General features: G+C 59.2%; 55 protein-coding genes, 3 tRNA genes and 1 other RNA gene (2 of these 59 cut by a window edge). 32 read left to right on the plus strand and 27 right to left on the minus strand.

The features are described 5' to 3' along the window. Window positions 1-262, plus strand: partial view of a phenylalanine--tRNA ligase subunit beta gene (gene pheT, locus WFM45_RS06760; RefSeq protein WP_336954966.1) — the end only. It extends 2126 nt beyond the left edge of the window; only the last 262 of its 2388 coding nucleotides appear in the window; its start codon lies off the left edge, out of view; its stop codon occupies window positions 260-262. Between the two features lie 4 nt (window positions 263-266). Continuing rightward, on the plus strand, window positions 267-563 hold the full coding sequence (ihfA, locus tag WFM45_RS06765; RefSeq protein WP_004931414.1) for an integration host factor subunit alpha: 297 nt from the start codon (window positions 267-269) through the stop codon (window positions 561-563). A 189-nt stretch (window positions 564-752) separates the two neighbouring features. Here the strand turns inward: ihfA and WFM45_RS06770 are convergent, their stop codons facing one another. Next, window positions 753-884, minus strand: a complete 132-nt coding sequence (locus WFM45_RS06770; RefSeq protein ID WP_015377698.1) for a hypothetical protein — start codon at window positions 882-884, stop codon at window positions 753-755. Between the two features lie 231 nt (window positions 885-1115). Between WFM45_RS06770 and WFM45_RS06775 the strand changes: the two genes are divergently transcribed. The 15 genes from WFM45_RS06775 to WFM45_RS06845 all read left to right on the plus strand — a co-directional run bounded on the left by WFM45_RS06775 (window position 1116) and on the right by WFM45_RS06845 (window position 16515). Then, a complete protein-coding gene (locus WFM45_RS06775) occupies window positions 1116-1532 on the plus strand; it encodes a DUF2502 domain-containing protein (protein WP_336954967.1) in 417 nt (138 codons plus the stop codon). 181 nt (window positions 1533-1713) lie between these two features. Next, window positions 1714-2721 carry a vitamin B12 ABC transporter permease BtuC gene (btuC, locus tag WFM45_RS06780; RefSeq protein WP_004931412.1) on the plus strand — a complete coding sequence of 336 codons (1008 nt, stop codon included), beginning with the start codon at window positions 1714-1716 and terminating at the stop codon, window positions 2719-2721. A gap of 45 nt (window positions 2722-2766) precedes the next feature. After that, window positions 2767-3318 carry a glutathione peroxidase gene (locus WFM45_RS06785; RefSeq protein ID WP_048323164.1) on the plus strand — a complete coding sequence of 184 codons (552 nt, stop codon included), beginning with the start codon at window positions 2767-2769 and terminating at the stop codon, window positions 3316-3318. A 5-nt stretch (window positions 3319-3323) separates the two neighbouring features. Further along, window positions 3324-4079, plus strand: coding sequence for a vitamin B12 ABC transporter ATP-binding protein BtuD (gene btuD / locus WFM45_RS06790; protein ID WP_021505482.1), 756 nt, complete (start codon window positions 3324-3326; stop codon window positions 4077-4079). A gap of 396 nt (window positions 4080-4475) precedes the next feature. After that, complete coding sequence (gene arnB, locus WFM45_RS06795) at window positions 4476-5630, plus strand: UDP-4-amino-4-deoxy-L-arabinose aminotransferase (RefSeq protein WP_048323168.1); 1155 nt, start codon at window positions 4476-4478, stop codon at window positions 5628-5630. Continuing rightward, entirely contained in the window at window positions 5617-6597 is a 981-nt protein-coding gene (gene arnC, locus WFM45_RS06800; protein ID WP_004931408.1) for an undecaprenyl-phosphate 4-deoxy-4-formamido-L-arabinose transferase, read from the plus strand. The genes arnB and arnC overlap by 14 nt, the downstream gene beginning before the upstream one ends. Further along, window positions 6597-8579 carry a bifunctional UDP-4-amino-4-deoxy-L-arabinose formyltransferase/UDP-glucuronic acid oxidase ArnA gene (gene arnA / locus WFM45_RS06805; RefSeq protein ID WP_033633662.1) on the plus strand — a complete coding sequence of 661 codons (1983 nt, stop codon included), beginning with the start codon at window positions 6597-6599 and terminating at the stop codon, window positions 8577-8579. Before arnC ends, arnA begins: the two co-directional genes overlap by 1 nt. Next, entirely contained in the window at window positions 8576-9481 is a 906-nt protein-coding gene (gene arnD, locus WFM45_RS06810) for a 4-deoxy-4-formamido-L-arabinose-phosphoundecaprenol deformylase (protein WP_082997593.1), read from the plus strand. The genes arnA and arnD overlap by 4 nt, the downstream gene beginning before the upstream one ends. After that, window positions 9478-11142, plus strand: coding sequence for a lipid IV(A) 4-amino-4-deoxy-L-arabinosyltransferase (gene arnT / locus WFM45_RS06815; protein ID WP_336954968.1), 1665 nt, complete (start codon window positions 9478-9480; stop codon window positions 11140-11142). Before arnD ends, arnT begins: the two co-directional genes overlap by 4 nt. Next, entirely contained in the window at window positions 11139-11483 is a 345-nt protein-coding gene (gene arnE / locus WFM45_RS06820) for a 4-amino-4-deoxy-L-arabinose-phosphoundecaprenol flippase subunit ArnE (RefSeq protein WP_004931404.1), read from the plus strand. Before arnT ends, arnE begins: the two co-directional genes overlap by 4 nt. Continuing rightward, complete coding sequence (gene arnF, locus WFM45_RS06825) at window positions 11480-11872, plus strand: 4-amino-4-deoxy-L-arabinose-phosphoundecaprenol flippase subunit ArnF (protein ID WP_336954969.1); 393 nt, start codon at window positions 11480-11482, stop codon at window positions 11870-11872. The genes arnE and arnF overlap by 4 nt, the downstream gene beginning before the upstream one ends. Before the next feature lie 176 nt (window positions 11873-12048). Beyond that, window positions 12049-12513 carry an NlpC/P60 family protein gene (locus WFM45_RS06830; RefSeq protein ID WP_016927954.1) on the plus strand — a complete coding sequence of 155 codons (465 nt, stop codon included), beginning with the start codon at window positions 12049-12051 and terminating at the stop codon, window positions 12511-12513. 59 nt (window positions 12514-12572) lie between these two features. After that, window positions 12573-13586 (plus strand): lipoate--protein ligase A, encoded by a 1014-nt coding sequence (locus WFM45_RS06835; RefSeq protein WP_004931401.1) that lies wholly within the window; start codon window positions 12573-12575, stop codon window positions 13584-13586. A 510-nt stretch (window positions 13587-14096) separates the two neighbouring features. Further along, entirely contained in the window at window positions 14097-14828 is a 732-nt protein-coding gene (locus tag WFM45_RS06840; RefSeq protein ID WP_004931399.1) for an EAL domain-containing protein, read from the plus strand. Window positions 14829-15072: 244 nt separating this feature from the next. Next, on the plus strand, window positions 15073-16515 hold the full coding sequence (locus WFM45_RS06845; protein WP_336954970.1) for a protein adenylyltransferase SelO: 1443 nt from the start codon (window positions 15073-15075) through the stop codon (window positions 16513-16515). 33 nt (window positions 16516-16548) lie between these two features. On the opposite strand, the gene WFM45_RS06850 is transcribed toward WFM45_RS06845, so the two are convergent. The 9 genes from WFM45_RS06850 to ppsR all read right to left on the minus strand — a co-directional run bounded on the left by WFM45_RS06850 (window position 16549) and on the right by ppsR (window position 25448). Continuing rightward, on the minus strand, window positions 16549-17334 hold the full coding sequence (locus WFM45_RS06850; RefSeq protein ID WP_336954971.1) for a heme ABC transporter ATP-binding protein: 786 nt from the start codon (window positions 17332-17334) through the stop codon (window positions 16549-16551). Beyond that, window positions 17327-18331, minus strand: coding sequence for a FecCD family ABC transporter permease (locus WFM45_RS06855; protein WP_060559587.1), 1005 nt, complete (start codon window positions 18329-18331; stop codon window positions 17327-17329). The genes WFM45_RS06850 and WFM45_RS06855 overlap by 8 nt, the downstream gene beginning before the upstream one ends. After that, entirely contained in the window at window positions 18331-19161 is an 831-nt protein-coding gene (locus tag WFM45_RS06860) for a heme/hemin ABC transporter substrate-binding protein (protein ID WP_060559588.1), read from the minus strand. Before WFM45_RS06860 ends, WFM45_RS06855 begins: the two co-directional genes overlap by 1 nt. After that, entirely contained in the window at window positions 19158-20195 is a 1038-nt protein-coding gene (locus WFM45_RS06865; RefSeq protein WP_103085613.1) for a hemin-degrading factor, read from the minus strand. Before WFM45_RS06865 ends, WFM45_RS06860 begins: the two co-directional genes overlap by 4 nt. A gap of 66 nt (window positions 20196-20261) precedes the next feature. Next, window positions 20262-22304, minus strand: a complete 2043-nt coding sequence (locus WFM45_RS06870; RefSeq protein WP_103085612.1) for a TonB-dependent hemoglobin/transferrin/lactoferrin family receptor — start codon at window positions 22302-22304, stop codon at window positions 20262-20264. Window positions 22305-22398: 94 nt separating this feature from the next. Beyond that, a complete protein-coding gene (hemP, locus tag WFM45_RS06875) occupies window positions 22399-22581 on the minus strand; it encodes a hemin uptake protein HemP (RefSeq protein WP_004931384.1) in 183 nt (60 codons plus the stop codon). Between the two features lie 171 nt (window positions 22582-22752). Continuing rightward, entirely contained in the window at window positions 22753-23238 is a 486-nt protein-coding gene (locus tag WFM45_RS06880) for a glutathione peroxidase (RefSeq protein WP_048323189.1), read from the minus strand. Between the two features lie 105 nt (window positions 23239-23343). Further along, complete coding sequence (locus WFM45_RS06885; RefSeq protein ID WP_004931381.1) at window positions 23344-24390, minus strand: 3-deoxy-7-phosphoheptulonate synthase; 1047 nt, start codon at window positions 24388-24390, stop codon at window positions 23344-23346. 197 nt (window positions 24391-24587) lie between these two features. After that, window positions 24588-25448, minus strand: a complete 861-nt coding sequence (gene ppsR, locus WFM45_RS06890; protein ID WP_336954972.1) for a posphoenolpyruvate synthetase regulatory kinase/phosphorylase PpsR — start codon at window positions 25446-25448, stop codon at window positions 24588-24590. A 459-nt stretch (window positions 25449-25907) separates the two neighbouring features. Here ppsR and ppsA point away from each other — a divergent pair, with 459 nt between their 5' ends. After that, entirely contained in the window at window positions 25908-28286 is a 2379-nt protein-coding gene (gene ppsA, locus WFM45_RS06895) for a phosphoenolpyruvate synthase (protein ID WP_004931376.1), read from the plus strand. 109 nt (window positions 28287-28395) lie between these two features. Here ppsA and rprA read toward each other — a convergent pair. Together rprA and ydiK are read right to left on the minus strand one after the other, a co-directional pair. After that, window positions 28396-28505, minus strand: an RNA gene (gene rprA / locus WFM45_RS06900) — antisense sRNA RprA. Between the two features lie 257 nt (window positions 28506-28762). Continuing rightward, window positions 28763-29863 (minus strand): AI-2E family transporter YdiK, encoded by a 1101-nt coding sequence (ydiK, locus tag WFM45_RS06905; protein ID WP_033633195.1) that lies wholly within the window; start codon window positions 29861-29863, stop codon window positions 28763-28765. 245 nt (window positions 29864-30108) lie between these two features. Here ydiK and ydiJ point away from each other — a divergent pair, with 245 nt between their 5' ends. Together ydiJ and menI are read left to right on the plus strand one after the other, a co-directional pair. After that, window positions 30109-33165: a D-2-hydroxyglutarate dehydrogenase YdiJ gene (gene ydiJ, locus WFM45_RS06910; RefSeq protein WP_060559591.1), complete on the plus strand. Its 3057-nt coding sequence runs from the start codon at window positions 30109-30111 to the stop codon at window positions 33163-33165. After that, the gene (menI, locus tag WFM45_RS06915; protein WP_016927938.1) at window positions 33162-33578 is read left to right on the plus strand and encodes a 1,4-dihydroxy-2-naphthoyl-CoA hydrolase; all 417 of its coding nucleotides are present in this window, start codon (window positions 33162-33164) and stop codon (window positions 33576-33578) included. The genes ydiJ and menI overlap by 4 nt, the downstream gene beginning before the upstream one ends. A 45-nt stretch (window positions 33579-33623) precedes the next feature. Here the strand turns inward: menI and WFM45_RS06920 are convergent, their stop codons facing one another. Continuing rightward, window positions 33624-34028, minus strand: a complete 405-nt coding sequence (locus WFM45_RS06920; protein WP_004931369.1) for a hypothetical protein — start codon at window positions 34026-34028, stop codon at window positions 33624-33626. 526 nt (window positions 34029-34554) lie between these two features. Between WFM45_RS06920 and sufA the strand changes: the two genes are divergently transcribed. The 7 genes from sufA (at window position 34555) to WFM45_RS06955 (ending at window position 41473) form a co-directional block, all read left to right on the plus strand. After that, window positions 34555-34926 carry a Fe-S cluster assembly scaffold SufA gene (gene sufA, locus WFM45_RS06925; protein ID WP_004931368.1) on the plus strand — a complete coding sequence of 124 codons (372 nt, stop codon included), beginning with the start codon at window positions 34555-34557 and terminating at the stop codon, window positions 34924-34926. A gap of 14 nt (window positions 34927-34940) precedes the next feature. Further along, on the plus strand, window positions 34941-36437 hold the full coding sequence (gene sufB, locus WFM45_RS06930; protein WP_004931367.1) for a Fe-S cluster assembly protein SufB: 1497 nt from the start codon (window positions 34941-34943) through the stop codon (window positions 36435-36437). 43 nt (window positions 36438-36480) lie between these two features. Then, the gene (sufC, locus tag WFM45_RS06935; protein WP_103085609.1) at window positions 36481-37227 is read left to right on the plus strand and encodes a Fe-S cluster assembly ATPase SufC; all 747 of its coding nucleotides are present in this window, start codon (window positions 36481-36483) and stop codon (window positions 37225-37227) included. After that, the gene (gene sufD / locus WFM45_RS06940) at window positions 37202-38488 is read left to right on the plus strand and encodes a Fe-S cluster assembly protein SufD (protein ID WP_103085608.1); all 1287 of its coding nucleotides are present in this window, start codon (window positions 37202-37204) and stop codon (window positions 38486-38488) included. Before sufC ends, sufD begins: the two co-directional genes overlap by 26 nt. Continuing rightward, window positions 38485-39711, plus strand: a complete 1227-nt coding sequence (sufS, locus tag WFM45_RS06945) for a cysteine desulfurase SufS (RefSeq protein WP_280598214.1) — start codon at window positions 38485-38487, stop codon at window positions 39709-39711. The genes sufD and sufS overlap by 4 nt, the downstream gene beginning before the upstream one ends. Window positions 39712-39747: 36 nt before the next feature. Further along, window positions 39748-40164 (plus strand): cysteine desulfuration protein SufE, encoded by a 417-nt coding sequence (gene sufE / locus WFM45_RS06950; protein WP_004931358.1) that lies wholly within the window; start codon window positions 39748-39750, stop codon window positions 40162-40164. A gap of 295 nt (window positions 40165-40459) precedes the next feature. Then, window positions 40460-41473, plus strand: coding sequence for a L,D-transpeptidase family protein (locus WFM45_RS06955; RefSeq protein ID WP_033633191.1), 1014 nt, complete (start codon window positions 40460-40462; stop codon window positions 41471-41473). A gap of 141 nt (window positions 41474-41614) precedes the next feature. Here the strand turns inward: WFM45_RS06955 and WFM45_RS06960 are convergent, their stop codons facing one another. The 7 genes from WFM45_RS06960 to WFM45_RS06990 all read right to left on the minus strand — a co-directional run bounded on the left by WFM45_RS06960 (window position 41615) and on the right by WFM45_RS06990 (window position 46219). Beyond that, on the minus strand, window positions 41615-41851 hold the full coding sequence (locus tag WFM45_RS06960) for a major outer membrane lipoprotein (RefSeq protein ID WP_004931354.1): 237 nt from the start codon (window positions 41849-41851) through the stop codon (window positions 41615-41617). Window positions 41852-42159: 308 nt separating this feature from the next. Continuing rightward, the gene (gene pykF / locus WFM45_RS06965; RefSeq protein ID WP_004931353.1) at window positions 42160-43572 is read right to left on the minus strand and encodes a pyruvate kinase PykF; all 1413 of its coding nucleotides are present in this window, start codon (window positions 43570-43572) and stop codon (window positions 42160-42162) included. 393 nt (window positions 43573-43965) lie between these two features. Beyond that, complete coding sequence (locus WFM45_RS06970) at window positions 43966-44271, minus strand: cupin (protein ID WP_033633190.1); 306 nt, start codon at window positions 44269-44271, stop codon at window positions 43966-43968. A gap of 119 nt (window positions 44272-44390) precedes the next feature. Beyond that, window positions 44391-44467 (minus strand) — tRNA-Val (locus tag WFM45_RS06975). Between the two features lie 20 nt (window positions 44468-44487). Beyond that, window positions 44488-44564: transfer RNA gene (locus WFM45_RS06980), tRNA-Val, on the minus strand. A 20-nt stretch (window positions 44565-44584) separates the two neighbouring features. Beyond that, a tRNA-Val gene (locus WFM45_RS06985) sits at window positions 44585-44661 on the minus strand. A gap of 181 nt (window positions 44662-44842) precedes the next feature. After that, window positions 44843-46219 carry an MATE family efflux transporter gene (locus tag WFM45_RS06990; protein ID WP_033633189.1) on the minus strand — a complete coding sequence of 459 codons (1377 nt, stop codon included), beginning with the start codon at window positions 46217-46219 and terminating at the stop codon, window positions 44843-44845. A gap of 239 nt (window positions 46220-46458) precedes the next feature. On the opposite strand from WFM45_RS06990, the gene WFM45_RS06995 reads away from it, so the two are divergent. After that, window positions 46459-47109, plus strand: a complete 651-nt coding sequence (locus tag WFM45_RS06995; RefSeq protein ID WP_033633188.1) for a riboflavin synthase — start codon at window positions 46459-46461, stop codon at window positions 47107-47109. 54 nt (window positions 47110-47163) lie between these two features. Further along, window positions 47164-47457: an I78 family peptidase inhibitor gene (locus WFM45_RS07000; RefSeq protein WP_004931344.1), complete on the plus strand. Its 294-nt coding sequence runs from the start codon at window positions 47164-47166 to the stop codon at window positions 47455-47457. Window positions 47458-47529: 72 nt separating this feature from the next. On the opposite strand, the gene cfa is transcribed toward WFM45_RS07000, so the two are convergent. Next, window positions 47530-48681 carry a cyclopropane fatty acyl phospholipid synthase gene (gene cfa / locus WFM45_RS07005; RefSeq protein WP_004931341.1) on the minus strand — a complete coding sequence of 384 codons (1152 nt, stop codon included), beginning with the start codon at window positions 48679-48681 and terminating at the stop codon, window positions 47530-47532. A gap of 344 nt (window positions 48682-49025) precedes the next feature. Next, window positions 49026-50237, minus strand: a complete 1212-nt coding sequence (gene punC, locus WFM45_RS07010) for a purine nucleoside transporter PunC (protein WP_060559596.1) — start codon at window positions 50235-50237, stop codon at window positions 49026-49028. 123 nt (window positions 50238-50360) lie between these two features. Between punC and punR the strand changes: the two genes are divergently transcribed. After that, window positions 50361-51305, plus strand: coding sequence for a DNA-binding transcriptional activator PunR (gene punR, locus WFM45_RS07015; RefSeq protein ID WP_004931338.1), 945 nt, complete (start codon window positions 50361-50363; stop codon window positions 51303-51305). Here the strand turns inward: punR and purR are convergent. Then, window positions 51302-52327, minus strand: a complete 1026-nt coding sequence (gene purR / locus WFM45_RS07020) for an HTH-type transcriptional repressor PurR (RefSeq protein ID WP_004931336.1) — start codon at window positions 52325-52327, stop codon at window positions 51302-51304. The two genes, punR and purR, sit on opposite strands and share 4 nt — an antisense overlap. Window positions 52328-52651: 324 nt before the next feature. Between purR and cydH the strand changes: the two genes are divergently transcribed. Further along, complete coding sequence (gene cydH, locus WFM45_RS07025) at window positions 52652-52741, plus strand: cytochrome bd-I oxidase subunit CydH (protein ID WP_099032796.1); 90 nt, start codon at window positions 52652-52654, stop codon at window positions 52739-52741. 64 nt (window positions 52742-52805) lie between these two features. Here cydH and sodB read toward each other — a convergent pair whose 3' ends face one another. After that, window positions 52806-53384: a superoxide dismutase [Fe] gene (gene sodB, locus WFM45_RS07030; protein WP_021505464.1), complete on the minus strand. Its 579-nt coding sequence runs from the start codon at window positions 53382-53384 to the stop codon at window positions 52806-52808. Window positions 53385-53583: 199 nt separating this feature from the next. Further along, on the minus strand, window positions 53584-54402 hold the full coding sequence (locus tag WFM45_RS07035) for a C40 family peptidase (RefSeq protein ID WP_004931330.1): 819 nt from the start codon (window positions 54400-54402) through the stop codon (window positions 53584-53586). A gap of 416 nt (window positions 54403-54818) precedes the next feature. Between WFM45_RS07035 and WFM45_RS07040 the strand changes: the two genes are divergently transcribed. Then, a complete protein-coding gene (locus tag WFM45_RS07040; protein WP_004931329.1) occupies window positions 54819-55166 on the plus strand; it encodes a Grx4 family monothiol glutaredoxin in 348 nt (115 codons plus the stop codon). Between the two features lie 68 nt (window positions 55167-55234). On the opposite strand, the gene rnt is transcribed toward WFM45_RS07040, so the two are convergent. Both rnt and gloA read right to left on the minus strand, forming a co-directional pair. Then, window positions 55235-55918, minus strand: a complete 684-nt coding sequence (gene rnt / locus WFM45_RS07045; protein ID WP_336954973.1) for a ribonuclease T — start codon at window positions 55916-55918, stop codon at window positions 55235-55237. Window positions 55919-55997: 79 nt separating this feature from the next. Continuing rightward, window positions 55998-56283: the 3' portion of a lactoylglutathione lyase gene (gene gloA / locus WFM45_RS07050; RefSeq protein WP_004931325.1), read on the minus strand. It continues 122 nt past the right edge of the window; 286 of the gene's 408 nt are visible here — the last part of the coding sequence; the start codon falls outside the window, past its right edge — the gene reads right to left on this strand; it ends in the stop codon at window positions 55998-56000.

Below are 56283 nucleotides of genomic sequence, written 5' to 3' on the forward strand. Positions count from 1 at the left end.
TATCGCCATTGTGGTGGCTGAAAACGTCCCCGCAGAAGATATTTTGGCCGAGTGTAAGAAAGTTGGCGCAAATCAGGTAGTTGGCGTAAACTTGTTTGACGTGTACCGTGGCAAGGGCGTGGCAGAAGGTGACAAGAGCCTGGCTATCAGTCTGGTATTGCAGGATACCGCTCGTACACTGGAAGAAGAGGAGATAGCCGCTACCGTTGCAAAATGCGTAGAGGCTCTAAAACAGCGATTCCAAGCATCCTTGAGGGATTGAACCTATGGCGCTTACTAAAGCTGAAATGTCAGAACACCTGTTTGAGAAGCTTGGGCTTAGCAAACGGGACGCCAAAGACCTGGTGGAACTGTTCTTTGAAGAGGTCCGTCGGGCTCTTGAGAATGGCGAACAGGTAAAACTGTCGGGTTTTGGCAACTTTGATCTGCGTGACAAGAACCAACGTCCGGGGCGTAACCCGAAGACCGGCGAAGACATTCCGATTACGGCGCGCCGTGTGGTGACCTTCCGTCCGGGGCAGAAGCTGAAAAGCCGGGTAGAAAACGCCAGCCCGAAAGGGTGAGTGACGTGACATCAAAAAAGGCCGCTTGCGCGGCCTTTTTCTTTTCTGAAAAAAAATTCAGTTTATTCCTAATCGGCAATGCATGAATTAAAATTATTCATTAAACCACCTCAACGAAAATTCATTTAATCTCAATTGCGGAGTATTCTTATATCTTATTTTGTGTGGTGAGCAGCCATATTTATTGTTTCAATAACGGCCGTAATAATGGCCTGGGCCGTCGCCGCGGTGGCCACCGCCCCCGTGCGGGCCCCAGCAGCAGGCGCTCAGGGTTGAGGCCAGGGCTACAACGGTCAGCAGCATACCGATACGTTTAATCATCTTATAATCCTCCGGTGGAAATCTATTTAACTATAATTGCCGCGCCGCTTGAGAGACGTCAGTTATTCGTTAAATCTTGTCAGTGGTTATGATAATTAAAGGTGGCTGCAAACAGTGTAAGGATTGTGTAAGGCCGTCGAAAACAATCTGAAAATAGGCATCGGTGAGATAGTCGTTAAATAAGCACACTGATATAACCACTGCAGCAAGAAAATAGAGTGAGAAGGTGAAATGAAAAAGATCCTGTTGCTGGTGTGTTTCCCGCTGTTGCTGCCGCTGGCGGCGAAGGCCGATGTCTCCGTCGATATCAACGTGCCGGGCGTTTCTCTGCATCTGGGAGATCAGGACCGTCGCGGCTACTACTGGGATGGCTACGACTGGCGTCCACCGCAGTGGTGGCATGCGCACCAGGGCCGCGGCCTGGGTGAGCGCAATGCGCGCGGTATGTACTGGGACGGCGGACGCTGGCAACCTTCGCCGCCGCGTGGCTATGAGTATCGTGGGCCGAAACGCAGCGGCAATCCATTCCACGGCGATCGCGATAGTGGCGACCACGACCGCCGTCATGACGATCGCGGTGACCATGACCGCCGCGATGGCGGCCGCGGCCAACCTTATCCACCGGGCAACTCCGGCCCGCATCGTTAATCCCTGAGTTTATCGGCGGCTGGTTTTGCCATCATTGTTGTTGCGTTGACGGGCAAGGCCAGCCGCTGCTTTCCTGAGCCACTATCCACGCAAGACTTCCCCTTGCGGCGTTAACCCCCTAATATTCGACTCAAACGTCAATTATCCGGCCACGACAGCGGCCGGCAGGGAACCGCCGCGCATGCCAACCAGCCGTACCTTCACCTTACTGTTGCAACATCAACGCTACCGCGATAAACGCCAGCTCAGTCTGTTGGCGCTGGGCGTGGCGGTGGCGTTGCTGGTCAGCCTTTGCGCCGGCGACCAATGGATATGGCCGTCAGCGTGGTTCAGCGATCGAGCGCAACTGTTTGTTTGGCAACTGCGTTTGCCGCGCGCGCTGGCGGTGATGCTGGTCGGCGCCGCCTTGGCGGTGGCGGGCGCGGTGATGCAGGCGCTGTTTGAAAATCCTCTGGCGGAGCCCGGTCTGCTGGGCGTCGCTAACGGCGCCGGCGTAGCGCTGGTGCTGACGGTGTTGTTGGGGCACGGTTTGTTGCCGGTGGCGCTGATGAGCGCCGCCGCGATAGCCGGTGCGCTGGCGATGACCTTCTTGCTGCTGGGCTTCGCTCGCCGGCGACGTCTGACCAATGCACGGCTGTTGCTGGTCGGCGTGGCGCTGGGCATCGTGTGCAGCGCGCTGATGACCTGGGCGGTCTATTTCAGCACCAGCCTCGATCTGCGGCAGCTGATGTACTGGATGATGGGCGGTTTCGGCGGCGTTGACTGGCGCCAAAAGTGGCTGGTGCTGGCGCTGCTGCCGGTGTTGCTGTGGCTGTGTGGCCAGGGCCGAGCGCTCAACCTGATGGCGCTGGGCGAGGTGCAGGCGCGCCAGCTCGGGCTGTCGCTGCATGTGTGGCGTAACCTGCTGGTGCTGGCGATCGGCTGGCTGGTTGGCGTCAGCGTGGCGCTAGCCGGGGTGATCGGTTTCGTTGGGCTGGTGATCCCGCATATTTTGCGGCTCACCGGCCTGACAGACCAGCGCTATCTGCTGCCGGCCTGCGCGCTGGCGGGGGCCGGGGTGTTGCTGGTGGCCGATGTTATCGCCCGCGTTGCGCTGCTGGCGGCTGAGCTGCCGATCGGCGTGGTGACAGCCACGCTGGGGGCGCCGCTATTTATCTGGTTACTGACCCGGACAAAAGGCGTAAGGTAGTTTTCTTCATTCACCTGCCATTAAAAAACCAAAGGATGACAACCGATGAGCAAGCCAATCGACAACCTGCCGTTACAAACCATCGAAAATCAGACGACCACGCTGGGTGCCTATCAGGGCAAGGTGCTGCTGGTGGTCAACGTGGCCTCGGAGTGCGGCCTGACCAAGCAGTACGAAGGGCTGGAAGCGCTGTACGAAACCTATCGCGATCGGGGGCTGGAAGTCCTGGGGTTCCCGTCCAATGAATTCCTGGGCCAGGAGCCGGGCAGCAACGAAGAGATCCTGGCGTTTTGCCGCGGCACCTTCGGCGTGCAATTCCCAATGTTTGCCAAGATTGAGGTGAACGGCGAACACCGTCATCCGCTGTACCAAGCGTTGATTGCCGCACAGCCGGAGGCCGTCGCGCCGGAAGGCAGCGAGTTCCTGGCGCGGATGACCAGCAAAGGGCGTGCGCCGAAGCATCCCGGCGATATTCTGTGGAACTTCGAGAAATTCCTTATCGCGCGCGACGGCACGGTGATCCAGCGCTTCTCGCCTGACACCACACCTGAGGATCCGGCGCTGGTGGCGGCGGTGAAACAAGCGCTGGCAGGATAATACGGATGCTGCAACTCGTTGAGGTTGGGGTGGCGGGGCGCCTGGCGCCTTTTTCGGCACAGATTGACGGCGGGTTGCAGGTTCACCTGATCGGCCCAAATGGCGCAGGGAAGAGTACCCTGCTGGCGCGGGTGGCGGGCATGCTGCCGGGGCGGGGCGAAGTTTGCCTGGACGGACGCGCGCTCTCCGATTATCCGGGGAGCGAGCTGGCGCGCCGACGCGGTTATCTCAGCCAGCAACAGCCGCCGGTGTCGCTGATGCCGGTGTTTCAGTATTTGGCGTTGCACCGGCCTGCCGGCGCGGCGCAAACCGAGGTGGAACACACCATCCTCTATCTGTGTCAGCGGTTGAAGCTGGTGGATAAACTGTCACGCATGCTGACACAGCTTTCCGGTGGAGAATGGCAACGGGTGCGGCTGGCGGCGGTATTGCTGCAGGTGTGGCCCAGCGTTAACCCGCACAGCCGATTGTTGTTGCTGGATGAACCAACCAATAGCCTGGATGTGGCGCAAAAGGTCGCGCTGGATCGCCTGCTGCGCGAATTTTGCCAAAGTGGGCGCAGCGCGTTGGTGTGCGCGCACGATCTGAATCATACCCTGCAGCAGGCCGATCGGGTTTGGTTGCTGCACGCTGGGCAGTTGGTCGCGCAGGGCATCACCCGTGAGGTGATGGCGCCCGCACTGTTGTCGCAGATCTATGAAGTGGATTTCCACCTGCAATGGGTGGGGAACCAGCGTTGGATCATGACCCGCACGGCTTAATTCGCCCTGGGGTATAAATATAAACGAAAACTAAACGTAGTGAATATAAATAGCCGGGTAATCATCGGCTATTATTGTGCTGCCTCTCATTTTCTCGTGAGTTTTCTTGAAAAACGCCAATGACGTGCTACGCTTGATTCGGCAAAAATAAAATAAGTAAATAATTATTAATAAATATAATTACCTGATTTACATAATAAATTTAAATTAATGATGACAGCGCCTATCCATCAGTTCTCTTACTGATGACAAGCCTCGTCTTAAGGTTTAGTTAAGCTTGCACCCTTACATTGGCAGTTAATCCACGGAAACGATTCTTCTCTGGCGTTTAATATTCGTTAAACGAAAGGGATTTACAGTGTCATCAAAAGCAGTTCGATACGTTTGGGGTTAACTATGGATCAATTTTTGCCTTTCTCTCGTCCGGCCATCGGCGACGAAGAAATCGCCGCGGTAGAGAAAGTGTTGCGTTCCGGCTGGATCACTACCGGGCCGCAAAACCAGCAACTGGAAAATGACTTCTGTTCCACTTTCGGCTGTAAGCACGCCATCGCCGTCAGTTCCGCCACCGCGGGCATGCACATCACGCTGATGGCGCTGGGCATCGGGCCCGGCGACGAAGTCATCACCCCTTCGCAAACCTGGGTTTCCACCCTCAACATGATCGAACTGCTGGGCGCTACGCCGGTGATGATCGACGTTGACCGTGAGACCTTGATGGTCAGCGCCGCCGATGTCGAGGCTGCCATCACCCCCAAAACCAAAGCGATTGTTCCGGTGCATTATGCCGGTGCTCCCCTGCAGATGGATGCGCTGCGCGCCGTGGCCGAACGCCACCGCTTACCGCTGATCGAAGACGCTGCCCACGCGGTCGGCACGCGCTACAACGGCGAATGGGTCGGCGCTCGCGGCACGGCGATTTTCTCTTTCCATGCGATTAAAAACGTGACCTGCGCCGAAGGCGGTCTGATCGCCACCGATGACGATGCGCTGGCGGATCGCCTGCGTTGCCTGAAGTTCCACGGTCTGGCCGTCGATGCCTTCGATCGCCAGCAGCTAGGCCGCAAACCGCAGGCCGAAGTGGTGGAGCCGGGTTACAAGTACAACCTGTCCGACATTCACGCGGCGATCGCCGTGGTGCAGCTGTCGCGCTTCGCTGAGCTGAACGCACGGCGTAAGGCGCTGGCACAGCGCTACCTGAGCGCGTTGGAAGGCTCGCCGTTCCAACCGTTGGGCGTGCCGGATTATCCGCATGACCACGCCTGGCACCTGTTCATGGTCCGCGTCGATCCGGCGCGTTGCGGCATCGATCGCGACCAGCTGATGGAGCGCCTGAAAGAGGTTGGCGTCGGCACCGGGCTGCATTTCCGCGCCGCGCACACCCAGAAATTCTACCGTGAGCGTTATCCACAGCTTTCTTTGCCGAATACCGAATGGAACTCGGCGCGGCTGTGCACCTTACCGCTATTCCCTGACATGACCGACGCCGACGTGGATCGCGTGGTCAATGCCTTGTCTTCTGTTGTGGAGTCTTTACGTGTCTCGCGTTGAACCGATTAAAAAAGTGTCGGTAGTCATTCCGGTATACAACGAGCAGGAAAGCCTGCCGGCGTTGCTGGAGCGTACTACTGCCGCCTGTAAGCAGTTATCTCAACCTTATGAAATCATCCTCGTCGACGATGGCAGCAGCGACAACTCCGCTGACATGCTGACCGCGGCGGCGGAAAAGCCGGACAGCCACGTGATCGCCGTTTTGCTGAACCGCAACTACGGCCAGCACTCGGCGATCATGGCCGGTTTCAACCAGGTGACCGGCGATCTGGTGATTACGCTGGACGCCGATCTGCAGAACCCGCCGGAGGAGATCCCTCGTTTGGTCAGCGTGGCGGAAGAGGGCTATGACGTGGTGGGCACCGTGCGCGCCAACCGTCAGGACTCCTGGTTCCGCAAAAGCGCCTCGCGCGTGATCAACATGATGATTCAACGCGCCACCGGCAAGTCGATGGGGGACTACGGCTGCATGCTGCGCGCCTACCGTCGTCATATCGTTGAGGCGATGCTGCACTGTCATGAGCGCAGCACCTTTATCCCGATTCTGGCGAACACCTTCGCCCGCCGTACCACCGAGATCGACGTGCGCCACGCTGAGCGCGAGTTTGGCGACTCCAAGTACAGCCTGATGAAGCTGATCAACCTGATGTATGACCTGATCACCTGCCTGACCACTACGCCGCTGCGTTTGCTCAGCGTGGTCGGCAGCGTCGTGGCGCTGTCCGGGTTTGTGCTGGCGCTGGTGCTGATTGCGCTGCGTCTGCTGCTCGGCCCTGAATGGGCCGCCGGCGGCGTGTTCACCCTTTTCGCCGTCCTGTTCACCTTTATCGGCGCCCAGTTTGTCGGCATGGGGCTGTTGGGTGAATACATCGGCCGTATCTATACCGACGTGCGTGCGCGTCCTCGCTATTTTGTTCAGAAAGTGGTCGGTGCACAGCATGACCACAATACTCAGGAAGAAGAATGATGAAAGCTATTGTATTTGCTTACCATGATATTGGCTGCGCAGGTCTGAAAGCGCTGACTGAGGCGGGTTATGACGTGCAGGCCGTGTTCACGCACACCGACGACCCTGGTGAGAACAACTTCTTCTCCTCTGTGGCCCGTTTGGGCGCCGAATTGGATCTGCCGGTCTATGCGCCGGAAGACGTAAATCACCCGCTGTGGGTTGACCGCATTCGCGCACTGCAGCCGGACGTGATCTTTTCGTTCTATTACCGCCACATGCTGAGCGACGAGATCTTGTCGCTGGCGCCGCAGGGCGGTTTCAACCTGCACGGCTCGTTGCTGCCGCGTTACCGCGGCCGCGCGCCGGTGAACTGGGCGCTGGTGAATGGCGAAACCGAAACCGGCGCCACGCTGCACAAAATGGTGAAACGCCCGGACGCCGGTGACATCGTCGGTCAGCAGAAAGTGACCATCGCAGACAACGACACTGCGCTGACGCTGCACAAAAAAGTGCTGGAAGCCGCGCAGATCGTGTTGAAAGAGCAGCTGCCGAAGCTGAAGAACGGCACCGCCACCTTCACCAAGCAGGATGAGTCTCAGGCCAGCTACTTCGGTCGCCGCACCCCGGCGGACGGTGAGATCCTGTGGCACAAATCCGCCAAAGAGATCAACAACCTGGTGCGCGCCGTCACCGAGCCGTACCCGGGTGCCTTCAGCTACCTCGGTCAGCGCAAGCTGATCGTCTGGCGCTCTCGCGTGCTGGACACCCAACACGATAAACAGCCGGGCACCGTGCTGAGCACCTCGCCGCTGGTCATCGCCTGTGGCGAAGGTGCGCTGGAGATCGTCGCCGGTCAGAACGACAGCGGTCTGTATGTGCAGGGCAGCCGCCTGGCGCAGGAAATGGGTATCGTCACCGACGTGCGTTTGGCCGCCAAGCCGAATGCCGTAATGAAACGCCGCACCCGCGTGCTGATCCTCGGGGTTAACGGCTTCATCGGCAACCACCTGACTGAGCGCCTGCTGCGCGATGACCGCTACGACATCTACGGTCTGGATATCGGTTCCGACGCCATCAGCCGCTTCCTCGACAACCCGCGTTTCCACTTTGTGGAAGGCGACATCAGCATCCACTCCGAGTGGATCGAGTATCACATCAAGAAATGCGACGTGGTGCTGCCGCTGGTAGCGATCGCGACGCCGATCGAATACACCCGTAACCCGCTGCGCGTGTTCGAGCTGGACTTCGAAGAGAACCTGAAGATCGTTCGCGACTGCGTGAAATACAACAAGCGCATCATCTTCCCGTCCACATCTGAAGTGTACGGTATGTGTGACGATAAAGAGTTCGACGAAGACCATTCGCGTCTGATCGTCGGGCCAATCAACAAGCAGCGCTGGATCTATTCGGTCTCCAAACAGCTGCTGGATCGGGTGATCTGGGCTTACGGCGCCAAAGAAGGCCTGAAGTTCACGCTGTTCCGTCCGTTCAACTGGATGGGGCCGCGCCTGGATAACCTGGACGCTGCGCGCATCGGCTCTTCCCGCGCCATCACCCAGCTGATCCTCAACCTGGTGGAAGGTTCGCCGATCAAACTGATGGACGGCGGCGCGCAGAAACGTTGCTTCACCGACATCAACGACGGCATCGAAGCGCTGTTCCGCATCATCGAGAACCGCGACGGCCTGTGCGACGGCCAGATCGTCAACATCGGCAACCCGACCAACGAAGCGAGCATTCGCGAGCTGGCGGAAATGCTGCTGGAAAGCTTCAACAACCACCCGTTGCGCGATCGCTTCCCGCCGTTTGCCGGCTTCAAGGACGTAGAGAGCAGCAGCTACTACGGCAAAGGTTACCAGGACGTCGAGCACCGCACGCCGAGCATCAAAAACGCTCACCGCCTGCTGGGCTGGCAGCCGACCATCGAGATGAAGCAAACCGTCGCCGATACGCTGGACTACTTCCTGCGCACAACCGTTCAGGAAGGGAACGGTGCATGAAGAAAGTCGGTCTGCGGGTTGATGTAGATACCTTCAGCGGCACCCGTGAAGGGGTGCCGCAGTTGCTGGACCTGTTCGAAAAGTACGACATTCAGGCCAGCTTCTTCTTCAGCGTGGGACCGGACAACATGGGGCGCCATCTTTGGCGCCTTTTGCGTCCGAAATTTCTGTGGAAAATGCTGCGTTCGAACGCCGCCTCGCTGTACGGCCTGGATATTCTGCTGGCCGGCACCGCCTGGCCGGGGCGCAATATTTCGCGCGCGTTGGGGCCGCTGATGAAGCGCACCGCCGAAGCCGGCCATGAAGTCGGGCTGCACGCCTGGGATCACCAGGGCTGGCAGGCCAAGGTCGGCAAGTGGAGCGAGGCGCAATTGACCGAGCAGGTGCAATTGGGCGTCGACGCCCTGAGCGCCTGCATCGGCCAGCCGGTGAAATGCTCCGCCGTGGCGGGCTGGCGCGCCGATACGCGCGTGCTGGAGGTCAAGCAGCGCTTCGGCTTCCATTACAACAGCGATTGCCGCGGCACTCATCCGTTCCGTCCGGTGCTGAGCGACGGGCGTCACGGTACGGTGCAGATCCCGGTGACGTTGCCGACCTTCGATGAAGTGATTGGCAGCGAAGTCAGTATGGCCGACTTCAACGACTATATTCTGCGCGCCATCGAGAACGATCGCGGCGTGCCGGTGTACACCATTCACACCGAAGTGGAAGGCATGTCGCAGACGGCGATGTTCGAACAGTTATTGCAACGCGCACAGCGGCAGGGCATCGAATTCTGTCCGCTGAGCGCGCTGTTACCGCAAGATTTGGCGTCACTGCCGTTGGGCCGCATCAAGCGCGCTCCTTTCCCCGGCCGCGAAGGTTGGCTGGGTTGTCAAACCGATGTGAAGGACGTTACATGAAGGCGCTAAAAGGATCCTGGGCCATTCTGCTGGCCGTTTTTTTTGCTCTGGTTTACCTGATCCCGCTTAATGGCCGCCTGCTGTGGCAGCCGGACGAGACGCGTTATGCCGAGATCAGCCGTGAAATGCTGCAGCGCGGCGATTGGGTGGTGCCGCATCTGCTGGGGCTGCGCTATTTCGAGAAGCCGGTAGCGGGTTACTGGTTCAATAACATCAGCCAATGGCTGTTCGGCGAAAACAACTTTGCGGTGCGCTTCGGCTCGGTGTTCAGCACCGGCATGACCGCCTTGCTGGTGTTCGCGCTGGCGATGCTGATGTGGCGCAATGCGCGCCGCGCCAGCCTGGCGGCGCTGATGTTCCTGTCGATGGTGCTGGTGTTCAGCATCGGCACTTACAGCGTGTTGGATCCGATGATTTCGCTGTGGCTGGCGGCGGCGATGGTCAGCTATTACCTGACGCTGAAGGCCTCTTCGGTCAAGGGTAAGCTGGGCGCCTACGCCTTGCTGGGCCTGGCCTGCGGCATGGGCTTTATGACCAAGGGCTTCCTGGCGCTGGCGGTGCCTGTGATCGCGGTGATCCCGATCGTCATTCAGCAACGCCGCATCAAGGATCTGCTGTGCTATGGCCCGGTGGCGATCGTGACCGCTACGCTGCTCAGCCTGCCGTGGGCGCTGGCGATCGCGCAACGCGAACCCGATTTCTGGAATTATTTCTTCTGGGTCGAGCATATTCAGCGTTTCGCCGAAGATAATGCTCAACACAAGGCGCCGTTCTGGTATTACCTGCCGGTTCTGCTGGCGGCGGTGCTGCCTTGGCTGGCGCTGCTGCCCGGCGCGCTGCTCAAAGGTTGGCGCGAGCGCGTACAGCGTCCGGAGCTGTTCTTCCTACTGAGCTGGGCGCTGATGCCGCTGATCTTCTTCAGCATCGCCAAAGGCAAGCTGCCGACCTACATTCTGCCGTGCATGGCGCCGCTGGCGCTGCTGATGGCCGCTTATGCGGAAGACTATGCCGCCACGCTGCGCGCCAGGCTGTTCAAGGCCAACGCCTGGTTGAACGGCCTGTTCGGGCTGATCGGCATCGTGGCGCTGGTGGTGTTAAGCTCCGGCCTGCTGCCGAAAGCGCATCTGTTTACTCCCCAGGAGTGGCCGAAAGTGGTGCTCGGCCTGATCGCCTTCGGCGGCTGGCTGCTGTTCGCACTGGTTTCTGCGCGCGATAACGGCCGCCAATGGCGCTGGGCGGCGGCTTGCCCGGTGCTGCTGTGCCTGGTGATCGGTTACGCCATCCCGCAACAGGTGACCGATTCCAAACTGCCGCAAAACTTCGTCCGCGCCACGATGGCCGAACTGAGCGACAGCCGCTATGTGTTGAGCGACAGCGTCGGATTGGCGGCCGGCCTGGCCTGGGAGCTGAAGCGCAGCGACGTGCTGATGTACAGCCAGAAAGGCGAGGTGGCCTATGGTCTGGAGTATCCGGACGCCAAGGGGCACCTGATCAGCGATGCCGACTTCCCGCAGTGGCTGGCGCAGGCGCGCAAGCAGGGCAATGTGTCGCTGGTGTTGCAGCTGTCCCGTGATGAAGCCCTGCCGCAGGAGCTGCCGGCCGCAGACAAGGTGGATCGTATGAACCGCCTGGTGCTGATGTGGTATAAACAGCAACCATGATCGGTTTTTTGTTGGTGATAGTGGTCAGCCTGCTCACCTGTGGTGGGCAGCTGTGCCAGAAACAGGCGGCGCACTGCTGGGAACGGGCGGACGAGGCGCGGCTGAAACAGACGCTGCGCTGGTTGGCGCTGGCGGTGTTGCTGTTGGGGCTGGGCATGGCGGTGTGGCTCAATGTGTTGCAACGCCTGCCGCTCAGCCTGGCTTACCCGATGCTCAGCCTGAACTTCGTGATGGTGACGCTGGCGGCGCGCTGGCTGTTTCATGAGCCGACAACCGTTCGCCACTGGTGCGGCGTGGCGTCGATTATGCTGGGGATCCTGCTGATGAGCGTGCATTCATGAGGGGCTATGCCTGGGGCGCCGCCAGCGTGTTGCTGGTGACGCTGGCGCAGTTGCTGATGAAGTGGGGCATGGTGCAAATCCCGCTGATGTCGTTCGCCGACGTCTCGTTGGCGCTGATCGGCGACTACTGGCTGCCGCTGCTGGCGGTGAGCGGTGGCATCTTCGGTTATGCGCTGTCGATGCTGTGTTGGTTCTTTGCGCTGCGCCATCTGCCGTTAAACCGCGCTTATCCTCTGCTGAGCGTCAGCTATGCGTTGGTTTACCTGGCGGCGGTGATCCTGCCGTGGTTTAACGAATCCGCTACGCTGCTGAAAACGTTGGGCACGCTGTTTATTCTGTTCGGCGTCTGGCTGATTAACAGCAAACCCGAGACAAAATCGCCGCAATAGCGCCAAAACCGGCGATCCCGCCATTATCTCCCTTATGGCGCTTGCCTTTTTCACCGTGCGGGAGATAAATTAACGCCAAATGGCGCTCTCCTTACGTGATGCCGGCTTTGCCTCGCAGGCGGTGTGGTGGTGTACCGGATGGCATAATGCGGCGACGTGTTCAATGAAGGGATATTATGCGGATGCGTGTGTGGTTTTTATTAGCCAGTTTGATCCTCGCCGGGTGTAGCAGCCATGCGCCGCCGCCCAGCGGCCGCCTCGCGGACTCTATCGTGGTGGTGGCCCAGCTCAACGAACAGTTGCGCCAATGGTACGGCACGCCATACCGTTACGGCGGTCTGGATCGCGGCGGCGTAGACTGTTCCGGCTTTGTTTACCGCACGTTCCGCGATCGCTTCGACATGCAACTGCCGCGTTCGACCGAAGAACAGACCTCACTGGGCACCAAGGTTTCACGCGATGAGCTGATGCCGGGCGATCTGGTGTTTTTCAAGACCGGCGGCGGTGAGAATGGCCTGCACGTCGGCATTTACGATACCAACGACCAATTTATCCACGCGTCGACCAGCCGCGGGGTGATCCGCTCCTCGCTCGATAACGTCTACTGGAAGCGGGTGTACTGGCAGGCGCGACGCATTTAGCCTTAACCCGTTGATTTGGTGTATCATGGCGGCATCTCGTGTTTTGAACGGTGCCTGCCATGAACAGCCTGCGTTTATTGATCTCCGACTCCTACGATCCCTGGTTCAACCTGGCGGTGGAAGAGTGCATCTTCCGCGAAATGACCACGCAAAAAATTCTCTTCCTGTGGCGCAATGCCGAAACGGTGGTGATTGGCCAGTCGCAGAACCCCTGGAAAGAGTGCAATACCCGGCGTATGGAGCAGGACGGCATTCGGTTGGCGCGGCGCAGCAGCGGCGGCGGGGCGGTATTTCACGATCTGGGCAATACCTGCTTCACCTTTATGGCCGGCAAACCGGGCTACGACAAGAGCGTCTCGACCGACATCATTCTGCAAGCGCTGCGGCAGTTGGGCGTCACAGCCGGCGCGTCGGGGCGCAACGATCTGGTGATGGAAACCGCCGACGGGCCGCGCAAAATATCCGGCTCGGCCTATCGAGAAACGCAGGATCGCGGTTTCCACCATGGCACGCTGCTGCTGAATGCCGATCTGGAACGGCTGGCGGACTACCTGAACCCGGATCCCAAAAAGCTGCAGGCCAAGGGTATCACTTCGGTGCGTTCGCGCGTCGCCAACCTGGCGGAGTTTTTGCCGGGCATCAGCCATGAGCAGGTATGCGACGCTATCGTGCAGGCCTTCTTCGCCCACTATGGCGAAACGGCCGAGCCGGAGATCATTTCGCCGGATGTATTCCCCGATCTGCCCGATTTTGCCGCGCAGTTCGCCAAACAGAGCAGTTGGGAATGGAATTTTGGCAAGGCGCCGGCGTTCAGCCACTTGCTCAACGAACGCTTTGTCTGGGGCGGCGTAGACCTGTTCTTCGATGTGGAGAAGGGGGCGATCGTTCGCGCGCAGGTATTCACCGACAGCCTGAATCCCGCCCCGCTGCAGCGGTTGGCGGAGATGCTGGTGGGCTGCGCGTATCGAAGCGAGCCCGTTGCCGCTTGCTGTGACCGGCTGATGGCGGACTATCCTCAGCAGGCGGCCGAATTAGCCGAGCTGCGGCAATGGCTGAGCGAAACGATCCGCTAGCGCAGGCCTGGTGATGAAGGGATGAGCGTGCTCATCCCTTTTTTTATCGCTGAAATCGACGTTTTGCAGGGTGGTAGCGCAGATTTTCTGAAAATCAAGGTGGGCATTTTTTTACGATTTCAATGCCGCGAATAACGGGCGGAATTGATGCGTTATTAAATTTAATCAGTCGTCGTTAACGGCAGGGAAAATTGGCGTTAAGAAGGAAAGATTATTTTACTTTATTTAGGATTTTTCTTAAATAAAACAAAGGAGATAAGTCAAATTTAGCCATAAATCCATTCAACTTAAGTCAAATACCTTTTCGCATAACGCGTTTGGCGGCTACCTTGGCATAAGTCCGGCTGCTTTTCTTTGCGCCTTTTACGATTGTCGTATAGCTTTAATCTATCAATTAAATGATATTTCATGGGTATTTACATTGATATTTCCGATTAATCCCAGAGGGATTGATCGATAAAATGTATTGATATACGATGATACGCTAGCCATTCATCCTGTGGCATTAAAATGAACATCCAACTCGAAGCTGACTTTATTAGTAGCTATGTTTTTCAACCTGTTTACTCAATGGAGGGCGGGCTGTTGGCGGTGGAAATGTTGAGCCGTTTCAACAGTCTCGACGGTGATTTAGCCATGCCGGCCGAAATTGGGATTAATTTATTGGCGCCTGAACAAAGGATTGAGTTATTTAATGAGCAACTGAAACTTGCGGAGCAGCATGCGGCTTGGTTTACCGATAACAACGTACAGTTGACCATCAATATCGAAGAAACCATCGTTGAGCTTATTCTTTCCGATTCGGCGTTGTGCCAAAGGATCGGGCAATATCCTTTTATTGCATTTGAAATGAGTGAGAGTTTTCCGAATCTTTCGGCCGGTAAGAACAACCCGAGCGTGCGGCGATTAAGCGAAATGTTTACGCTGTGGCTCGATGATTTCGGTTCCGGTAAGGCCACGTTGACCGCGTTGTACGATGGTTTGTTTGACTACGTAAAGATAGACAAACGTTTTTACTGGCAGCTGTTTACCCATCAGGGGTATGACGTGGTCATTGACTCGTTGTTAAAGAATATCAACCTGTTATGTAACGGCGTGATCGTCGGAGGAATAGAGAAAAAAGAGTATTTTAATAAACTCAGATACGCCGGTGTTTTAGGCCTGCAAGGTTTTTTATGGCCCAGCGTTGGTGTGGATAATCTGCAAGCTTTGCTGACGATGCCCAGCGAGTTCAATAATTAAGAAGTGATACAAAAAAACTACACACAATGAGGTAAATAAGCGACGGGGTGATGTTTAGCGTGATTCAGTCGCCGTTATTCCCCCACGTTTTGCTGATAACCGCGTTTGTCAGCTGACGTTCAGCGCGTTTCCTCACGCGAAACCTCCCGCATCCGTTCTGGCGACAGGCGGATGCGTTCTCCCTGCATTCCTTCGGTGTTAATCCGCCCGTTCACGCTCTACACTACGCTGAAACGGAGGGCCTATGCCGCAGTTCGATAACGCTTACTACCAACAGTTACCTGGTTTCTACACCGCTCTGAATCCGACGCCGCTCAAGGATACGCGCCTGCTGTACCATAGCGAGCCGCTGGCGCGCGAGCTGGGGCTGGATGAAAGTTGGTTTACTCAGGATAAAACCCCGATTTGGGCGGGAGAAACGCTGCTGCCGGGCATGCAGCCGCTGGCGCAGGTGTACAGTGGCCACCAGTTCGGCGTGTGGGCCGGGCAACTGGGCGATGGCCGCGGCATTTTGCTGGGCGAACAGGTCATGGCGGACGGCAGCCACCGCGACTGGCACCTGAAGGGCGCCGGGCTGACGCCGTATTCACGCATGGGTGATGGTCGCGCGGTGCTGCGTTCGGTTGTCCGCGAGTTTCTGGCCTCTGAGGCGTTGCACCATCTGGGGATCCCCACCACGCGTGCGTTAACTATTGTCACCAGTCAACAACCGGTATATCGCGAGCAGCCGGAACGCGGCGCGATGCTGCTGCGGGTGGCGGAAAGCCATGTGCGCTTCGGCCACTTCGAACACTTTTACTACCGCAAACAGCCGGAGCAGGTGCGGCAGCTGGCGGATTTTGTCATCGCCCATCACTGGCCACAGCTGCAGGATCAGGCTGAGCGTTACCTGCTGTGGTTTACCGACGTGGTCGAACGCACGGCGCGTTTGATCGCCCATTGGCAAACCGTCGGTTTCGCCCACGGCGTGATGAACACCGACAATATGTCGATTCTCGGCATCACCATCGATTACGGCCCTTATGGCTTCCTGGACGACTACCAGCCCGGCTATATCTGCAACCACTCCGACCATCAGGGGCGTTACGCCTTCGACAATCAGCCGGCGGTGGCGCTGTGGAACCTGCATCGCCTGGCGCAGACCCTGTCGGGGCTGATGACCACCGAACAGCTGCAGCAGGCGCTGGCGGCGTATGAGCCGGCGCTGATGCGCGCCTACGGTGAACAGATGCGCGCCAAACTCGGCTTCTTCACGCCGACGGCGCAGGATAATGACGTGCTCACCGGTCTGTTGAGCCTGATGGCGCAGGAAGGGCGGGACTATACCCGCACGTTCCGCCTGTTGAGCGACACTGAACAGCAACAGGCGCAGTCGCCGCTGCGCGACGAGTTTATCGACCGCGCGGCGTTCGATTCCTGGTATCAGCAGTATCGCAGGCGTCTGCAGCAGGAACAGGTGAGTGATGCGGAACGGCAACGGGCGATGAAGGCGGTGAACCCGCGCCTGATCCTGCGCAACTATCTGGCGCAGCAGGCGATTGAGGACGCAGAGAAAGACGACGTGGGCCGTTTGCAGCGGTTGCATCAGGCCCTGCTGCGGCCGTTCGACGATGCGCCGGAGTATGACGATCTCGCCGCGCTGCCGCCGGACTGGGGCAAACATTTGGAGATTTCCTGCTCCAGCTGAGATGAAAAAGGGCGCCTCATGGCGCCCTTGATGTTATTGACGTAGATAGACCTGCGGCAGCGACGCTTCGGGATGATGCACCACGCCGAGATCGGCCTGATACCAGCGGGTGAGAATGTCGGCCTGCAGCACTTCCTGCGGCGTGCCGCTCGCCACCAAGCGGCCCTGATGCAACAGCAGGATCCGATCGGCGTACAGCGCGGCCAGATTGAGATCGTGCAGCACGCAGCAGACGCCCAGCGGCTGTTGGCGCGTCAGCGAGCGCAGCAGGCGCAGGGTGTGCTGCTGGTGATACAGGTCCAGCGCCGAGGTCGGCTCGTCGAGGAACAGCCAGGCGGGGGACGGTTGCGGCTGCCACAGCTGCGCCAACACCCGCGCCAGCTGCACCCGTTGTTGTTCGCCGCCGGAAAGCTGACGGTAGTCGCGCTGCGCCAGCGCCAGGCAGTCGGTTTGTTCCATCACCTGTTGGAGCGCCTGATGCTGGTCGCGTTTGCCGTGCGGCGCCCGCCCCATGCTGACCACTTCTTCCACGCTGAAGGGAAACGCCAGATCGCTGTACTGGCGCATCACGGCCCGGACTTTGGCCAACTGCTGCGGCGCCCAGTGTTCCAGCGGGCGGTCGAGCAGCCGGCATTCGCCACAGTCCGGCGTCAGATAGCCGGTCAGCAAGCGCAACAGCGTCGATTTTCCGGCGCCGTTAGGGCCGATAATCGCCACCATCTCACCGCCGGCGAGGCTGAGTGAAACGTCGTTGATCAGGCGGCGCGCACCGAGGCTGTAGCGCAGCTCTCGGGCCGTCAGGCAGGCGGCGTTATCCACCGGTTCGCTCCCGCTGGCGCATCACCAGCCACAAGAAGTAAGGACCGCCGATCAGGCTGGTCATCAACCCCACCGGCATTTCGGCCGGCGCCACCAGCGTGCGCGCCAGCGTATCGCTGACCAGCAACAGGCAGGCGCCGCCCAGCGCGGAGCAGGGCAGCAGCCAGCGGTGATCGCCGCCGAGGCGCATGCGAACCAGATGGGGCACCACCAGACCGACGAAGCCGATCACGCCGCTCATCGCCACCGCCGCGCCGATCAGCAGGGCGCTCAGCAACAGCAGCTGCAGCTTGGCGCGCTGGACGTTAACCCCGAGGTAGTGGGCCTCTTCATCCCCCAGCTGCAACAGGTTCAGCCGGCGCGCCTGCAGCAGCGTCAGCAGCGCCGTAGGCAAAATCAGCGAGGCGGAAACCGCCAGCGTCGGCCACTGCGACTGGCTGAGGCTGCCCATCATCCACAGCGAGAACTGGCGCAGCTGTTGATCGCTGCTGACGTAGGAGAGCACGCCGATGGCCGCCATGCACAGGGCGTTGATGGCGATGCCCGCCAGCAGCAGTCGCGACAGATTGCCGTGCCCGCTGCGGCTGATGCCGTAGATCAATAACGATACCAGCAGGCTGCCGAGGAACGCCGCCAGCATATGGCCGTATAGCGCGATCGTCACCGGCAACGCCAGCGGCATCACGATGAACAGCGCGACAAACAACGCGCCGCCGCTGCTGATGCCCAGCAGGCTAGGATCCGCCAGTGGGTTGCGGAACAGCCCCTGCATCACGGCGCCGGACACGGCCAGCGCGCAGCCGATCACCACCGCCAGCAGCACGCGCGGCAGGCGGATATTCAGCCAGATGTGCCAGGCGGCATCGCTGAAAGGTTCGTGCCACAGAGTGCGAAACGACAGCGTCAGCGCGCCCAGGTTGGCGGCGACCAGCGCCAGCAGCGTCAGCAGCACTAGCAGACCGATGATGGCCCACTGAGGCGAGGTGCGGCAGCGCATTACTTTTGCTCCGCCGCGTGGCGCAGCTTGGCCAGCGCCGCCGGCGTTTCCAGACCGAAGCCCAACAGCGCCATGTCATCGACGATCAGCACGCGACGCTGCTTTCCTGCCGGCGTCAACGCCAGGCCCGGCAGCGTCCACAGCTGCTGTTCGCCGCCGAGGGTGCGCACGCCGTCGGTGGTGACCAGCAACAGATCCGGCGCGCTGGCGATGACGCCTTCCTGCGACAGCGGGCGGTAGCGGTCAAAGCCCTGCATGGCGTTTTTCAGGCCGGCGGCGGCGATCACCGCGTCGGCGGCGGTGTGTTGCCCGGCCGCCATCGGCGTAATGCCGCCGTGGCTCATCACGAACAGCACCTTCACCGGCAGCGGAGTGGTATCGACCGCCGCCAGCTGCTGTTGATAGCGCTCGCTCAGCTGTTTGCCTTGCTCAACGCGTTGCAACGCGGCGGCGATCGCGGCGATCTTCTGCGGCACCGCCTGCAGGGTGGTGTCACCCGGCACGCTGACCACTTTGACGCCGCTGTCCGCCAGCTGTTTGAGCACCAGCGCCGGCTGTGCCAGCTCGGTCGTCAGCACCAGCGTCGGCTTCAGCGCCAGAATGCCTTCGGCGTTCAGCTGGCGCATATAGCCGACGTCCGGCAGCTTTTTCACCGCTTCCGGATGTAGGCTGGTGCTATCGCGGGCGATCACGTCGTCGCCGGCGCCGAGCGCAAAGGCGATTTCCGTCACGTCGCCGCCGATCGAGACGATGCGCTGTGCCGCCGCGGCGGTGAGCGGCAGCGCCAGCGTCATCATCAGCGCCAGGCGGCGGATTAAGGAAGATTTCATGCGGCGATATCCTTGGCGGCGAGCGCAGCAACCTGTTCGCGCCACTGGGTTTGCTCCGGCTGGCCTTCGGTGCGTTGGCCATACAGCTGCGCGATCTGCGTGCCGTCTGCGGCGAACAGCTCCAGGCTGGTGACGATGCCGTCCTTGGTCGGTTTACGGGTGATCCAGCTTTCGGCGATGGCGCCTTCAATCAGATGCAGCGTGAAGCGGCGGTTGAACACGTTAATCCAGCCTTCCTGCGGCATCAGACGTTCGATCTGGCCGGTGAAGATCTGCACGCAGCCGCGGTTGCCGACGAAGATCATGATCTCGTTTTGCTGCTGCTGCGCCGCTTCCAGCAACTGCGACAGCGCGCTGTTGTCTACCTGATAGGCCAGATCGTCGCCGACGGCGCGGAAGGCCTGTTGGCGCGTGAGCTTATTGCGGCTCAGCAGCTGGAAGAACTGGTGAACGTCGGTCATCGCGCGCCACTCAGCGTCGATTTTGGCATGATCTTGCGTCGTTTCATCCGAGGCGCTCGCCTCGGCGGGCTGCAGCGCCAGCGCCGGGTTTTCTTCGCTCAGATGGCGCTCCACCAGCGCCATCCAGGCCGGCAGATCGGTTTCTTCGGTGGTATAGACCTTGTGCAGCGCATCGCCCTGTTGGTCGAAGAACTGAATGCTGTGGCGCACGCCGCGCTTGTTGGTTTCGCTCATGGCGAAGACGCTGGTCCAGTGGTTGAGGAACAGGCGCAGATCCAGCTCGCGCGGGTTGAGGATCAGCCCGGCGTGGCCGTTGAGGTGCTGGTTGCGGTAGCGGCCCATCTGCTCATGTACCGCATAGCTGTTGCGGGTGATGGACTTGGTGACGCCCACTTGCTCGAGTTCGGTCAGCAACGTGCGGGCGTCGGCCTGCAGGCGGCGGGCGTCGTGGCCAACGCGGGCGTGCGTCAGTTCCGCTTCGCTGACGCCGAGGATCGCCGCCAGATCGCGGGCGTATTTGCCTGGGTGGTCGATTTTGGCCTGTTGGTAGCGTTCGTATAGGGTGTTGCTCATGCGGGATTCTCCTGCGCTGTAATGCGAATGGCGGACACACCGGGTGTCCGCCTGATAGTCAAATGATCACCACTGGTAGCTGACCAGCAGTTTGGCGTTGCGGCCATCCTGCGGGACGCCCTGCGGCGAGTAGTATTCTTTGTCGAAGGCGTTGCCCAACACCACGGTGGTGGTCATGCCCTGCAGACGATCGCGGCCCTTGTAGCTCAGATAGAAGTCGTTGACGCCATAGCCGCCTTGCTCCGGCGTCCCCGTTTGTACGCGAGTGGCGCGTTCCGCGAAGGTGGCGACCCAGCCGGCGGACAGACCGGTTTCGCCCAGCGGCACGTCCAGCGAACTGGTGACGGTATCCGGGCTGATGTCGGCCAGCCAATCGCCGCTTTTCGCGTTCAGCTCGCCATTGCGAGACTTGTCCTTGCCGCGTGTGCGGTTGTAGGCCAGATCCCAGTTAAACCACTTGGTCTGGTAGTTCAGCGAGGTGTCCCAACCCCAAATCTTGGCGCGAGAGATATTCGCTGAGGCGGTCTGCGTTCGAGTGACATACATGAAAATGTAGTCTTTGGCGTCGGTATCGAAGTAACTGGCCTTGAATTGCAGGCTGTCATCCGCCAGCAGCAGATCATCGAAGCGCAGGCCGAAACCGGCTTCGGTGGTGCTGGTGGTTTCCGGCCGCAGATTCGGGTTAGGCACCCAATAGTTGCCGGGGAAGTGGCGCGAATCGTTGTACATCTCGCCCATGGTTGGGGCGCGGAAGGCCTGGGAATAGGAGCCGAACAGCATCAGCCAGTCGGTCGGCGAGTAGCTCAGGGCGCCACGGGACGACCATTTGTCAGCCTTGACGTCTTCGTGGCCCTGGCTGCTGCCTTTATAATCGTCGTAGCGCGTGCCCGCCAGCACGGTGATCGGAATGTCGCGCAGCGTAATTTCATCCTGCAGCCAGCCGGAGGCGAAGTTGATCTTGGCTTGCGGGAAGCTGGTGGTGGCGCCTCCCGGCTGCTGTTTCTGTTCATAGACCTCGGAGCCGTAGGTAAGCAAGTGTGACGCAAAGCTGTCGGCGAACAGGCGCGTGCGATTTTCCAGCTTGCCGCCGTTGGTGGTCTGCTTGCGGAATTCGTCGGTCGCGCCGGCGTTGTGCGCATTGATTTTGACTTCCGAGGTGTACAGCTTGACGGTGGCGTCCAGCCAATCCTGGCCGACCGGCTTGAGCTTATAGCTCAGAGCGGCGTCGCGCTGAATGGTGGAACGGTTGGTCATCGGGTTGCCGCTCGAGCTGTCCGGCGTCTGCGGGTTTTTCGGCTCTTGGGCGTCGTTGTTGTAATAACGCAGATCGCCGCTCAGCGACTGATTGTCGTCGATCTTCCAGGTGCCTTTGGCCAGCACGTTGCTGATGGTTTCGTCGTTAGGCGCATCGAAACCGTTGCCCTGACGCAGGTTGCCGACATCGCGGGTGCCGAACGACAGCAGGCCGTCGAGGTTATCGGTCTTGCCGTAGGCGCTGGCGCCCATGCCCAAACTGTGATCGCCGGTGCCGGCGGTGCCGTAGACGCGGAACCCGCTATCGCGGCCCGGCAGCAGCAGATCGGCGGCATCGACGGTCTCGTAAGCGATAACGCCGCCCAGCGCGCCGCTGCCATACAGCAGCGCAGAAGGGCCGCGCACGATTTCAATGCGTTTGACCAGCGCCGGATCGAGGAAGGTGCCGCCGATGTGGCCGGTATCGGTCCCCTGGCGAATGCCGTCGACCAGCGTCAGCACGCCGTTCTTGCCATAGCCGCGCATCGTCACATCCTGGCCGTTGCTGCGCCCGGTGCCGTTGACGGTGATGCCCGGCACGCGCCGCAGCATATCGGCGGCGGAGGTGGCGGTCTGGCTTTCCGGCGAATTGCCTTCGATGACCGTGACCATCATCGGCGCTTCAAAGCTGCTGCGTTGGTTGCCGGTGGCGACCACGGTCATGGTCTCGTCGGCGGCTTTGGTTTTTTTAGCCGCTGCCGCGTTGGAAGGGGATGTTGTGCTGGTGTTTTGTGCCAAGGCCACCGTAGGCAGAGCGCAGGCAATCGCCAGACTCAAAGCGGAAAAACGCAGCCGGGTGGAAAATGTCAGAGGCATGGTGCAACTCTCCGTATGTAATAAAACATATCAATAGATTTGCTGGCTGCCTGGATCAAACGATCGGGGTGGCTGGCGTTTGAGGATTCTGTGGTTATTTGGTCAGGATCAATTTCCCGGCTTTGGTCTGCCGCAGTTGATAGCGCTGGCCCTGATGGGTAATGAACGCGATGCCGTCGGCGCCGAGCAGCTGTGCACTGTCGTAGCTGGGCGGCGCGTTTGCGCTGTGCTCGTTCGGGGCCGCGGCGGCGGGGGTTGGCGTGTTGGCAGTATCCATCATCATTGTGCTTAAAAAACAGACCATTAAATGGTAATTAATATCAAACTGAGAATCATTATCATGTGAAGGAAAGGTTACATCAAGGAAAATTTTCTTACCGATGGAACCTTTTTGTCGAACGGGCATCCGGCGGCGGGCCGAGCGCACTCGGCCCGTAAAAAAGGGGCGTTATTTCAGCAGGGTTTCGATGCGGTCAAACAGGCGTTCGGGTTTGGTGATCGGCGCAAAGCGCGTCACGCGCTGGCCGTCGGCGGTGAGCAGGAACTTGGTGAAGTTCCATTTGATGCGGTGGCTGCCGAGAATGCCGGGCGCCAGGCGTTTCAGCTCATTGAACAGCGGGTGCGCGCCGGGGCCGTTAACGTCGATCTTGCTGAACAGCGGGAAACTGACGCCGTAGTTAAGGCTGCAAAAATTGGCGATCTCCAGCGGGCTGCCCGGTTCCTGAGAACCAAACTGGTTACAGGGGAAGCCGAGCACCATCAGGCCGCGCTCGCGATAGTATCGCCACAGATTTTCCAGCCCGCGGTATTGCGGGGTGAAGCCGCACTTGCTGGCGGTGTTGACCACCAGGTAAGCGCGCGCCGGGAAATCGCCCAGCGTTTTTTGCTCGCCCTGCAGCGTGACGCAGGGGATGGATAACAGAGAGTGAATCATGCCGGGGCTCCCAGTGCGTTTCGGCGGGTGCTAAAGCGTTGCAATCAGTATAGATGAGCGGGACAGAAGGGAGAAAGCCGGGGCGAGGCCCCGGCCTGTGTTGCGTCAGAAACGGCTATCGACCGCATCCGCCAGCATCGCCAGCAGCTGTTCGCTGTCGGACCAGCTCAGGCAAGGATCGGTGATCGACTGGCCATAGGTCAGCGGTTGGCCGGCGACGATCTTCTGCGTGCCTTCCACCAGGAAGCTTTCCGCCATCACGCCGGTGATGGCGGCGGAGCCGGCGCGGATCTGCTGGCAGACGTTGTCGGCCACTTCCAACTGGCGGCGGTGCATTTTCTGGCAGTTGCCGTGGCTGAAGTCGATCACCAGGTGTTCAGGCAGATCGAACTCGCGCAGGCTGTCACAGGCGGCGGCGATGTCGCTGGCGTGGTAATTCGGCGTTTTGCCACCGCGCATGATGATGTGGCCATATGGGTTGCCGCTGGTCTGGTAGATGGTCATCTGGCCATGTTTGTCCGGCGACAGGAACATGTGCCCGGCGCGCGCCGCGCGAATGGCGTCGATGGCGATGCGGGTGTTGCCGTCGGTGCCGTTTTTGAAGCCGACCGGGCAGGAAAGCGCCGAGGCCATTTCACGGTGGATCTGGCTTTCGGTGGTGCGCGCGCCGATGGCGCCCCAGCTGATCAGGTCGGCGATATATTGGCCAACCACCATGTCCAGGAATTCGGTGGCGGTCGGCAGGCCGAGCTGGTTCACTTCCAGCAGCAGGCGGCGCGCCATTTCGATGCCGCGGTTCACCTGGAAGGTGCCGTCCAGCGCCGGATCGGAGATCAGGCCTTTCCAGCCGACGACGGTGCGCGGTTTTTCGAAATAGGTGCGCATCACGATCTCCAGGCGGTCCTGGTAACGTTCGCGCAGGGCGTTCAACCGGCCGGCGTAATCGACGGCGGCGTCGAGATCGTGAATGGAGCAGGGGCCGATCACCACCAGCAGGCGGCGGTCTTCGCCGGTGAGGATTTTTTCAATGCGTTTGCGTGACGCTGTCACGTTATCGGCGACGGCCGCCGAGATCGGCAGCTTGTCCGCCAACGCTTGCGGCGTGACGAGGCTGTCGATGCGCGCGGTCCGCAGTTCATCTGTTTTGTGCATGTTGTTCCCTGGAAACTGTTCTTCTCTGCGGCAGGAGTGCCGGGAAGTGATGGCGATCACAATAACGCAAAAAGCGCTGAATTCAACCGTAGAGATTGCGTTCTGTTGATCAAAGCCGCGAAAAAAAGCACAAAAAAATCAGCTGCTGCTGAAATAAACGGCAGGCGGCGGGGCGCGACGGCCCCGCGAGGAAAAGATCAAAACATGCGGCGGCTCATGCCAAGGATGTCGAGGATTTTGGTGGAGATCTCTTCGACCGAATAGTTGGTGGTATTGAGGTAGCGGATCTGATTTTTGCGGAACAGCGCCTCGACCTCGGCGATCTCCATGCGGCACTGGCGCAATGAAGCGTAGTGGCTGTTTTCGCGCCGCTCTTCGCGGATCGCCGCCAGGCGCTCCGGATCGATGGTCAGGCCGAATAATTTATGCTGAAACGGTTTCAGCGAGGCCGGCAGGTGCAAATTGTCCATATCGTCGGCGATAAACGGGTAGTTGGCGGCGCGGATGCCGAACTGCATCGCCAGATAAAGGCTGGTGGGGGTTTTGCCGCAGCGCGACACGCCGAGCAGGATCACCTGCGCCTGATCGAGGTTGCGCAGCGAAATGCCGTCGTCATGCGCCAGGGTATAGTCGATGGCGGCAATGCGCGCGTCGTATTTGCCGAGGTTGCTGGCGGTCAGGCCGTGGGTGCGGTTCGGCACCGGCGTCGGCTCCACCTCCAGCTCACCCTGCAGCGGGCCGACCAGCGCCTGCACGATATCCTGACAGAAGCCTTGGCTCTGAACGATCACGTCGCGCACTTCCGGCGAGATGATGGAGTAAAACACCAGCGGCCGTACACCGGTTTCATTATAGATATCATCGATTTGTTGGCGAACTGCGCGTGCGCGCGCCTCGGTTTCGACAAACGGCAAGGTGTACGTGGTCGCCGTGACCGGGAACTGCGACAGCACCGCGTGCCCCAGCACTTCCGCGGTGATCGCCGTACCATCCGAAATATAAAAAACGCTTCTTTCCACCCGAGGCTCCTTACCTGAAAACGGTGTTCCTGCTGTCATCACTGCCAATATCATGAGCCGCAGACGATCCGCGGGTAAAGGGGCGAGGGAAAAAATTGTGACGGCGGGGCGGTAAAGCGTCTTGCGGCGGCGCACGAAGAAAAGCGCGCTTTGGCGGCGGTAGAAATCGCGGCGCAGCGACGCTGTTCGAGCCGAAACGTAAATTTGCCGCTATTTTCACCAAAAACGATAGCGTTTGCGTGGTCATTAAAACAGAATTTTAAAAAGAGCGTAATTTGTTGAGAACTAAGCTTTTCGTGCGATTGGGAACGGTTCCCAGGCAAATCAGCCGGTTAGGACATTCTCTTAAAAACCACTTTCTTCAGTGGGTTGATCGATTCACCTTTCCATTTTCCCCGGATCAGTGTGCTAGTCTGATTCGGCTCCGTGTTAGCGGTGCCGTAAAGCAAGCGAATTAAATCCGTCTTTACCCTACTGATAGCAATAAGGATTGTCTCGATGTCCAACAATGGCCCAGACTTGCGTAATGTGCTTTGGTACAACCAGCTTGGCATGCACGACGTTGACCGTGTCGGCGGCAAAAATGCCTCCCTCGGTGAAATGATCACCAATCTTTCCGATTTGGGCGTGGCCGTGCCTAACGGTTTTGCCACCACCGCACAGGCGTTTAACGATTTCCTCGAACAAAGCGGTGTTAACCAGCGCATCTATCAGTTACTGGATCAGACTGACGTTGACGACGTTGCCCAACTGGCCAAGGCCGGCGCCCAGATCCGCCAATGGGTGATCGACACGCCGTTCCACGCCGAGTTCGAGCGTGAAATTCATCAGGCTTACCAACAGCTCGCCGACGGCGAACCGGAAGCTTCCTTTGCGGTGCGCTCCTCCGCCACGGCGGAAGACATGCCGGACGCCTCCTTTGCCGGTCAGCAGGAAACCTTCCTCAACGTGCAGGGCATCGACGCCGTAATGGTGGCGATCAAGCACGTGTTCGCGTCGCTGTTCAACGATCGCGCCATCTCTTATCGCGTGCACCAGGGCTACGATCACCGCGGCGTGGCGTTGTCGGCCGGCGTACAGCGCATGGTGCGCTCGGATCTGGCCTCCTCGGGCGTCATGTTCACCATCGACACCGAGTCCGGCTTTGATCAGGTGGTCTTCATCACCTCCGCTTTCGGCTTGGGTGAAATGGTGGTGCAGGGCGCGGTGAACCCGGATGAGTTCTACGTGCACAAACCGACGCTGCAAAACGGCAAGCCGGCGATCGTGCGCCGCAACCTGGGTTCGAAAAAGATCCGCATGGTATACGCGCCGTCGCAGGATCACGGCAAGCAGGTGCGCATCGAAGACGTGCCGGAAGCGCAGCGCAGCCGTTTCTCGCTGACGGATGAAGAAGTGCAGGCGCTGGCGCAGCAGGCGATCCTGATCGAAAAACATTACGGCCGCCCGATGGATATCGAGTGGGCGAAAGACGGCCATACCGGCAAGCTGCTGATCGTGCAGGCGCGCCCGGAGACCGTACGCTCCAACGAGCAGACCATGGAACGCTACCAGCTGAACGGCACCAGCCCGGTGCTGGTGGAAGGCCGCGCCATCGGCCACCGCATCGGCGCCGGTCCGGTGAAAGTGATCCACGACATCAGCGAAATGGATCGCATCCAGCCGGGCGACGTGCTGGTGACCGACATGACCGACCCGGACTGGGAGCCGATCATGAAGAAGGCCGCCGCGATCGTCACCAACCGCGGCGGGCGCACCTGTCACGCGGCGATCATCGCCCGTGAGCTGGGCATTCCGGCGGTGGTGGGCTGTGGCCACGCCACCGACGTGCTGAAAGACGGCCAGAAAGTCACCGTCTCCTGCGCGGAAGGCGACACCGGCTTCGTTTACAGCGACATGCTGGACTTCAGCGTGCAGAGCTCCGAAGTGACCGAGCTGCCGGATCTGCCGCTGAAGATCATGATGAACGTCGGCAACCCGGATCGCGCTTTCGACTTCGCGCGTTTGCCGAACGAAGGCGTGGGCCTGGCTCGGCTGGAATTTATCATCAACCGCATGATCGGCGTGCACCCGCGCGCGCTGCTGGAGTTCGACCAGCAGACGCCGGCGCTGCAAAATGAAATTCGCGCGCTGATGCAGGGTTACGATCACCCGGTCGAGTTCTACGTCGGTCGCCTGACCGAAGGCATCGCGACGCTGGGCGCCGCCTTCTGGCCGAAGCGCGTGATCGTGCGTCTGTCCGACTTCAAATCCAACGAGTACGCCAACCTGGTGGGCGGCGACAAGTATGAACCGCACGAAGAGAACCCGATGTTGGGCTTCCGCGGCGCCGGCCGTTACGTGGCCGACAGTTTCCGCGATTGCTTCGCGCTGGAGTGCGAGGCGGTGAAACGCGTGCGTAACGATATGGGGCTGACCAACGTTGAAATCATGGTGCCGTTCGTGCGCACCGTGGCGCAGGCGGAAGCGGTGGTGGCCGAGTTGGCGCGTCAGGGGCTGAAACGCGGCGAAAACGGGTTGAAAGTGATCATGATGTGCGAAATCCCGTCCAATGCGCTGTTGGCGGATCAGTTCCTCGAGCACTTCGACGGCTTCTCCATCGGCTCCAACGACATGACTCAGCTGGCGCTGGGGCTCGATCGCGATTCCGGCGTAGTGTCGGAACTGTTCGACGAGCGCAACGAGGCGGTGAAAGCGCTGCTGTCGATGGCGATTCAGGCGGCCAAGCGCCACGGCAAATACGTCGGCATCTGCGGCCAGGGCCCGTCTGACCATGAAGACTTCGCCGAGTGGCTGATGGAGCAGGGCATCGACAGCCTGTCGCTCAACCCGGACACTGTGGTGCAGACCTGGATCAATTTGTCGAAAAAGAAATAATGTCTCGGCCTCACTGAGGCATTAACGTCGGGCCGCAGTTAACGCTGCGGCCTTTTTATTTCCGAATGTAAATAACGGCGCGTAAAATAATCAATTCGACGAAAAAAGAATAAAAAAAAGCCCACCGTAGGAGATGGGCAAAGACTACACACAGCAATTCACATGTATGGCATTACATTGTTCAGAAAGGTTGCTTTAAAATCAGTGATTTGAAGCAATAGATGGCCATAATACTAGATTTTTGAACGCGACTAGTCATTAAGAATCATCCTAATCGATAGCGGCATCACATTTTATTTGCGGGAGTTATCTCTTTTTTCCGTTTGCAACAAACAGGGATTTACATTGCATCTTTCATTCGCCGTACCGTAATCAATATAGGGCGGCATTATATTGGGCGGAAATATTACTCGAATGAGGTAGAAATAATGACGGGCGTGAAAAGCTCCGCCCGACGCTGCGGGCGGAAGGGGGAATTAGCGTTTTTCCAGATCGTCGATGACTTGCTCCGGCGCGGAGGTCGGCTCCGGCGCTTCATCCATCCAAGCGGTCAGCAGGCGATAAGATACCGCCAACACCACCGGGCCGATGAACAGGCCAATCATGCCGAAGGCCAGCAAACCGCCGATAACGCCGGACAGGATCAGCAGCAGCGGCAGATCGGCGCCCATGCGGATCAGCACCGGGCGCAGCACGTTATCCAGCGTGGCCACCACGCAGCTCCAGACCAGCAGCACGGTGCCCCAGGTGGTGTCGCCGTGCCAGTACAGCCAGATGATGGCCGGCACCAGCACCAACAGCGGCCCCAATTGCGCCACACAGCAGATGAAGATCAGCATCGTCAGCAGAGTGGCGGCAGGAATGCCGCTTACCGCCAGACCGATGCCGCCCAGCACCGACTGCACCAACGCCGTCACCACCACGCCCAGCGCGACGGCGCGGATCGCCTGGCCGCCCAGCAGCACCGCCGCATCGCCGCGCGCGGAACCGAGGCGCACCGCAAAGTGGCGGATACCCAGCGCCACCTGCTCACCGCGCGCATACAACAAGGCGCTGAACAGCAGCATCAGCGCGCAGTGCAGCAGCAGACGGCCGATATGCGCCGCCTGCGCCACGAACCAGGTGGCGGTTTGGCCAAAGTACGGCTGCACCTTCGCCAGCAGCGCAGCGCCGCCGGCGTTAACCAGCGTGTGGTAGCTGGTATAGAGTTTGTCGCCGATCATCGGCACGGACTGCAGCCAGGCGAGATCGGGAATATGCAGTTTGCCCGGCGAACTGGCCCAGGCGATCAGCGGCGCGCTGTTATCCACCACGCTGCTGATCAGCAGTGAGATAGGCAGAATGAACAGCAGGATCAGCAGCAGGGTCATGACCAACACCGCCAGCGAACGGCGGCCCCACAGCAGCTTTTGCAGTTTGAGCAGCAGCGGCCAGGTGGCGATCACCACCATGCCCGCCCAGGCGAAGCCGAGAATAAACGGTTGGATCACCCAAAAACAGGCGACGATCATGATGGCGATAAACAGCACGCCGAAAATAATTCGCGGTAAGTCGTAACGCGATTGCGGGAGTGGCATCAGTGGGTTCTCATCCTGGTCAATTAAATCCCTGGCACCGGCGAATCGGGGTGCCTGTCGGTCGGTTTCTCACCGCCGGGCGGCCGCCTGTGGCGGCGCTCGCAGGGCGGTAATAATGTGAATGCCTTCACTAAACGAGTATGTTAGTTTTTAGTGTCACTAAAAAATAGGGTGGGTCTGAATTAAAGGCCCGATTCAGCGTACATCAGCGCATAAAAAATAGACGGACAGGGTCAAAAAAGCGAATGATCCCACAGATTTCTCAGGCGCCCGGCCTGGTTCAACGGGTGCTCGACTTTTTGGAAGCACTGAAGCAAAACGGATTCAACGGCGATACCGCCACCAGCTATGCCGACCGGCTGACGATGGCCACCGACAACAGTATCTATCAGCTGCTGCCCGATGCGGTGGTGTTCCCCCGTTCCACCGCCGACGTGGCGCTGATCGCCCGTCTGGCCGGAGAAGAGCGCTTCAACACGCTGACCTTCAGCCCGCGCGGCGGCGGCACCGGCACCAACGGCCAGTCGCTCAATACCGGCATCGTGGTCGATATGTCGCGCCATATGAACCGCATTCTGGAGATCAACGTCGAACAAGGCTGGGTGAAAGTCGAAGCCGGGGTGATCAAGGACCAGTTGAATCAATACCTGCGGCCGTTCGGCTACTTCTTCTCGCCGGAACTGTCCACCAGCAACCGCGCCACGCTGGGGGGAATGATCAACACCGATGCCTCCGGCCAGGGCTCGCTGGTGTACGGCAAAACCTCCGATCACGTGTTGGGCCTGCGGGCGGTGCTGCTGGGCGGTGAGATGATCGATACCCGCGCCATGCCGACGGCGCTGGCGGAAACGATTGCTCTGGAAGAGACCGCCGAAGGGCGCATCTACCGCACGGTGCTCAACCGCTGCCGCGAGCAGCGCGCGCTGATCCTGGAGAAATTCCCCAAGCTCAACCGCTTCCTCACCGGTTACGATCTGCGCCACGTGCTGAGCGACGATCTGCAAACCTTCGATTTGACGCGTATTCTGACCGGCGCCGAGGGCACGCTGGCGTTTATCACTGAGGCGCGGCTGGACATCACGCCGCTGCCGAAGGTGCGTCGTCTGGTTAACGTGAAGTACGACTCCTTCGACTCGGCGCTGCGCAATGCGCCCTTTATGGTCGAGGCCAAGGCGCTGTCGGTGGAAACCATCGATTCCAAGGTGCTGAACCTGGCGCGTGAAGACATCGTTTGGCACTCGGTGAACGAACTGATCGCCGACGTGCCGGATAAAGAGATGCTCGGGCTGAACATCGTCGAGTTCGCCGGCGACGATCGGGCGCTGATCGACGGCCAGATGGAGGCCCTGTGCCAACGGCTGGACGAATTGATCGCGCAGCGGCAGGGCGGCGTGATCGGGTACCAGATCTGCGGCGATCTGGCGGGCATCGAGCGCATTTACAACATGCGCAAGAAGGCGGTCGGGCTGCTGGGCAACGCCAAAGGGCGCGCCAAGCCGATTCCGTTCGCCGAGGACACCTGTGTGCCGCCGCAACATCTGGCGGACTATATCGTCGAATTTCGGCAACTGCTCGATGACCACAATCTGAGCTATGGCATGTTTGGCCACGTCGACGCCGGGGTGCTGCATGTGCGCCCGGCGCTCGACATGTGCGACCCGCAGCAGGAAGTGCTGATGAAGCAGATCTCCGATCGGGTGGTGGCGCTGACCGCCAAATACGGCGGCCTGCTGTGGGGGGAACACGGCAAGGGGTTCCGCGCGGAATACAGCCCTGAATTCTTCGGAGAAACGCTGTATGAAGAGCTGCGCCGCATCAAGGCGGCGTTCGATCCGGATAACCGCCTGAACCCAGGCAAGATCTGTTCGCCGCTGGCGGTGGATGCGCCGATGATGCAGGTGGATGCGGTCAAACGCGGCACCTTCGATCGCCAGATCCCGGTCGAGGTGCGCACCTCGTTCCGTGGCGCGCTGGAGTGTAACGGCAACGGTCTGTGCTTCAACTTCGACGTGCGCAGCCCGATGTGCCCGTCGATGAAGATCAGCGGCAACCGCATTCATTCGCCGAAAGGGCGGGCGACGCTGGTGCGCGAGTGGCTGCGTCTGTTGGCCGAGCAGGGGGTCGATCCGCTGGCGCTGGAGAAACAGCTGCCGCAGCAGCGCCTCAGCTTGCGCGGCCTGATCGAGAAAACCCGCAACAGCTGGCACGCCGGCAAGGGCGAGTACGACTTCTCGCACGAAGTGAAAGAGGCGATGTCCGGCTGCCTGGCCTGCAAGGCCTGTTCAACCCAGTGTCCCATCAAGATTGACGTGCCGGGATTTCGTTCGCGCTTCCTGCAGCTCTACCACACTCGCTATCTGCGCCCGGTAAGCGACTACATGGTCGCCGGTGTGGAGAGCTATACCCCGTTGATGGCCCGCGCGCCAAAGGTGTTCAACTTCTTCTTCCGCCAGCCGTGGCTGCGGGAGATGAGCCGCAACGCCATCGGCATGGTCGATCTGCCGCTGTTGTCAAGCCCGACGCTGCGTCAGCAGCTGTCCGGCCACCGCGCGACCACGCTGACGCTGGAGCAGTTGGAAGGGCTGAGCGCCGAGCAGCGCGCAGAACACGTGTTGATCGTCCAGGATCCGTTCACCAGCTATTACGACGCCAAAGTGGTGGCGGACTTTGTCCGGCTGGTGGAGAAGCTCGGCTATAAACCGGTGCTGCTGCCGTTCTCGCCGAACGGCAAGGCGCAACATGTGAAAGGTTTCCTGACGCGCTTCGCCCGCACCGCGCGCAAAACCGCCGATTTCCTCAACCGCGTGGCGCAGCTAGGCATGCCGCTGGTGGGCGTCGATCCGGCGCTGGTGCTGTGTTACCGCGACGAATACCGCGAGATCCTCGGCGCCGAGCGCGGCGATTTCCAGGTGCAGCTGGTGCATGAATGGCTGCAGCAGCGGATCGCGGATCGCGCCGAACAGCCGGCGACCGGCGAGCCGTGGTATCTGTTCGGCCACTGCACCGAAACCACCGCGCTGCCGGCCAGCGGCCAACAGTGGGCGGCGATCTTCGCCCGTTTCGGCGCCAAACTGGAGAACGTCAGCGTCGGCTGCTGCGGCATGGCGGGCACTTACGGCCATGAAGCCAAGAACCTGCAAAACTCGCTCGGCATTTATGAGCTATCATGGCATCCGACGTTACAGCGTTTGCCGCGGCAGCGCTGCCTGGCGACCGGCTATTCCTGCCGCAGCCAGGTGAAACGCATCGAGGGCAATGGCGTGCGCCACCCATTACAGGCACTTCTGGAGATGATTGAGTGAAATTGTGGAAACGTGAAACATCGCTGGAGCAGCTGAACCGCGCCGGCGACGGCTGCATGGTCAGCCATGTGGGCATCGAGTTTACCCAATTGGGCGAGGATTTCCTCGAGGCCACCATGCCGGTCGATGGCCGCACCCGGCAGCCGTTCGGGCTGTTGCACGGCGGGGCGTCGGTGGTGCTGGCGGAATCGATGGGATCGATGGCCGGCTACCTGTGCAGTGAGGGCGAGCAGAAAGTGGTGGGGCTGGAGATCAACGCCAACCACCTGCGCGCGGTGTTCGATGGCCAGGTGCGCGGGGTGTGCCGCGCACTGCACGTCGGCCGTCGCCATCAGGTGTGGCAAATCGAGATCTTCGACGCGCGCGATCGGTTGTGCTGCACCTCGCGTCTGACCACGGCGGTCATCGACTGATCCCCGCCGCTTTCCGCAGGCGATCGGCCTGCGGAGCCTTTCGCTTTACAGCTGAAACGGCACGCGTTTGACGAAGTCCTTCTGAAACGCGTTCGCCTTCTCCCAGGTGCCTTCCATTGCATATTTTTGGCAGATCAGCGTCAGCGTATGGCGGGCGAAGTGGTAGCTTTGCACCCGAAACAGCTGGCAACGCTGTGGGTTGTTGATCTCGACGATCAGCCGGTTGTGCAGCTTGCTGAGCGCGTGCAGGTAGCTGTCGTCGTCGCCGTTCTCCAGACACAAATTGGCCATGGTAAGGCTGACGCTGTTGTACCGCTTCAGGTGGTCGATATTGCATTCCGGGCGCCGTAGCGCCGCTTCGGCCATGTAAAAGTCCACCGTGGCGTCGCGCACGCTGAATTTGTAGTCATCAATCTTGCCCAGCAACCATGCGTTGATCGAAAGAGTCATTGGCTTCGCGCTCAAATTCAAATTGAATGATAATCATTATCATATAAACTGCCGCGTTGCCGATCAATCCCCGGCGTGGCGTTTTTTCATCGCGCGGGGTGTAAAAGGCCGCCGACGACCCAACTTGATGCTGAGCGACTAAACTTTAACCTGAGGGCGCGCGCTTGCTCTGCGCCACGAAATGCCGATAAACGCACATTTACGACAGACAGAATGCAGAAATAGGTATTTTCTATGAATGTTTAGATCGGCAACGTACCGCGGCGCTGTAACGCTGACGGGCCACCGGGGAGTGCGGTACGGTGATGCAGGATAAAGAACAAATTCATAGGGATAGCATGCACACCTTGCCGCCAGACGCCGCAAGCCGCCACGGATGTCCCGCTGGCTTGCCGCACGCCGCAGCGAAAAACCGCGCTTGCGGCGGATACCCCCGCAAAACAAACGGTTGAAGTGATAATCGTTATCACTAACATATAAGCAACCCAGATTGGCTGTGGCCAAACACGAGTGTGAGGTAGACCCTATGCAAACGGAAAATGTCGGCACTTTTTCTCTGGATGAAAATGTCTGGCAAGGCATTTCGCTCAGCGACAGCGCCGTACGACAAATAACCAAACTGATGCAGCAGGATCCGCAGGTGAAAGGGCTGCAGCTAGGGGTGAAACAATCCGGCTGCGCCGGCTTTGCCTATGTGCTGGATCTGACCCGCGAACCCGCCGATGACGATCTGCTGTTTGAGCGCGACGGCGCCAAACTCTATGTGCCGCTGAAGGCCATGCCGTTCATCGATGGCACCACGGTAGATTACGTCCGCGAAGGGCTGAATCAGATATTCAAATTCAACAACCCTAAAGCTCAGCATGCCTGCGGGTGCGGCGAGAGCTTTGGCGTTTGAGCGATGCAATCAACATGACACGAAGCAATGTAGAAATGCCTAATGAAGTGCAGGCTTGGGTCAGCGAAGGTCGCTACAAAGAAGGTTTCTTCACCCAGCTGGCAACCGATGAGTTGGCCAAGGGCATCAACGAAGAGGTGGTGCGCGCCATCTCGGCCAAGCGCAACGAACCCGAGTGGATGCTGGAATTCCGCCTCGAGGCTTATCGCGCCTGGCTGCAGATGGAAGAGCCGCACTGGCTGAAGGCCAATTACGAACGCCTGAACTACCAGGACTACAGTTACTATTCGGCGCCGTCCTGCGGCAGCTGCGACGATGCATGCGGTTCGCAACCCGGCGCCGAGCAGCAACCGGGCGCGGCGACGGAAAAAGATTACCTGACCAGCGAAGTGGAGCTGGCGTTCAACCAGCTCGGCGTGCCGGTGCGCGAGGGCAGCGAGGTGGCGGTGGACGCCATCTTCGACTCGGTCTCGGTCGCCACCACCTACCGTGAAAAACTGGCGGAGAGCGGGGTGATCTTCTGCTCGTTCGGCGAAGCGATCCAGGAATACCCGGATCTGGTGCGTCAATACCTGGGGCGCGTGGTGCCGTCCAACGATAACTTCTTCGCTGCGCTGAACGCCGCGGTGGCCTCCGACGGCACCTTCGTCTATGTGCCGAAAGGCGTGCGCTGCCCGATGGAGCTGTCGACCTACTTCCGCATCAACGCCGCCAAAACCGGCCAGTTCGAGCGCACCATCCTGATCGCCGACGAAGGCAGTTACGTCAGCTATATCGAAGGCTGTTCCGCCCCGGTGCGCGACAGCTACCAGCTGCACGCGGCGGTGGTGGAAGTGATCCTGCATAAAGACGCCGAAGTGAAATACTCGACGGTGCAGAACTGGTTCTCCGGCGGCGAGAGCAAGGGCGGTATCCTCAACTTCGTCACCAAGCGCGCGCTGTGCGAAGGCGCCGGTTCGAAAATGTCCTGGACCCAGTCGGAAACCGGCTCGGCCATCACCTGGAAATACCCGAGCGTGATTTTGCAGGGCGACAACTCGATCGGCGAATTCTTCTCGGTGGCGCTGACCAGCGGTCATCAGCAGGCGGATACCGGCACCAAGATGATCCACATCGGCAAAAACACCAGGTCGACCATCATCGCCAAAGGCATCTCCGCCGGCCACAGCGAGAACACCTATCGCGGCCTGGTGAAAATCCTGCCGGGGGCGGAAAACGCCCGTAATTTTACCCAGTGCGACTCGATGCTGATCGGGCCGGACAGCGGTGCCCACACGTTCCCTTACGTTGAAGCGCGCAACAACAGCGCTCAGCTGGAGCACGAAGCCACTACCTCGAAGATCGGCGATGACCAGCTGTTCTACTGCCTGCAGCGCGGCATCAGCGAGGATGACGCCATTTCGATGATCGTCAACGGTTTCTGCAAGGACGTTTTCTCCGAGCTGCCGCTGGAGTTCGCCGTCGAGGCGCAAAAACTCCTGGCCATCAGCCTGGAACACAGCGTGGGTTAATCGCCGCATTTTTAGCGCCGTCGGCGCTATCTGAGGACACAGCATGTTAAGCATCAAGAATTTGAAAGTCAGCGTGGAAGGCAACGAGATCCTCAAGGGATTGGATCTGGAGATCAAACCGGGCGAAGTGCACGCCATCATGGGGCCGAACGGCTCGGGCAAGAGCACGCTGTCCGCCACGCTGGCCGGGCGTGAAGAGTACGAAGTGACCGAAGGGGAAGTCACCTTCAAGGGCAAGGATCTGCTGGAGCTGGATCCGGAAGATCGCGCGGGCGAGGGCGTGTTCCTGGCCTTCCAGTACCCGGTGGAGATCCCCGGCGTCAGCAACCACTTCTTCCTGCAGACGTCGGTCAACGCGGTGCGCAAATACCGCGACCAGGAGCCTCTGGATCGCTTTGACTTCGCCGATTTCATCGAAGAGAAAATCGCGCTGCTGGACATGCCGGCCGATCTGCTGACCCGTTCGGTCAACGTCGGCTTCTCCGGCGGCGAGAAAAAACGCAACGACATTCTGCAGATGGCGGCGCTGGAGCCGGATCTGTGCATTCTCGATGAAACCGATTCGGGCCTGGACATCGATGCGCTCAAAATCGTCGCCAACGGCGTCAACTCGCTGCGGGACGGCAAGCGCGCCTTTATCATCGTGACCCACTATCAGCGCATTCTGGACTACATCAAACCGGATTACGTACACGTGCTGTCCCAGGGGCGCATCGTCAAATCCGGCGATTTCTCGCTGGTGAAACAGTTGGAGGAGCAGGGCTATGGCTGGCTTACCGACCAACAGTAATTCAAACGCGCTGCAGCAGCTGTATCGCCTGTTCGAAGGCCGCGGCGGCGAGCGTTCGCCGCATGCGCTGGCGCACTGGCAGCAGGCGCTGCGCCTCGGCTGGCCGACGCGCAAGCATGAAAACTGGAAATACACGCCGCTGGAGAGCCTGCTGGAGCAGCAATTCCTCGAGCCGCAGCCCGCCCCGGTGAGTGCAGAGCAGCTCGAAGCGCTGGCGCTCGGCATCGATGCCTGTCGGCTGGTGTTTATCGACGGCCGCTACAGCGCCGCGCTGAGCGATGGCGACCTGGGCGACTACCAGTTCGAGCTGACCGCCTACGGCACGCCGCAGGCGCTGCCGGAGCCGATCCAGCCGGAGATTTTTCTGCACCTGACCGAAAGCCTGGCGCAGGAAACCAGCCTGATTCGCTTGCCGGCCGGCAAGATCCCTGCACGCCCGCTGTATCTGCTGCACATCAGCAGCGGACGCGGCGCCGCCGGGGAAGTGAACACCGTGCATCACCGCCATCATCTGGAGATCGGGCGCGGGGCTGAGGCGGACGTGATCGAACACTATGTCAGCCTGGGCGAGGCCGCACACTTCACCGGCGCGCGCCTGACCGCCAATGTGGCGGACAACGCCGGGCTGTTGCACTGCAAGCTGGCGTTTGAGAGCCAGCCAAGCTACCACTTTGCTCACAACGATCTGGTTATCGGCCGCGACGCGCGGGTGAAAAGCGACAGCTTCCTGCTGGGTGCCGGCCTGACGCGGCACAACACCAGCGCGCAGTTGAACGGCGAAGGCGCGAATCTGGTGATCAACAGCCTGGTGCTGCCGGTGGGCAAAGAGATTTGCGACACCCGCACCTATCTGGAGCACAACAAGGGCTATTGCGAAAGCCGCCAGCTGCATAAAACCGTGGTCAGCGATCGCGGCAAGGCGGTGTTCAACGGCATGATCAAAGTGGCCAAGCACGCGATCAAAACCGACGGCCAGATGACCAACCATAACCTGCTGTTGGGCAAGGTGGCGGAAGTAGATACCAAGCCGCAGCTGGAGATCTACGCCGATGACGTCAAGTGCAGCCACGGCGCTACCGTGGGGCGCATCGATGAAGAGCAGCTGTTCTATCTGCAGTCGCGCGGCATCGACAAGCACGCGGCGCAGCAGATGATCATCTTCGCCTTCGCCGCCGAGCTGACCGAAGGCATCGCCAACGACACCATCCGGGAACGGGTGCTGGCGCGCATTGCCCAGCGCCTGCCGGGGGAGGCTGCATGAGTTATCCGATTGAACGCGTGCGCGGCGATTTCCCGCTGTTGGCGCGTGAGGTGAACGGCCAACCGCTGGCCTATCTCGACAGCGCCGCCAGCGCGCAGAAACCGCAGGCGGTGATCGACCGCGAGCTGGAGTTCTACCGCCACGGGTATGCGGCGGTGCATCGCGGTATCCACACCCTGAGCGCCGAGGCGACTCAGCAGATGGAAGCGGTGCGGGAACAGGCGGCGCGCTTTATCAATGCTGCCTCGGCGGAAGAGATGGTGTTCGTCAAGGGCACCACCGAAGGCATCAATCTGGTGGCCAACAGCTTTGGCCGCCACCAGCTGCAGCCGGGCGATGCGATTCTCATCACCGAGATGGAGCACCACGCCAACATCGTGCCGTGGCAGATGCTGGCGCAGGAGCGCGGGTTGCAGCTGCGGGTGTGGCCGCTGCAGCCGGACGGTACGCTGGATCTGGCGCGGTTGCCGGAACTGGTCGACGCGTCCTGTAAACTGCTGGCGCTGACCGAGGTCTCCAACGTGCTGGGCACCGTCAACCCGGTGCGTGAGATCATCGCCCGTGCCAGAACCCTGTCACCGGATCTGACGGTGCTGGTGGACGGCGCGCAGGCGGTGATGCACCAGCGCGTCGATGTCCAGGCGCTGGACTGCGATTTCTACGTGTTTTCCGGCCATAAGCTGTATGGCCCTTCCGGCATCGGCATGCTGTATGGCCGCCAGGCGTTGTTGCAGCAGATGCCGCCGTGGGAAGGGGGGGGCTCGATGATCCGGCAGGTCAGCCTGACGGCGGGCACCACCTTCGCCGATCCGCCGTGGCGCTTCGAGGCCGGTTCGCCGAACACCGCCGGCATCATGGGGCTGGGCGCGGCGTTTGATTACGTCGAAGCCTTGAGCCTGAATGCGATCCACGATTATGAACAGTCGCTGATGCATTACGCGCTCGAGGCGCTCAAGCAGGTGCCGACGCTGAAAATCTATGGTCCGGCGCAACGCGCCGGGGTGATCGCCTTCAATCTGGGAGAGCACCATGCCTATGACGTCGGCAGCTTCCTCGATCAGTACGGTATCGCCATTCGCACCGGCCATCACTGCGCGATGCCGCTGATGGCGTTTTATCAGGTGCCGAGCATGTGCCGCGCTTCGCTGGCGTTATATAATACCCGCGAAGAGGTGGACCGGCTGGTGGCCGGGCTGCAACGCATTCATCAGTTATTAGGTTAGGCCGGGGCGCGTCCCCGGCGGTACAAAAGGATCCTCATGGCGAATTTGCCGGACAAAGATAAATTGGTGCGTAATTTCTCCCGCTGTCTGAACTGGGAGGAGAAATACCTGTACGTGATTGAACTCGGCGCTAAATTGCCGCCGCTGGACGAGGCGGAGCGGCAGGCTGGCAACCTGATCTCCGGTTGTCAGAGCCAGGTGTGGATCGTGATGCGCCGCGATGAGCAGGGGCAGGTCGAGTTTCACGGCGACAGCGACGCGGCGATCGTCAAAGGGTTGCTGGCGGTGGTGTTCATTCTGTATCGCCAATTGACGCCGCAGCAGATCGTCGATCTTGATGTGCGGCCGTTTTTCACCGAGCTGGCGCTCAGCCAACATCTGACGCCTTCGCGCTCGCAGGGGCTGGAGGCGATGATCCGCGCCATTCGCAGTAAAGCGGCGCAGCTGGCCTGAACCATAACGCCTTCATCCTCAAGACTCATTGATACCTTTGCTTTGTCAATGAGTCTTTACAATTCACGATTTTCCTCCGGGCAACGCGCCCAATTCAGTGATATTTCAGCAGCTTAACTGTTGACGTTTCGTTGACAATCAATGACGGCGATTACGTTATAACGTGTTGATTTTTAGAGGACTTATTGCCTTTGATACCAGCGTTGCTAGTATTAATCAGGTATTGTCTGATTTACCCACCACCTGGCGCTCGTTAGCCTTGTGGGCGAACCGTCATAAAAATATAGGGATGATAATGAAACGTGCGTTGAGTTTAATGGGCATGGTCTTCGCCACCGTATTGGCCGGCACGCAGGCCGCCAGTGCGACCGAGTACCCGCTGCCGCCGCCGGACAGCCGTCTGATCGGCGAAAACACCACTTATACCGTGCCAAACGACGGCCGCCCGCTGGAAGCCATCGCCGCTGACTACAAGATCGGCCTGCTGGGCATGCTGGAAGCCAACCCCGGCACCGATCCGTTCCTGCCCAAGCCGGGTACGGTGCTGACCATTCCGACCCAAATGCTGCTGCCTGACACTAAGCGTGAAGGGATCATCGTCAACCTGGCCGAGCTGCGCCTTTATTACTACCCGAAAGGCGAGAACAAAGTGATCGTCTATCCGATCGGCATCGGCCAGACCGGGATGCACACGCCGCTGGAGGTGACCTCCATTAGCCAGAAGATCCCTAATCCGACCTGGACGCCCACCGCCAACATCCGCAAGCGCTATCAAGCCCAGGGCGTGACGCTGCCTGCGGTGGTGCCGGCCGGCCCTGAGAACCCGATGGGGCTGTTCGCCCTGCGTCTGGCGATGGGGCGCGGTGAATACCTGATCCACGGCACCAACGCCAACTTCGGTATCGGCATGCGCGTCAGCTCCGGCTGCATTCGTCTGCGTCCGACGGATATCGAGGCGCTGTTCAACATGGTGCCGCGCGGTACGCGGGTGCAAGTGATCAACGATCCGGTGAAGATTTCGGTCGAGCCGGACGGCAAACGCTATGTGGAAGTGCACCAACCGCTGTCGCGGGTGGAAAGCGACGATCCACAGACCATGCCGATCGCGTTGTCTAAAGCGGAGAAAGCCTTTGCGGCCGATGGTCAGACCGATCGCGCCGTGTTCGATAGCGCGGTTGTACGCCGTTCTGGCATGCCGGTGCTGGTCAACGTAGGGGAGAGTCCGTCTGCGGTGAGTTTGACGCCTGCAGCGGCTCCTGCGGCGAATAAGAGCCCATTCAAGGCAGCGCCAATCAGTTCGGTGAACTAGGTTTGCAGGATTGAGCGGTCGAAGAGGGGTTCAGCGTGCTGAACCTCTTTTTTTTGCCTGCCGTGCAGGAAACACCCAGGGTGACGGACAGACAAAAAAAACGGCGCACAATGTGCGCCGTTTTCAATAACCAAAGCTATCTTACTTTTTGTAAGCGTGAGCTTGGTTGTCCAGACGCTGGTTAGCGCGTGCTGCGTCGTCTTTAGCAGCTTGAACGTCAGAACGCATTGCGTTCACGTCGTTGCTCAGCTGATCAACTTTAGCGTTCAGAGTCTGAACGTCAGAAGACAGTTGATCGATTTTAGCGTTGCTAGAGCAGCCAGCCAGCAGAGTGGAACCCAGGATTACCGCGCCCAGTACCAGTTTAGTACGATTCATTATAACACCCTCTAGATTGAGTTAATCTCCATGTAGCGTTACAAGTATTACACAAACTTTTTTCGAAAGAGAATAATTTTTTAGTGTTGAGGTGCTTTATTTTGATCGTTCGCTCAAACTTGCATCTGGTTTTACAAATTAGTTAAAAAAACGAGGGAAAACAGCCGGCTTCCATGGGACTACTCCGATTCTTTATTAGCTAAATAATGAGCGGATCGCGGTTGCGTTTTGAGAAAAATAGTTTACTGCTGATAAAAAAAACGCCGCAAAGCGGCGTTTTGATCAAGACAATTATGTCACGTTTTATATTACAGCACGTGTACCGAGGCGGTGTTGGTGGTGCCGCTCGGCACCAGCGCGCCGGAAACCATCACCACGACGTCGCCTTTCTGCGCCAGGCCGCTGGCCAGGGCGGCTTCTTTACCGATGCGGTAGAAGTCGTCGGTGGAGGCGATTTCCTTGACCATCTGCGGGATGACGCCCTTGCTCAGCACCAGCTGATGCGCGGTAGTCTCATTGGTGGTCAGCGCCAGGATCACCGCGTTCGGGAAGTATTTGCGCACGGATTTCGCCGACTTGCCGCCGCTGGTGGCGACCACGATCAGCGGCGCGTCCAGTTTCTCGGCGGTTTCAACCGCGCCGCGGCACACCGCTTCGGTGATGCGCAGCTTGCGACGATCGTTCAGGGTGTCGATACGGCTTGGCATCACGCGATCGGTACGCTCGCAGATGGTCGCCATGATGTTGACCGCTTCCAGCGGGTATTTGCCCTTGGCGCTCTCGCCGGACAGCATGACGGCATCGGTGCCGTCCAGGATGGCGTTGGCAACGTCGCCGGCTTCCGCACGGGTAGGGCGTGGGTTTTTGATCATGGAATCGAGCATCTGGGTGGCGGTGATGACCACTTTACGCGCGCGGTTGCATTTCTCGATCATCATCTTCTGGGCGAAGATCACTTCTTCTACCGGGATCTCGACGCCCAGATCGCCACGGGCAACCATGATGCCGTCGGACGCTTCGAGGATTTCGTCGAAGTTGTTCAGGCCTTCCTGGTTTTCAATCTTGGAGATGATCTGGATCTGCTCGCCGCCGTGGGCTTTCAGGTGCTCGCGGATCTCCAGCACGTCGGAGCGTTTACGGATGAAGGACGCCGCCACGAAGTCGACGCCTTGCTCGCAGCCGAAGATCAGGTCGCGTTTGTCTTTCTCGGCCAGCGCAGGCAGCTGGATGGACACGCCCGGCAGGTTAACGCCTTTGTTCTCACCCAAGTCGCCGTTGTTCAGCACCTTACAGATGACTTCGTTCTCGGTCACGTTGGTGACTTCCATGCCGATCAGGCCGTCGTCAACCAGCACGGTGTTGCCGATCTTCAGGTCGGCGGCGAAGCCGGCGTAGGTGACCGCCACGCGCTCGCTGTTGCCGATCACGCTCTGGTCAGTGGTGAAGGTGAAGGTTTGGCCGGCGACCAGCGAGGCGTCTTTGCCGCCTTCCAGTTTCATGGTGCGAATTTCCGGGCCTTTGGTATCCAGCAGGATGCCGGCGTTGATACCGGTTTTCGCCATCACGGCGCGCATGTTCTTGATGCGGTTGCCGTGCTCTTCATAGTCGCCGTGAGAGAAGTTGAGACGCATCACGTTCATGCCCGCATTGAGCAGGTTGGTCAGCATTTCTTCCGATTCGGTTTTTGGACCGATGGTACAAACAATTTTGGTCTTTTTCATGGCGGAGTTTTCTACAAGTTGTGATAGATAAAAAAACGAATTTGACCGGCGCGGTTTACGCCGGTAGGGAATTTGGGCCGTGCCTGGTGGTGAAAAACATAGTTAAGGATAGGTGACGACAGTTGAAGTGGGGCGGAAAAATTCAGCCCGCGCGGGGGCGCGGGGATGCTGCGCAACGGGGTAAGATCACATCGTGTTATTATTGCGTTTTCGCAGATCAAGGGCTGAAACCATTCAACTGATAGACGTTGCGCATTATAAAGGCTAAGCGGCGGGAAACAAAATAAAAAACCGCGGCGGTGCGGCGGATATGTCAAAACGAGGGCAAATGTGGCGCAAATGCAACGCGTTGCGTACAGCTTGTTGCGCAAATAACCTTGCTGTAAATGCGACTTAGCGCGTTTGCGGGATTTCCAGCAGCACACCGGCGCTCAGGCAGAAGCAGCCGCTGGCGACGTTGGCCGGCAGGGTCAGGCTCTCGCCAGCACGTACTATCCGGGTGTCGCCGCCGAGGGTGAACTCGAATTCGCCGGATATCACCCGGGTTTGCAGCGCGTGCGCGGGCTTTTGCAGCTGGCCGAAGGCGCCGGCCTCGAAACGCACTTCCGCCGCCGGCGAACCGTCGCTCATCACGCCTTCACGGCGTGCAAGGCCATTGTCGAGCGGCAAAAAGGCGGTTTTGGCGGTGAAGGTGGTCATGTGGCGTTCCTGATGGCTGATGGCGGTAGTTCGGCGCAATCGACATGAAAAATCGAACGGTCGGGCAGAGACGATACAACGGGAAGTATAACGTGACAGGGAGAGATGAATCAGCAATATGGTGCGTCCGAGTGGACTCGAACCACCGACCCCCACCATGTCAAGGTGGTGCTCTAACCAACTGAGCTACGGACGCACTGCGCTGCTTCTGAAATTTGGTGCGTCCGAGTGGACTCGAACCACCGACCCCCACCATGTCAAGGTGGTGCTCTAACCAACTGAGCTACGGACGCACTGTACTGCTTCAGGAATTTGGTGCGTCCGAGTGGACTCGAACCACCGACCCCCACCATGTCAAGGTGGTGCTCTAACCAACTGAGCTACGGACGCATCTTTTCCTGCCTGTCATGGCTGACAGCGGGGACGAATATTAACGAGCTACCTGCGTGCTGGCAAGGGGAAAAGCGCAATTTTATTCGGTATTTCACGCGATTGCTGAGGTTGTGCGCAGTCCGGCGTTTTTTTCCGCAAACCGCAACCCGGCCGGGGAGGAAACCGGCCGGGAGCGGATTCAGCGCGTGGATCGCTGCAGGATAACGGCAGTCGGCTGTTTCTGCAGCCAGCGCATGCGCAGCGCCATCATGATGGCGGCGAAGGTCAGGCCGATGATAAAGCCGATCCAGAAACCGCTTGGCCCCATCGCCGGCACCAGCGCATCGGTTAACGCCAGCAGATAGCCGCTCGGCAGGCCCAATACCCAATAAGCGATAAAGGTGATGAAGAAGATCGCGCGGGTATCTTTATAACCGCGCAGCACGCCGCTGCCGATCACCTGGACCGAATCCGAGATCTGGTACAGCGCCGCAAGTAGCATCAACTGCGAGGCCATCGCCACCACCGCCGGGCTGTCGTTGTACAGCAGGGCGATCGGTTCGCGGAAAGTGGCGGTAAACAGCGCGGTGCAGACGGCCATGGTGATGCCGACGCCGATGGCGGAGTAAGCGGCGACGCGCGCGCCTTCGACAGAACCTTCCCCCAGACGATAACCGACGCGGATGGTGGCGCCGACGCCCAGCGACAGCGGCAGCACGAACATCAGCGCGCTGAAGTTAAGCGCGATCTGGTGGCCGGCGACCGCGACGATCCCCAGCGGCGAAACCAGCAGCGCCACCACCGCGAACAGCGTGACTTCGAAGAACAGCGCCAGCGCCACCGGCATGCCGATGCCGATCAGGCGCCTTAGCGCCGCCCAGTCCGGGCCGCCGAGATCGCCGGCCTGGCGTTTGATGTCGCGCTGCGACGGCGCGCGCTTCACGTACCAGCGCATCATCAGGAACATGATCCAGTAGACGCTGCCGGTGGCGACGCCGCAGCCGACGCCGCCGAGTTCCGGCATGCCGAACTTGCCGTAGATAAAGATGTAGTTGATCGGGATGTTCACCAGCAGGCCGAGGAAGCCGATCACCATGCCGGGTTTGGTTTTGGACAGCCCCTCGCACTGGTTGCGCATCACCTGGAAGAACAGGTAACCCGGCGCCCCCCACATGATGGCGTGCAGATAGCCGACGGCCTTATCCGCCAACTGCGGATCGATGTTGTGCATCATGTCGATGACAAACTTGCAGTTATACAGCACGACGATCAGCAGCACGGAGACGCCGGAGGCCAGCCAGAAGCCCTGACGCACCTGATGGGCGATGCGATCGCGACGGCCGGCACCGTTGAGCTGGGCGATAACCGGGGTCAGCGCCAGCAGCAGGCCGTGGCCGAACAAAATGGCCGGCAACCAGATCGAGGTGCCGACCGCCACCGCCGCCATGTCGGTGGCGCTGTAAGCGCCGGCCATGATGGTATCCACCACGCCCATGGCGGTTTGTGATATTTGCGCGATGATGACCGGGATAGCGAGAGCCAATAAACTACGCGCTTCAATTAAGTACTTCTGCACGCATACACCTTTTCTATTTATATATGTGGGAGGGAGGGCTGCCGCGAGAGGACAACAATTAAAATAGCGGAATTTTGTCAAAAAGATTGTACCTGCTCGGCGTCGTTAAGCAAACGCCGCAGATAAATAGTTATTAAATGCGCAGCCATTCTTTTTTTGCCGTCGCGGATTTGGTTTTCAGCGCCAACTGGGGCAAACTGCCGGTAGCGTTTTAACCTATTTAGCAAGAAGAGGCACATATGTTCACCGGTATCGTACAAGGCACCGCGCCGCTGGTCGCCATTGATGAGAAACCCAATTTCCGCACCCACGTGATCGAAATGCCTGACGAGCTGCTGCCGGGGCTGGAGTTGGGCGCGTCGGTGGCCCATAACGGCTGCTGCCTGACCGTCACCGCGGTGGAAGGCAACCGCGTCAGCTTCGATTTGATCAAAGAAACGTTGCGCCTGACCAACCTCGGCGATCTGGCGCTGGGCGACATCGTCAATATCGAGCGCGCGGCGAAGTTCAATGACGAAATTGGCGGCCATTTGATGTCCGGCCATATTATCTGCACGGCGGAAGTGGCCAAGATTTATACCTCGGAAAATAACCGCCAGGTATGGCTGCGCATGCCGGATGCGGAATTGATGAAATATGTGCTGCACAAAGGTTTCATCGGCATCGACGGCATTAGCCTGACCATCGGCGAAGTGGTGAATAACCGTTTCTGCGTGCACCTGATCCCGGAAACGCTGGATCGCACCACGCTGGGTAAAAAACGCCTCGGCGACAAGGTGAACATCGAGATCGATCCGCAAACGCAGGCGGTGGTGGACACCGTCGAGCGCGTGCTGGCCAATCGGGAAGCGACGTTGGCCGCGGCGATGGCGCCGGCGCACAAAGACTGACAGCGATTCTGGCGTGACCGCCGGCATCGAATCATAAGCAGAGAGGAGAAACGCGTGAAGTTTTATGGGAAAACGTTGTTGTTAACCGCGTTGCTGGCGCTGAGCGCTTGCAGCAGTTCGCCTGAGCAGGGCGCGGGCGCGCAAATGGCCGATGCGGACGATACCTGCGGCGCTTCGCAGTATCAAAATTTTGTCGGCAAACCGATGACCTCGCTGGAAGGCGTGCGGATCGACGGCAAGGTGAGAGCCATTCCGTACAACTCTGCCGTCACCATGGATTTCAACCTGCGCCGCCTGAACTTCCTTGGCGACAGCGACGATAAAATTATTCGCGTTTATTGCGGTTAACCCGCAGGGTTCGAAAGAGCAAAAAAAGCCCCGGCGATGAGGTTGCCGGGGCTTTTTTTGTCGGGCAAGTGCTTAGCGGGCGACGCGAATGCCGCCTTCAACGCCTTTCGGGCTGAACACCACCTGCCATAGCTGCAGATCGCGCGCCCGGAACGCGCCGGCGCAGGCGTTCAGGTAATAGCTGAACATTCGTTCGAAGCGTTCGGAATAGCGCTCGGCGAGCTGCGGCCACGCCTGTTTGAAGCGCTCGAACCAGGCCATCAGCGTGCGATCGTAGTCGGCGCCGATGTTGTGCCAGTCTTCCATCACGAAATGGCCTTCGCTGGCCTCGGCGATATGTCTCACGGAGGGCAGGCAACCGTTCGGGAAGATATATTTGTTGATCCAGGGATCGACGTTCATGTCGGTCTTGTTGGAGCCGATGGTGTGCAGCAGGAACAGGCCGTGCGGCGCCAGATTGCGCTCCACCACGTCGAAATAGGTGCGGTAGTTTTTCGGCCCGACGTGCTCGAACATGCCGACCGAGACAATGCGATCGAACTGCTGGTGCAGATCGCGGTAATCCTGCAACAGGATCTGCACATCCAGCCCGGCGCAGCGCGCCTGAGCCAGCTTCTGCTGTTCGGCGGAAATGGTCACGCCGACCACCGACACGCCGTAATTTTTCGCCGCATAGGCGGAAAGGCCGCCCCAGCCGCAGCCGATGTCCAGCAAACGCATGCCCGGCTGCAGCTGCAGTTTCTCGCAGATCATCCGCAGCTTGGCTTCCTGCGCTTCCTCCAGCGTGGTGGCGTCTTTCCAGTAGCCGCAGGAATACTGCATGTAAGGATCGAGCATCAGGGTAAACAGATCGTTGCCGAGATCGTAATGTTCTTTGCCGACGATCCAGGCGCGCTTTTTCGATTGCAGATTGGTCAGGCGCGCGGCGGCGATACGCAGGGTATCTTTCAGGTGGTGGGGGAGTTTCTTCTCCAACCCGGCGCTGACCACGCGCTGGAAGAACATATCCAGCCGCTCGCACTCCCACCAACCGTCCATATAGCTTTCGCCCAGGCCCAGTGACCCTTGCTGCAAAACGCGTTTAAAGAATTCGGGATTTTTAACCTGAATATCGAAAGGGCGCGATCCGTTGATTTCGATACCGGCCAGACCGAGCATTTCGTGCGCGATACGGTACCACTGGTTATCCTGGATGCTCAGATCTTCTATACACGATGAACTCATAGCTTCTCCATCACCTTCTTCTGACTGATGACCCGTTAGGAAACAGCTTAGACAATTTCTGCGGGTGCATACCTATACCAACGGGAAATAAGCCCGCGGCGTCTGATATCCGACTATGAACAGAGGAAATTTAAAGAAACGACCCGACGCAAACGGCGCAGGATAAACGCCCCTTTAAAAAAAGAGTGTGACGCAAGGCGCGTACACAATAGCTGATTGAGATATAGAGATTATAAGGTGTTACTTTACAAGGTTGTTTTTGAGTATAGGCGTGCCGAGGCGTTGACTCAACTGTAAATCGCACTCGGCACGCATATTCTTTAAGTGATTATTAATCTTGGCAATTATGACGCTGAGTTAGCATGTTCCCGCTGTGCCTTTTGCTGCGCATCGGCCGCTTTTCCCCGCTGCAGGAAATAACCCAGCGCGGCCAGGACTACCGTAGATACCATCACCGTCACCGTCGCCAACAGCGGCTGGGCAATAAACGCCGACACCAGCATGCTTGCCACAAAACACAGCCCCAATTGCAGCGTATTTTGCAGCGCGGCGGCTTTGCCGCTGCTTTCCGGGAACGGCATCAGCGCATTCGCCACCATGATCGGGTAGCCGGCGCCGTTGACCAGCGCCATCACGCAGAATGGGATCAGCAGCGTGGTGAGCGTCGGATTGGTCAGGGTCGCCACCAGATACAGCGCCACCATGCTGACACCATAAGCTACCAGCAGCCACGGCAGCAGGGTTTTGCCATTGATGCGCTTAAGCGCGGCGCGGCAGCCGTAGCCGCCCAGCAGGAAGGCCAGCGTTTGCGGCACATAGCTCAGACCGATGTCGCTCGGGCTATAGCCCATATCGCCGAGGATGAACGGTGAACCGGTCAGCCAGGCGAAGAAACCGGCCGAGCAGGCGGCGTACATAGCGACGTTGCCGCTGAACACCGGAGATTTCAACAGTTGCCAGAAGCTGACGCCGTTTTTCGGCGCGTCGGCGGCGGGTTGCGTTTTGGCGCGCTCTTTGAGCAGTAACGTCGGCAGCAGCAGCAGCGCGGTGATCACCAACAGCGCGGCGAAGATCGCACGCCAGCTGGCGTGGTTCAGCAGCCAGGCGCCAAGCAGCGGCGCCAGCGCCGGTGACAGCGCCACCAGCGGCATGATGGTGGCGAACACGCGGTTGGCCTGGCCTTCGCGATAGCGGTCGACCACCAGCGCTTGCCAGATGGCGGTGGCGGAACAGACGCCGACGGCCTGAATAAAGCGCAGTATCCAGAGCTGCACGGCATTTTCTACCCACAGCATGCCCAGGCAGCCGAGCGCGAACAGCGTCAGGCCAATCAATAATACCGGTTTGCGGCCCAGCCGGTCGGAGAGCGGCCCCCACAGCAGTTGCGCGAAAGCGAAGCCGGCCAGAAAGATGCTCAGGCTGGCGCTGACCGCGCCGGCGGAAATTTGCAGTTCCTCCCGCATGGCGCCGAAGGCGGGCAGGTACATATCGGTCGCCAGATAACCCAGCATGCTCAGGCCGGCGAGGTAGAACATAAAGCCAAAAGAATTTCGCATGGTATTTCTCGTTAATATTTTAGTGTCGCAGGTTTTTAGCGCCGGCCAGTGTATCCGGCTGGATCTCTGCTTGTGAAACGGTAATATTTGCAAAGTGCTGTTAAAAAAATTGAAGGCAAAGCGATGTGGTCTGAATATTCTCTTGAAGTTGTTGACGCGGTGGCGCGCACCGGCAGTTTCAGCGCGGCGGCGCAGGAGCTGCACCGGGTGCCGTCGGCGGTGAGCTATACCGTGCGGCAACTGGAACAATGGCTGGCGGTGCCGCTGTTTGAGCGGCGTCACCGTGATGTGGAGTTGACGCCAGCCGGCGCGCTGTTTATCAAGGATGCGCGAGTTGTTATCAAAAAAATGCTCGACACCCGTCGCCACTGTCAGCAGGTGGCCAACGGGTGGCGCGGCCAGCTGAATATCGCAGTCGACATCATCGTCAAACCCCAGCGCAGCCGCCAGCTGGTGCTGGATTTCTACCGCCATTTCCCCGATGTTGAACTGATGCTGCAACCCGAAGTGTTCAACGGCGTTTGGGATGCGTTGGTGGACGGCAGGGTGGACATGGCGATCGGCGCCACGCGCGCGGTGCCGGTCGGCGGCGGCTTCGCTTTCCGCGATATGGGCTACATGAACTGGCTGTGCGTAGTCAGCCCACAGCATCCGCTGGCGCAGCTGGCAGGGCCGTTAAATGACGATCGGTTGAGGCCGTACCCTGCGCTTTGTCTGGAAGACACCTCGCGCAATCTGCCCAAGCGCGTCACCTGGACGCTGGATAACCAGCGGCGGCTGGTGGTGCCGGACTGGACATCGGCGCTCGACTGTCTGTGCGCCGGGCTGTGCGTCGGCATGATGCCGGCGCATCGGGCGCTGCCGCTGGTGCAGCGCGGTGAGCTGAAGGCGTTGCAGCTGCAGCAGCCGTTTCCCGCCAGCCCTTGCTGCCTGACCTGGCAGCAGGATAAACCGTCGCCGGCGATGAGTTGGCTGCTGGCGTATCTGGGCGATGGCGAGACGCTGAATCAGGAGTGGCTGAGCGAGGCGGCGCCGGAAGCCGTGCAGGCTTCCGGCTCAGGGGATTAGCGGCGGTAGTCGATGAACGGACCGTCGGCGACCGAACGGCGTTCCACCAGCTTCGGATGCACTTCGATCACCTGCGATTCTTCGCGCTTGCTGATGATGCGATCCAGCAGCATGGTGAAGGCCATTTCTCCCAGGCGCTCTTTAGGCTGGTGAATGGTGGTCAGCGCTGGAGTGAAGTAGCGGGCGTTGCGCACGTTGTCATAGCCGATCACGGAAATATCCTGCGGCACTCGCAGCCCCAGCTCATCAGCGGCGCAGATGGCGCCCATCGCCATGATGTCGCCGCCGCAAAATACCGCGGTCGGCCGCTGTTTTTGCGACAGGATTTGGTGCATCGCCTTGTAGCCGGACTCCGGCTCGAAGTCACCCTGGACGATCCACTCTTCGCGAATGTCGATATGCGCTTCCTGCAGCGCCTTCATAAAGCCCTGATGACGGCCGCCGCCGGTGTTGCGCGACAGCTGGCCCGGGATGGCGCCGATATCGCGGTGACCGCGCTCGATCAGGTAACGGCCGGCCAGATAGCCGCCTTCGAACGCGTTATCGATGATGGTGTCGGTGAAGTCGCCGCGCGCAGCGCCCCAGTCCATCACCACCATCGGGATATTACGGTAGTCCTCCAGCATGCCCAGCAGTTGATCCGGGTATTCGGAACACATGACCAGCAGGCCGTCGACGCGCTTTTGCGCCAGCATCGCCAGGTAGGCGCGCTGCTTGTCCAGATTGTTGTGCGAGTTGCACAGGATCAGGGTGTAACCTTTGCTGTAGCAGCTGTTTTCCACCGCCTCGATCACTTCGGCAAAATAGGGCGCTTCGCTCGAGGTGGCCAGCAGACCGATAGACTTGGTGTGATTGACTTTCAGGCTGCGCGCCACGGCGCTCGGCGAGTAGTGCAGCTCTTTGATCGCGGCCCACACGGCCGCTTTGGTCTCTTCGGCGACGAAACGAGTCTTATTGATGACGTGCGAAACGGTGGTGGTGGAAACGCCCGCGCGTTTGGCCACATCTTTAATCGTTGCCATGTAAGGAATGACTCCTGAACTCACATGTTTACAGCATGTAAGTGTGATGTTAATCGTTTGCCTACGTAGATCCTTCTCCAGAGAAGCGAAAACTGAGTTTTTAGTGTGTTGAAGTCTTCAGCGCTTAATCAGGAGGGGCATGGATGCCGGTACGCAGTTGTGAACTGCGAATTTTGTCGCATATTGAACAAAAGTGGAAGAGGTAATCGAGATTATAAACCGGGAAATGATAACAAGATTTTATCGGCGAACTGTGGGAAAATGATTTGACGTACTAATTGTACGCCTTTTATCCTTAGGAAAGCCCATTTTAAAGGAGTTGTCATGGATACCGATCTGAAGATGTCTCTGTTCACTACCATCGGCGCGTTGGCGATGATTATCGCTTTCAGCTTTGTCGCCGCGTTGAACTGATCTCCCGCCAGTTATAAAAAAGGCGCAGCCTGGCTGCGCCTCATCACTTAGGCAAGGCCTGCGTTTACGCCAGGTTTTCCGCCGCAAATTTCCAGTTGACCAACGCCCAGAAGTTTTCCAGGTATTTTGGACGCGCATTGCGGTAATCGATGTAATACGCGTGTTCCCACACGTCAACGGTCAGCAGCGGTTTATCTTCACCGGTCAGCGGAGTTGCCGCGTTGGAGGTGTTGACGATCGCCAGCGCGCCGTCCGGTTTTTTCACCAGCCAGGTCCAGCCGGCGCCGAAGTTTTTCACGGCGGCATCGGTGAACTGCTCTTTGAACGCAGCGAAAGAGCCGAAGGATTTGACGATCGCCGCCGCCAGTTCGCCCTGCGGTTCACCGCCGCCCTGTGGCGACAGGCAGTGCCAGTAGAAGGTGTGGTTCCACACCTGCGCGGCGTTGTTGAACACGCCGCCGTTGGAGGTCTTGATGATCTCTTCGAGCGATTTGCCCTCGAACTCGCTGCCTTTCACCAGGTTGTTCAGGTTAACCACGTAGGTATTGTGGTGTTTGCCGTAGTGGTATTCCAGGGTCTCGGCGGAGATGTGCGGCTCGAGCGCGTTTTTCTCATACGGTAATGCAGGTAATTCAAACGACATTGCTTCCTCCTTTACAGCGCCACTTTCTTCCCGCCCAGGCGGGAGCCAGATGGGCCGTTTTTTATTGTGGTCATTCAATCTTAACAATTTTCATCATAAAAAACAGGAGGAAAAGCGAGAAATGCGCGTGGGGGAGTGCGATGGGCGATAGCTTGAGCAGGCGGTTGCGACCGGGGCCGCAACCGCGCAGAACAGGGAATTAACGAATGGTTTTCGGCGTCACTACGCGGCGTGCGCCGATGTAATGGTTTTGCCAATAATCGTTGTCGAGCTGGCTGATGCGGATCTCTTCGCCGGTGCGCGGCGACTGGATGAATTTGCCGTTGCCGAGATAGACGCCGACATGGTCCGCCACGCCGCGGTTGTTGATGCGGAAGAACACCAAATCGCCGCTTTCCAGTTCGCTTTTCTTGATCGGCGCCGCGTCGCGCAGGTGATACATTTCGTTGGCGGTGCGCGGCATCTTGATTTTCACCACGTCCTTATAGGCGTAATAGATAAGGCCGCTGCAGTCGAAGCCGGTGCGCGGCGAGCTGCCGCCCCAGCGGTAAGGCTTGCCCATCTGATCCATCAGCTTGGCCATCGCGGTCTGTTTGGCATGCTGGTAACGTTTTTTGTGCGCCGGGCTGAGTTTTAACGGCTTTTCTTCACGCGCCAGTTTGGCGGTGGCCATACCGGCGTCGCGGTGGCGGCCATAGCCTTTTTTATAGCCCTTTTTCGGCGGGGTGACTTTAATCTTGGCGGTTTTTTGCGCTTTGGCCTTGGGTTTGGCGCTGACGATCTTTTTCGCGCTTTTCTCGCTTTTGGCCTTGGCGGTCTTGGTTTTTTTCTCGGGGGCCGTCACTTTGGCTTTTTTGGCGGCTTTATCCGCTTTCTTTTTTCTGCGGTCATCGGGCCGCGCTTCATTAGCATGGCTTTTACGCTGCTCGGCGGCAACGCGCGCCTGTGGCGCAGCGTGCGCCAAATTGAAGAAGAGCTGCGTAAACAGCAGCGCAAAGAGCGTAAGAATTAAACGCATGTCGACGTCACCAACCTTGGCCCCGAAACGGATATCGAAAGAGTTACAGTATTCCCGAACTTCACCATATAAAACAGCGAAGAACTCATAAATAATAATCCATATTGTGAGAAAACGTTAATGACATTTTTTTTGGTTTAAAATCAGCCTGTTGATGTATAAAAAAGCGCCAGGCGACGGTGGCGGATATAATTAAGCCGCGCCGTCATCGCGGCGCAATATATTAGTGAAATGGTCGGATTAAAAATGTTATTCTCAACGTATGTTTTGACCGGAATGACGTGGCCGGTGAAACGCGATCGGCGGCGGGCGAATATCCTTGCAAAAGATGGCGTTTTCTTGCGACTGTTCCAGCCGCTACAATAGCCCGCGTGATGCATGTTGTAGCCATGAAATGTGGCTTGAGGAAGCAATAAATGACGACGACACTTGAAAAAATTCAGCACCAGATCGCTGAAAACCCGATTCTGCTGTACATGAAAGGTTCGCCAAAGCTGCCGAGCTGCGGCTTTTCCGCGCAGGCAGTGCAAGCGCTGTCCGCCTGCGGCGAGCGTTTCGCCTATGTGGACATTTTGCAGAACCCGGACATCCGCGCCGAGCTGCCAAAATACGCCAACTGGCCGACGTTCCCGCAGCTGTGGGTAGATGGTGAGCTGGTCGGCGGTTGCGATATCATCATCGAGATGTATCAGCGCGGCGAACTGCAGCAACTGATCAAAGAAACGGCAGAAAAGTATAAAGCGCAGGAAGACCAGCAGTCTTAATCGACGGGCTTGCGATTATCGCGTAACGGGCGGCGCCAGTGCAAACTGGGCCGCCTTTTTTGTTGGTTTTATTCGGCGAGATCGCCGGCGGGCAGCGGCCAGCCGCCGAGACGTTTCCAGCGGTTAACCAGCTCGCAAAACAGCAGGGCGGTTTGCTCGGTGTCGTACAGCGCGGAGTGCGCCTGGCTGCTGTCGAACGGCATGCCGGCGGCGATGCAGGCTTTGGCCAGCACCGTTTGCCCCAGCACCAGGCCGCTCAGCGCGGCGGTGTCGAAGGTGGCGAACGGATGGAACGGGTTGCGCTTCAGGCCGGCGCGTTCGGCCGCGGCCATCAAAAAGCTGTGATCGAAGTTGGCGTTGTGCGCCACGATAATGGCGCGATTGCAACCGCGATCCTTGAGCCCTTTGCGCACCGCTTTGAAAATGGCGTGCAGCGCGTCATATTCGCTGACCGCGCCGCGCAGCGGATTGTGCGGATCGATGCCGTTAAACGCCAGCGCTTCCTGCTGCAGGTTGGCGCCCTCGAAAGGCTCCACGTGGAAGTGCAGGGTTTCGTCCCGCTGCAGCCAGCCGTCCTCATCCATTTTCAGCGTGACGGCGGCGATCTCCAGCAACGCATCGGTATTGGCGTTGAAGCCGGCGGTTTCAACATCTATTACTACGGGGTAAAACCCACGAAAACGACCACTCAGGGCGTTAAGATCACTTTTCTCGGCCATCAGTTTCTTATCTTCATCGAATGCAGCGCGCATTATGGCAAATTTTGCGCCCGGTTGCAGGCGCTATCGCGCGGAGAATCAGCAGGGCGCCAACGCGCCCTGAAGGGGAGGCTTAGTGGCCGAGACCCTGACCGGCGTGTTTGTTTTCGATCAGCTCGATTTTGTAGCCGTCCGGATCTTCGACGAAGGCGATAACCGTGGTACCGCCTTTCACCGGGCCGGCTTCGCGGGTGACCTTGCCGCCGGCGCGACGGATGCTGTCGCAGGTGGCGGCGACGTCATCCACGCCCAGCGCCAGGTGGCCGAAGGCGGTGCCCATATCGTAGCTGTCGGTGCCCCAGTTATAGGTCAGTTCGATAACTGCGCCTTCGCTCTCTTCCGTATAGCCGACGAAAGCC

Origin of the sequence: Serratia sp. KG1D (assembly GCF_037150675.1) — a bacterium.
In the GTDB taxonomy this organism is placed as follows: domain Bacteria; phylum Pseudomonadota; class Gammaproteobacteria; order Enterobacterales; family Enterobacteriaceae; genus Serratia; species Serratia nematodiphila.

What these genes read in the sequence shown, in the direction of transcription:
- ihfA (WP_004931414.1), top strand. Translation starts at nt 267, where the DNA reads ATGGCGCTTACTAAAGCTGAAATGTCAGAACACCTGTTTGAGAAGCTT.
- WFM45_RS06770 (WP_015377698.1), bottom strand. Translation starts at nt 884, where the DNA reads ATGATTAAACGTATCGGTATGCTGCTGACCGTTGTAGCCCTGGCCTCA.
- WFM45_RS06775 (WP_336954967.1), top strand. Translation starts at nt 1,116, where the DNA reads ATGAAAAAGATCCTGTTGCTGGTGTGTTTCCCGCTGTTGCTGCCGCTG.
- btuC (WP_004931412.1), top strand. Translation starts at nt 1,714, where the DNA reads ATGCCAACCAGCCGTACCTTCACCTTACTGTTGCAACATCAACGCTAC.
- WFM45_RS06785 (WP_048323164.1), top strand. Translation starts at nt 2,767, where the DNA reads ATGAGCAAGCCAATCGACAACCTGCCGTTACAAACCATCGAAAATCAG.
- btuD (WP_021505482.1), top strand. Translation starts at nt 3,324, where the DNA reads ATGCTGCAACTCGTTGAGGTTGGGGTGGCGGGGCGCCTGGCGCCTTTT.
- arnB (WP_048323168.1), top strand. Translation starts at nt 4,476, where the DNA reads ATGGATCAATTTTTGCCTTTCTCTCGTCCGGCCATCGGCGACGAAGAA.
- arnA (WP_033633662.1), top strand. Translation starts at nt 6,597, where the DNA reads ATGAAAGCTATTGTATTTGCTTACCATGATATTGGCTGCGCAGGTCTG.
- arnD (WP_082997593.1), top strand. Translation starts at nt 8,576, where the DNA reads ATGAAGAAAGTCGGTCTGCGGGTTGATGTAGATACCTTCAGCGGCACC.
- arnT (WP_336954968.1), top strand. Translation starts at nt 9,478, where the DNA reads ATGAAGGCGCTAAAAGGATCCTGGGCCATTCTGCTGGCCGTTTTTTTT.
- arnE (WP_004931404.1), top strand. Translation starts at nt 11,139, where the DNA reads ATGATCGGTTTTTTGTTGGTGATAGTGGTCAGCCTGCTCACCTGTGGT.
- arnF (WP_336954969.1), top strand. Translation starts at nt 11,480, where the DNA reads ATGAGGGGCTATGCCTGGGGCGCCGCCAGCGTGTTGCTGGTGACGCTG.
- WFM45_RS06830 (WP_016927954.1), top strand. Translation starts at nt 12,049, where the DNA reads ATGCGGATGCGTGTGTGGTTTTTATTAGCCAGTTTGATCCTCGCCGGG.
- WFM45_RS06835 (WP_004931401.1), top strand. Translation starts at nt 12,573, where the DNA reads ATGAACAGCCTGCGTTTATTGATCTCCGACTCCTACGATCCCTGGTTC.
- WFM45_RS06840 (WP_004931399.1), top strand. Translation starts at nt 14,097, where the DNA reads ATGAACATCCAACTCGAAGCTGACTTTATTAGTAGCTATGTTTTTCAA.
- WFM45_RS06845 (WP_336954970.1), top strand. Translation starts at nt 15,073, where the DNA reads ATGCCGCAGTTCGATAACGCTTACTACCAACAGTTACCTGGTTTCTAC.
- WFM45_RS06855 (WP_060559587.1), bottom strand. Translation starts at nt 18,331, where the DNA reads ATGCGCTGCCGCACCTCGCCTCAGTGGGCCATCATCGGTCTGCTAGTG.
- WFM45_RS06860 (WP_060559588.1), bottom strand. Translation starts at nt 19,161, where the DNA reads ATGAAATCTTCCTTAATCCGCCGCCTGGCGCTGATGATGACGCTGGCG.
- WFM45_RS06865 (WP_103085613.1), bottom strand. Translation starts at nt 20,195, where the DNA reads ATGAGCAACACCCTATACGAACGCTACCAACAGGCCAAAATCGACCAC.
- WFM45_RS06870 (WP_103085612.1), bottom strand. Translation starts at nt 22,304, where the DNA reads ATGCCTCTGACATTTTCCACCCGGCTGCGTTTTTCCGCTTTGAGTCTG.
- hemP (WP_004931384.1), bottom strand. Translation starts at nt 22,581, where the DNA reads ATGGATACTGCCAACACGCCAACCCCCGCCGCCGCGGCCCCGAACGAG.
- WFM45_RS06880 (WP_048323189.1), bottom strand. Translation starts at nt 23,238, where the DNA reads ATGATTCACTCTCTGTTATCCATCCCCTGCGTCACGCTGCAGGGCGAG.
- WFM45_RS06885 (WP_004931381.1), bottom strand. Translation starts at nt 24,390, where the DNA reads ATGCACAAAACAGATGAACTGCGGACCGCGCGCATCGACAGCCTCGTC.
- ppsR (WP_336954972.1), bottom strand. Translation starts at nt 25,448, where the DNA reads ATGACAGCAGGAACACCGTTTTCAGGTAAGGAGCCTCGGGTGGAAAGA.
- ppsA (WP_004931376.1), top strand. Translation starts at nt 25,908, where the DNA reads ATGTCCAACAATGGCCCAGACTTGCGTAATGTGCTTTGGTACAACCAG.
- ydiK (WP_033633195.1), bottom strand. Translation starts at nt 29,863, where the DNA reads ATGCCACTCCCGCAATCGCGTTACGACTTACCGCGAATTATTTTCGGC.
- ydiJ (WP_060559591.1), top strand. Translation starts at nt 30,109, where the DNA reads ATGATCCCACAGATTTCTCAGGCGCCCGGCCTGGTTCAACGGGTGCTC.
- WFM45_RS06920 (WP_004931369.1), bottom strand. Translation starts at nt 34,028, where the DNA reads ATGACTCTTTCGATCAACGCATGGTTGCTGGGCAAGATTGATGACTAC.
- sufA (WP_004931368.1), top strand. Translation starts at nt 34,555, where the DNA reads ATGCAAACGGAAAATGTCGGCACTTTTTCTCTGGATGAAAATGTCTGG.
- sufB (WP_004931367.1), top strand. Translation starts at nt 34,941, where the DNA reads ATGACACGAAGCAATGTAGAAATGCCTAATGAAGTGCAGGCTTGGGTC.
- sufC (WP_103085609.1), top strand. Translation starts at nt 36,481, where the DNA reads ATGTTAAGCATCAAGAATTTGAAAGTCAGCGTGGAAGGCAACGAGATC.
- sufD (WP_103085608.1), top strand. Translation starts at nt 37,202, where the DNA reads ATGGCTGGCTTACCGACCAACAGTAATTCAAACGCGCTGCAGCAGCTG.
- sufS (WP_280598214.1), top strand. Translation starts at nt 38,485, where the DNA reads ATGAGTTATCCGATTGAACGCGTGCGCGGCGATTTCCCGCTGTTGGCG.
- sufE (WP_004931358.1), top strand. Translation starts at nt 39,748, where the DNA reads ATGGCGAATTTGCCGGACAAAGATAAATTGGTGCGTAATTTCTCCCGC.
- WFM45_RS06955 (WP_033633191.1), top strand. Translation starts at nt 40,460, where the DNA reads ATGAAACGTGCGTTGAGTTTAATGGGCATGGTCTTCGCCACCGTATTG.
- WFM45_RS06960 (WP_004931354.1), bottom strand. Translation starts at nt 41,851, where the DNA reads ATGAATCGTACTAAACTGGTACTGGGCGCGGTAATCCTGGGTTCCACT.
- pykF (WP_004931353.1), bottom strand. Translation starts at nt 43,572, where the DNA reads ATGAAAAAGACCAAAATTGTTTGTACCATCGGTCCAAAAACCGAATCG.
- WFM45_RS06970 (WP_033633190.1), bottom strand. Translation starts at nt 44,271, where the DNA reads ATGACCACCTTCACCGCCAAAACCGCCTTTTTGCCGCTCGACAATGGC.
- WFM45_RS06995 (WP_033633188.1), top strand. Translation starts at nt 46,459, where the DNA reads ATGTTCACCGGTATCGTACAAGGCACCGCGCCGCTGGTCGCCATTGAT.
- cfa (WP_004931341.1), bottom strand. Translation starts at nt 48,681, where the DNA reads ATGAGTTCATCGTGTATAGAAGATCTGAGCATCCAGGATAACCAGTGG.
- punC (WP_060559596.1), bottom strand. Translation starts at nt 50,237, where the DNA reads ATGCGAAATTCTTTTGGCTTTATGTTCTACCTCGCCGGCCTGAGCATG.
- punR (WP_004931338.1), top strand. Translation starts at nt 50,361, where the DNA reads ATGTGGTCTGAATATTCTCTTGAAGTTGTTGACGCGGTGGCGCGCACC.
- purR (WP_004931336.1), bottom strand. Translation starts at nt 52,327, where the DNA reads ATGGCAACGATTAAAGATGTGGCCAAACGCGCGGGCGTTTCCACCACC.
- cydH (WP_099032796.1), top strand. Translation starts at nt 52,652, where the DNA reads ATGGATACCGATCTGAAGATGTCTCTGTTCACTACCATCGGCGCGTTG.
- sodB (WP_021505464.1), bottom strand. Translation starts at nt 53,384, where the DNA reads ATGTCGTTTGAATTACCTGCATTACCGTATGAGAAAAACGCGCTCGAG.
- WFM45_RS07035 (WP_004931330.1), bottom strand. Translation starts at nt 54,402, where the DNA reads ATGCGTTTAATTCTTACGCTCTTTGCGCTGCTGTTTACGCAGCTCTTC.
- WFM45_RS07040 (WP_004931329.1), top strand. Translation starts at nt 54,819, where the DNA reads ATGACGACGACACTTGAAAAAATTCAGCACCAGATCGCTGAAAACCCG.
- rnt (WP_336954973.1), bottom strand. Translation starts at nt 55,918, where the DNA reads ATGCGCGCTGCATTCGATGAAGATAAGAAACTGATGGCCGAGAAAAGT.